Annotated in this window: 46 protein-coding genes, 4 tRNA genes and 1 riboswitch; of the genes, 25 read left to right on the top strand and 25 right to left on the bottom strand. The window is 58.7% G+C overall.

The genetic code is table 11. From position 1 onward, the window contains the following. Positions 1-294 precede the first annotated feature (294 nt). The 7 genes from acs to DU29_RS0104140 all read left to right on the top strand — a co-directional run bounded on the left by acs (position 295) and on the right by DU29_RS0104140 (position 8331). On the top strand, positions 295-2250 hold the full coding sequence (gene acs / locus DU29_RS0104170; protein WP_028620575.1) for an acetate--CoA ligase: 1956 nt from the start codon (positions 295-297) through the stop codon (positions 2248-2250). A 699-nt stretch (positions 2251-2949) separates the two neighbouring features. Beyond that, on the top strand, positions 2950-3723 hold the full coding sequence (locus tag DU29_RS0104165; protein WP_028620574.1) for an ABC transporter substrate-binding protein: 774 nt from the start codon (positions 2950-2952) through the stop codon (positions 3721-3723). Between the two features lie 91 nt (positions 3724-3814). Further along, entirely contained in the window at positions 3815-4504 is a 690-nt protein-coding gene (locus DU29_RS0104160; protein WP_028620573.1) for an ABC transporter permease, read from the top strand. Beyond that, entirely contained in the window at positions 4501-5199 is a 699-nt protein-coding gene (locus DU29_RS0104155; RefSeq protein WP_028620572.1) for an ABC transporter permease, read from the top strand. The genes DU29_RS0104160 and DU29_RS0104155 overlap by 4 nt, the downstream gene beginning before the upstream one ends. Position 5200: 1 nt before the next feature. Then, a complete protein-coding gene (locus DU29_RS0104150) occupies positions 5201-6313 on the top strand; it encodes a M14 family metallopeptidase (protein WP_028620571.1) in 1113 nt (370 codons plus the stop codon). A 27-nt stretch (positions 6314-6340) separates the two neighbouring features. Beyond that, on the top strand, positions 6341-7105 hold the full coding sequence (locus tag DU29_RS0104145) for an ABC transporter ATP-binding protein (RefSeq protein WP_010457249.1): 765 nt from the start codon (positions 6341-6343) through the stop codon (positions 7103-7105). Positions 7106-7350: 245 nt separating this feature from the next. Further along, a complete protein-coding gene (locus DU29_RS0104140; protein WP_028620570.1) occupies positions 7351-8331 on the top strand; it encodes a GlxA family transcriptional regulator in 981 nt (326 codons plus the stop codon). A 72-nt stretch (positions 8332-8403) separates the two neighbouring features. Here the strand turns inward: DU29_RS0104140 and DU29_RS1000000130885 are convergent, their stop codons facing one another. Further along, complete coding sequence (locus DU29_RS1000000130885) at positions 8404-16164, bottom strand: dermonecrotic toxin domain-containing protein (RefSeq protein WP_050483070.1); 7761 nt, start codon at positions 16162-16164, stop codon at positions 8404-8406. A 318-nt stretch (positions 16165-16482) separates the two neighbouring features. Here DU29_RS1000000130885 and DU29_RS0104130 point away from each other — a divergent pair, with 318 nt between their 5' ends. The 7 genes from DU29_RS0104130 to astE all read left to right on the top strand — a co-directional run bounded on the left by DU29_RS0104130 (position 16483) and on the right by astE (position 24381). Further along, entirely contained in the window at positions 16483-17703 is a 1221-nt protein-coding gene (locus DU29_RS0104130) for an aspartate aminotransferase family protein (RefSeq protein WP_028620569.1), read from the top strand. A gap of 216 nt (positions 17704-17919) precedes the next feature. Further along, the gene (aruF, locus tag DU29_RS0104125; protein WP_028620568.1) at positions 17920-18939 is read left to right on the top strand and encodes an arginine/ornithine succinyltransferase subunit alpha; all 1020 of its coding nucleotides are present in this window, start codon (positions 17920-17922) and stop codon (positions 18937-18939) included. Positions 18940-19011: 72 nt separating this feature from the next. Next, entirely contained in the window at positions 19012-20037 is a 1026-nt protein-coding gene (gene astA / locus DU29_RS0104120) for an arginine N-succinyltransferase (protein ID WP_028620567.1), read from the top strand. Continuing rightward, positions 20034-21503: a succinylglutamate-semialdehyde dehydrogenase gene (astD, locus tag DU29_RS0104115; protein ID WP_177326938.1), complete on the top strand. Its 1470-nt coding sequence runs from the start codon at positions 20034-20036 to the stop codon at positions 21501-21503. The genes astA and astD overlap by 4 nt, the downstream gene beginning before the upstream one ends. A gap of 161 nt (positions 21504-21664) precedes the next feature. Further along, a complete protein-coding gene (astB, locus tag DU29_RS0104110; protein WP_028620565.1) occupies positions 21665-23011 on the top strand; it encodes an N-succinylarginine dihydrolase in 1347 nt (448 codons plus the stop codon). A gap of 60 nt (positions 23012-23071) precedes the next feature. Further along, positions 23072-23362 (top strand): hypothetical protein, encoded by a 291-nt coding sequence (locus tag DU29_RS0104105; protein ID WP_007904718.1) that lies wholly within the window; start codon positions 23072-23074, stop codon positions 23360-23362. A gap of 11 nt (positions 23363-23373) precedes the next feature. Then, positions 23374-24381, top strand: a complete 1008-nt coding sequence (astE, locus tag DU29_RS0104100; RefSeq protein WP_028620564.1) for a succinylglutamate desuccinylase — start codon at positions 23374-23376, stop codon at positions 24379-24381. 127 nt (positions 24382-24508) lie between these two features. On the opposite strand, the gene DU29_RS0104095 is transcribed toward astE, so the two are convergent. After that, positions 24509-25018, bottom strand: a complete 510-nt coding sequence (locus tag DU29_RS0104095; RefSeq protein ID WP_028620563.1) for a 6,7-dimethyl-8-ribityllumazine synthase — start codon at positions 25016-25018, stop codon at positions 24509-24511. Between the two features lie 103 nt (positions 25019-25121). Further along, positions 25122-25293: riboswitch (FMN riboswitch) on the bottom strand. Between the two features lie 197 nt (positions 25294-25490). Between DU29_RS0104095 and ltaE the strand changes: the two genes are divergently transcribed. The 7 genes from ltaE to DU29_RS0104060 all read left to right on the top strand — a co-directional run bounded on the left by ltaE (position 25491) and on the right by DU29_RS0104060 (position 31454). After that, positions 25491-26495: a low-specificity L-threonine aldolase gene (gene ltaE, locus DU29_RS0104090; RefSeq protein WP_028620562.1), complete on the top strand. Its 1005-nt coding sequence runs from the start codon at positions 25491-25493 to the stop codon at positions 26493-26495. Between the two features lie 145 nt (positions 26496-26640). Continuing rightward, positions 26641-29262, top strand: coding sequence for an alanine--tRNA ligase (alaS, locus tag DU29_RS0104085; protein WP_028620561.1), 2622 nt, complete (start codon positions 26641-26643; stop codon positions 29260-29262). Between the two features lie 90 nt (positions 29263-29352). After that, positions 29353-30594, top strand: coding sequence for an aspartate kinase (locus DU29_RS0104080; protein WP_028620560.1), 1242 nt, complete (start codon positions 29353-29355; stop codon positions 30592-30594). A 186-nt stretch (positions 30595-30780) separates the two neighbouring features. Continuing rightward, positions 30781-30969, top strand: a complete 189-nt coding sequence (gene csrA / locus DU29_RS0104075; protein WP_002554426.1) for a carbon storage regulator CsrA — start codon at positions 30781-30783, stop codon at positions 30967-30969. A 62-nt stretch (positions 30970-31031) separates the two neighbouring features. Next, a tRNA-Ser gene (locus tag DU29_RS0104070) sits at positions 31032-31122 on the top strand. Between the two features lie 107 nt (positions 31123-31229). After that, positions 31230-31306 (top strand) — tRNA-Arg (locus tag DU29_RS0104065). A gap of 71 nt (positions 31307-31377) precedes the next feature. Further along, a tRNA-Arg gene (locus tag DU29_RS0104060) sits at positions 31378-31454 on the top strand. Between the two features lie 19 nt (positions 31455-31473). Here DU29_RS0104060 and DU29_RS0104055 read toward each other — a convergent pair. Next, entirely contained in the window at positions 31474-31992 is a 519-nt protein-coding gene (locus tag DU29_RS0104055) for a hypothetical protein (protein WP_028620559.1), read from the bottom strand. A gap of 322 nt (positions 31993-32314) precedes the next feature. Here DU29_RS0104055 and mgtE point away from each other — a divergent pair, with 322 nt between their 5' ends. After that, positions 32315-33757, top strand: a complete 1443-nt coding sequence (gene mgtE, locus DU29_RS0104050) for a magnesium transporter (RefSeq protein WP_028620558.1) — start codon at positions 32315-32317, stop codon at positions 33755-33757. 100 nt (positions 33758-33857) lie between these two features. Here mgtE and DU29_RS0104045 read toward each other — a convergent pair whose 3' ends face one another. From DU29_RS0104045 to DU29_RS1000000131120, 3 genes are all read right to left on the bottom strand, one after another. Next, complete coding sequence (locus DU29_RS0104045; protein WP_028620557.1) at positions 33858-34184, bottom strand: Arc family DNA-binding protein; 327 nt, start codon at positions 34182-34184, stop codon at positions 33858-33860. 471 nt (positions 34185-34655) lie between these two features. Continuing rightward, positions 34656-34835, bottom strand: coding sequence for a PA3371 family protein (locus DU29_RS0104040; protein WP_028620556.1), 180 nt, complete (start codon positions 34833-34835; stop codon positions 34656-34658). A gap of 22 nt (positions 34836-34857) precedes the next feature. Further along, a complete protein-coding gene (locus tag DU29_RS1000000131120; protein ID WP_081832431.1) occupies positions 34858-35091 on the bottom strand; it encodes a hypothetical protein in 234 nt (77 codons plus the stop codon). A gap of 290 nt (positions 35092-35381) precedes the next feature. On the opposite strand from DU29_RS1000000131120, the gene DU29_RS0104030 reads away from it, so the two are divergent. Together DU29_RS0104030 and DU29_RS0104025 are read left to right on the top strand one after the other, a co-directional pair. Beyond that, a tRNA-Arg gene (locus tag DU29_RS0104030) sits at positions 35382-35458 on the top strand. A 140-nt stretch (positions 35459-35598) separates the two neighbouring features. Then, positions 35599-36405, top strand: coding sequence for a hypothetical protein (locus DU29_RS0104025; RefSeq protein WP_028620555.1), 807 nt, complete (start codon positions 35599-35601; stop codon positions 36403-36405). Between the two features lie 131 nt (positions 36406-36536). Here DU29_RS0104025 and DU29_RS0104020 read toward each other — a convergent pair whose 3' ends face one another. The 11 genes from DU29_RS0104020 to DU29_RS0103975 form a co-directional block, all read right to left on the bottom strand. Continuing rightward, positions 36537-37133 carry a tail assembly protein gene (locus DU29_RS0104020; RefSeq protein WP_028620554.1) on the bottom strand — a complete coding sequence of 199 codons (597 nt, stop codon included), beginning with the start codon at positions 37131-37133 and terminating at the stop codon, positions 36537-36539. Between the two features lie 153 nt (positions 37134-37286). Next, on the bottom strand, positions 37287-37520 hold the full coding sequence (locus tag DU29_RS0104015) for a hypothetical protein (protein WP_028620553.1): 234 nt from the start codon (positions 37518-37520) through the stop codon (positions 37287-37289). Between the two features lie 142 nt (positions 37521-37662). Further along, positions 37663-37842 carry a hypothetical protein gene (locus DU29_RS0104010; RefSeq protein WP_028620552.1) on the bottom strand — a complete coding sequence of 60 codons (180 nt, stop codon included), beginning with the start codon at positions 37840-37842 and terminating at the stop codon, positions 37663-37665. Beyond that, the gene (locus DU29_RS0104005; RefSeq protein ID WP_152635514.1) at positions 37839-38978 is read right to left on the bottom strand and encodes a phage major capsid protein; all 1140 of its coding nucleotides are present in this window, start codon (positions 38976-38978) and stop codon (positions 37839-37841) included. The genes DU29_RS0104010 and DU29_RS0104005 overlap by 4 nt, the downstream gene beginning before the upstream one ends. Positions 38979-39086: 108 nt before the next feature. Then, positions 39087-39320 carry a hypothetical protein gene (locus DU29_RS0104000; RefSeq protein WP_028620550.1) on the bottom strand — a complete coding sequence of 78 codons (234 nt, stop codon included), beginning with the start codon at positions 39318-39320 and terminating at the stop codon, positions 39087-39089. Positions 39321-40137: 817 nt separating this feature from the next. Next, positions 40138-40371: a hypothetical protein gene (locus DU29_RS0103995; RefSeq protein WP_028620549.1), complete on the bottom strand. Its 234-nt coding sequence runs from the start codon at positions 40369-40371 to the stop codon at positions 40138-40140. A gap of 175 nt (positions 40372-40546) precedes the next feature. Further along, positions 40547-41011 carry a helix-turn-helix domain-containing protein gene (locus tag DU29_RS01000000129475; protein ID WP_236645572.1) on the bottom strand — a complete coding sequence of 155 codons (465 nt, stop codon included), beginning with the start codon at positions 41009-41011 and terminating at the stop codon, positions 40547-40549. Positions 41012-41077: 66 nt separating this feature from the next. Next, positions 41078-41329, bottom strand: coding sequence for a hypothetical protein (locus DU29_RS0103985; protein WP_028620548.1), 252 nt, complete (start codon positions 41327-41329; stop codon positions 41078-41080). After that, complete coding sequence (locus tag DU29_RS1000000131115; protein WP_081832430.1) at positions 41326-41592, bottom strand: helix-turn-helix domain-containing protein; 267 nt, start codon at positions 41590-41592, stop codon at positions 41326-41328. The genes DU29_RS0103985 and DU29_RS1000000131115 overlap by 4 nt, the downstream gene beginning before the upstream one ends. Then, entirely contained in the window at positions 41589-42242 is a 654-nt protein-coding gene (locus DU29_RS1000000130880; RefSeq protein ID WP_050483069.1) for a hypothetical protein, read from the bottom strand. The genes DU29_RS1000000131115 and DU29_RS1000000130880 overlap by 4 nt, the downstream gene beginning before the upstream one ends. Continuing rightward, complete coding sequence (locus DU29_RS0103975; RefSeq protein WP_236645571.1) at positions 42239-42457, bottom strand: helix-turn-helix domain-containing protein; 219 nt, start codon at positions 42455-42457, stop codon at positions 42239-42241. Before DU29_RS0103975 ends, DU29_RS1000000130880 begins: the two co-directional genes overlap by 4 nt. Positions 42458-42626: 169 nt before the next feature. Between DU29_RS0103975 and DU29_RS0103970 the strand changes: the two genes are divergently transcribed. After that, positions 42627-43178 carry a hypothetical protein gene (locus DU29_RS0103970; protein ID WP_028620546.1) on the top strand — a complete coding sequence of 184 codons (552 nt, stop codon included), beginning with the start codon at positions 42627-42629 and terminating at the stop codon, positions 43176-43178. Here the strand turns inward: DU29_RS0103970 and DU29_RS0103965 are convergent, their stop codons facing one another. The 8 genes from DU29_RS0103965 to DU29_RS0103930 form a co-directional block, all read right to left on the bottom strand. Next, complete coding sequence (locus DU29_RS0103965; RefSeq protein WP_028620545.1) at positions 43179-44393, bottom strand: phage integrase; 1215 nt, start codon at positions 44391-44393, stop codon at positions 43179-43181. 300 nt (positions 44394-44693) lie between these two features. Then, a complete protein-coding gene (locus tag DU29_RS0103960; protein ID WP_028620544.1) occupies positions 44694-46166 on the bottom strand; it encodes an aldehyde dehydrogenase family protein in 1473 nt (490 codons plus the stop codon). Next, positions 46159-46986: an ABC transporter permease gene (locus tag DU29_RS0103955; RefSeq protein ID WP_028620543.1), complete on the bottom strand. Its 828-nt coding sequence runs from the start codon at positions 46984-46986 to the stop codon at positions 46159-46161. Before DU29_RS0103955 ends, DU29_RS0103960 begins: the two co-directional genes overlap by 8 nt. A 1-nt stretch (position 46987) precedes the next feature. Then, on the bottom strand, positions 46988-47905 hold the full coding sequence (locus tag DU29_RS0103950; RefSeq protein ID WP_028620542.1) for an ABC transporter permease: 918 nt from the start codon (positions 47903-47905) through the stop codon (positions 46988-46990). Positions 47906-47928: 23 nt separating this feature from the next. Beyond that, positions 47929-49071, bottom strand: coding sequence for an ABC transporter substrate-binding protein (locus tag DU29_RS0103945; RefSeq protein ID WP_028620541.1), 1143 nt, complete (start codon positions 49069-49071; stop codon positions 47929-47931). A gap of 39 nt (positions 49072-49110) precedes the next feature. Beyond that, entirely contained in the window at positions 49111-50256 is a 1146-nt protein-coding gene (locus DU29_RS0103940; protein ID WP_442961277.1) for an ABC transporter ATP-binding protein, read from the bottom strand. 75 nt (positions 50257-50331) lie between these two features. Beyond that, entirely contained in the window at positions 50332-51141 is an 810-nt protein-coding gene (locus DU29_RS0103935; RefSeq protein WP_028620539.1) for a response regulator transcription factor, read from the bottom strand. A 203-nt stretch (positions 51142-51344) separates the two neighbouring features. Continuing rightward, positions 51345-52649: an NAD(P)/FAD-dependent oxidoreductase gene (locus tag DU29_RS0103930; RefSeq protein ID WP_161781271.1), complete on the bottom strand. Its 1305-nt coding sequence runs from the start codon at positions 52647-52649 to the stop codon at positions 51345-51347. Positions 52650-52676: the final 27 nt, after the last annotated feature.

Here is a 52676-nt window from a genome sequence, read left to right as displayed (position 1 = left end):
CTGTCGCGGTTCTTTTTGTAGCAGCTGCCGAGCCTGCGAGGCTGCGTTCGGCTGCGCAGCTGTCGTCAGATACGTCGACGCGGTCTTTCGGTGAAATAGCGTTCGCCGATCGGCGACTGCTGCGCAGTCGAACGCAGCCTCGCAGGCTCGGCAGCTGCTACAAATTCGCGGTGGCGGCTGCTATCCACGACAATTTGTAGGGCCTTGTTACTACCATCGTCGAATGGTTCTATAGGCCCGGCCCCGTTACAACTGGGCCCATACAAAAACAACTATTCCACCGAGGTAAGAAAGATGAGTGCGGCTTCTCTGTATCCCGTTCGTCCCGAGGTAGCAGCCAACACGCTGACCGACGAGGCAACCTACAAAGCCATGTACCAGCAGTCGGTCGTCAACCCCGATGGATTCTGGCGCGAGCAAGCCAAGCGCCTCGACTGGATCAAGCCTTTCACCGCGGTGAAACAGACTTCCTTCGACGATCACCACGTCGACATCAAGTGGTTTGCCGATGGCACCTTGAACGTTTCCTACAACTGCCTCGACCGTCATCTGGCCGAGCGCGGCGATCAAATCGCGATCATTTGGGAAGGGGATGACCCTTCCGAAAGCCGCAACATCACCTATCGCGAGCTGCACGAACAAGTCTGCAAATTCGCCAACGCCTTGCGCGGCCAGGATGTGCACCGCGGCGACGTGGTGACTATTTATATGCCGATGATCCCTGAAGCCGTGGTCGCCATGCTCGCCTGCACCCGGATCGGCGCGATTCACTCGGTGGTGTTCGGTGGTTTCTCACCGGAAGCCCTGGCCGGTCGCATCATCGATTGCCGCTCGAAAGTGGTGATCACGGCTGATGAAGGCATTCGTGCCGGCAAGAAGATCCCGCTCAAGACTAACGTCGATGACGCGCTGACCAACCCGGAAACCAGCAGCATTCAGAAAGTCATCGTGTGCAAGCGCACCGGTGGCGACATCAAGTGGAACCAGCATCGCGACATCTGGTACGAAGACCTGATGAAAGTGGCGGGCAGCGTTTGCGCGCCGAAAGAAATGGGCGCCGAGGAAGCGCTGTTCATCCTTTACACCTCGGGTTCCACCGGCAAGCCTAAAGGCGTGCAGCACACCACCGGTGGTTATCTGCTCTACGCCGCGCTGACCCACGAGCGCGTGTTCGACTACCGCCCGGGTGAAATCTACTGGTGCACCGCCGATGTCGGCTGGGTCACCGGCCACACTTACATCGTCTACGGCCCCTTGGCCAATGGCGCGACCACGCTGCTGTTCGAAGGCGTGCCGAACTATCCGGACATTACCCGGGTGGCGAAAATCGTCGACAAGCACAAGGTCAACATCCTCTACACCGCACCGACCGCGATCCGCGCGATGATGGCGTCGGGTCAAGCGGCGGTTGAAGGCGCTGACGGCAGCAGCCTGCGCCTGCTCGGTTCGGTCGGTGAGCCGATCAACCCGGAAGCGTGGGACTGGTACTACAAGAACGTCGGAAAATCCCGTTGCCCGATCGTCGATACCTGGTGGCAGACCGAAACCGGCGGCAACATGATGAGCCCGTTGCCGGGCGCTCATGCCTTGAAACCGGGTTCCGCCGCGCGACCGTTCTTCGGCGTGGTGCCGGCGTTGGTCGACAACCTGGGCAACATCATCGAAGGCGTCGCCGAGGGCAATCTGGTGATTCTTGATTCGTGGCCAGGTCAGGCACGTACGCTGTATCGCGATCATGACCGCTTCGTCGATACGTACTTCAAAACCTTCCGCGGCATGTACTTCACCGGTGACGGCGCCCGTCGCGATGAAGACGGTTATTACTGGATCACCGGTCGTGTGGACGACGTGCTGAACGTGTCCGGCCACCGCATGGGCACTGCCGAAATCGAAAGCGCCATGGTTGCGCACCCGAAAGTCGCCGAAGCGGCTGTGGTGGGCGTGCCGCACGACATCAAAGGGCAGGGCATTTATGTCTACGTCACCTTGATCGGCGGCGAAGAGCCGAGCGAGCAACTGCGTATCGAGTTGAAGAACTGGGTGCGTAAAGAGATTGGGCCGATTGCTTCGCCGGACGTCATCCAGTGGGCACCGGGGCTGCCGAAAACCCGTTCGGGCAAGATCATGCGCCGCATTCTGCGCAAGATCGCCACGGCTGAATACGATGGGCTGGGCGATATTTCGACCCTGGCGGATCCGAGCGTGGTGCAGCATTTGATAGATACGCACAAGACGATGAATGTGGCGTAAACCCTATTCATGAGTCATTGAAACCCCGTCTGGCGGCGAGCCTGACGGGGTTTTTTCTTGCCTGGGTTTCATGTTGGTCAGACCGGCCTCATCGCGAGCAGGCTCACTCCCACAGTTGATCTGCAGCGGACCCAGAATGTCCGCCTGACTCAACTCCCCTGTAGGAGCCAGCCTGCTGGCGATGGCCATCTGTCAGACACCGAATAAACACCAGCCAATAATTATCGACATACCCTGTAGTCCATTTCCCTTTGTTACCCGCTGCCCTTCAAGTAACCAAATGTGTAACCCCCCGCGCCGATACGGGGCGATGGGAAACGCAATGCCTCGCTCCAGAGCACCCTTTCCCTCAATAAAAAATTTGAATCAACGCCAAGCTTGCCGGATTAGAAGGCTTTGCCAATAATAGGCCCGCAATTTGCAGCATAGATCGGTTAAATGTCTTTTGGTCTTGCATGAAATTGCAGGGCTGTCAACGTGCCTAAACGGCTTTCTCGGTGCTTCTGTAATTTGTTGTCGCATTGAAGAAATATCGACTTCGGGCCTGTCGTTAGAATGCCGATCACTCGCTCGTCGTTGCGTGTGTTGAAAACAACGTACGCTTGGCATGACGCAGCAACCGCTTTCCGGTTCCACTCACTCGCATATTGGGCTGTTGCTCACTCTGCCGTTTTTGCCCTTTACCGATGGAGTCCAAAGATGAAGAAACTCGTGCTGCTTGGCGCCTTGGCACTGTCCGTGCTGTCTCTGCCAACCTTCGCCGATGACAAGCCTGTAAAGATTGGTATCGAAGCGGCGTACCCGCCGTTCGCTTCCAAAGCTCCAGACGGCAGCATCGTTGGTTTCGACTACGACATCGGCAACGCTCTGTGTGAAGAAATGAAGGTCAAGTGCGTTTGGGTCGAGCAAGAATTCGACGGCCTGATCCCGGCCCTCAAAGTACGCAAGATCGACGCGATCCTGTCCTCGATGTCGATCACTGAAGACCGTAAGAAGTCTGTCGACTTCACCAACAAGTACTACAACACGCCGGCACGTCTGGTGATGAAATCGGGCGTTCAGGTCAGCGACAGCCTGGCTGAGCTCAAAGGCAAGAACATCGGCGTGCAGCGCGGTTCGATCCACGAGCGTTTCGCCCGCGAAGTCCTGGCTCCGCTGGGTGCCGAGATCAAGCCGTACGGTTCGCAGAACGAAATCTACCTCGACGTGGCTGCCGGTCGCCTCGACGGTACCGTGGCAGACGCCACCTTGCTGGATGACGGTTTCCTGAAAACCGACGCCGGCAAAGGTTACGCCTTCGTTGGCCCGGCCTTCACCGACGTCAAGTACTTCGGTGACGGCGTAGGTATCGCCGTTCGCAAAGGTGACGCCCTGAAAGAAAAAATCAACACCGCGATCACTGCCATTCGCGAGAACGGCAAATACAAGCAAATCCAGGACAAGTACTTCGCCTTCGATATCTACGGCAAGTAATAACGTCCCGGCGACAGTCCGAAATGGCGCAAGCAACAGGATCTCTGAGGTTTGCGCCATTTTTTCATCCGAACATTCGAGGACCTGAATCATGTTGAAAGGCTACGGGGCTGTCATCCTCGATGGCGCATGGCTGACGCTTCAGCTCGCCTTGTCGTCCATGGCCCTGGCCATCCTTCTGGGTCTGATCGGCGTGGCATTGCGGCTGTCGCCGGTGCGCTGGCTGGCCTGGCTGGGCGACCTGTATTCCACGGTCATCCGCGGCATTCCCGATCTGGTGTTGATCCTGCTGATTTTCTACGGTGGTCAGGACTTGCTCAACCGCGTGGCGCCGATGCTCGGTTATGACGACTACATCGATCTCAATCCACTGGCGGCCGGTATTGGTACCTTGGGTTTCATTTTCGGTGCTTATCTGTCGGAGACTTTCCGCGGCGCGTTCATGGCCATTCCCAAAGGCCAGGCCGAAGCCGGCATGGCGTATGGCATGAGCAGTTTTCAGGTGTTCTTCCGGGTGTTGGTGCCGCAGATGATTCGTCTGGCGATTCCGGGTTTCACCAACAACTGGCTGGTTTTGACCAAGGCGACCGCGCTGATTTCGGTGGTCGGTCTGCAAGACATGATGTTCAAGGCGAAGCAGGCGGCAGATGCCACCCGCGAACCTTTCACCTTCTTCCTCGCAGTGGCGGCCATGTACCTGGTGATCACCAGCGTCTCGTTGCTGATACTGCGTCAACTTGAGAAGCGCTACTCGGTAGGCGTAAGGGCGGCTGATCTATGATCTTCGACTACAACGTCATTTGGGAGGCCCTGCCGCTGTACTTTGGCGGTTTGCTGACGACCCTCAAATTGCTCGCGATTTCGCTGTTTTTTGGTCTGCTGGCGGCCTTGCCGCTGGGGCTGATGCGCGTCTCGAAAAACGCCGTGGTCAATATGTCGGCGTGGCTGTTCACCTACGTGATTCGCGGCACGCCGATGCTGGTGCAGCTGTTTTTGATTTACTACGGGCTGGCGCAATTCCAAGCGGTGCGTGAGAGCTTCATGTGGCCGTGGCTGTCCAGCGCGACTTTTTGTGCGTGCCTGGCATTCGCTATCAACACCAGCGCCTACACCGCCGAAATCATCGCCGGCAGCCTGCGCGCGACGCCGAACGGCGAGATCGAAGCGGCCAAGGCGATGGGGATGTCGCGCTTCAAAATGTACAAGCGCATCCTGCTGCCATCGGCCTTGCGCCGGGCACTGCCGCAGTACAGCAACGAAGTGATCATGATGCTGCAGACCACCAGTCTGGCGTCCATCGTCACGCTAATCGACATCACCGGCGCCGCGCGCACCGTCAACGCGCAGTACTACCTGCCGTTCGAGGCGTACATCACGGCGGGCGTTTTCTACCTGTGCCTGACCTTCATTCTGGTGCGCCTGTTCAAACTGGCCGAGCGCCGCTGGCTGGGCTATCTGGCCCCGCGGAAGCACTGATATGGAACGCATCGATCATTCATTGCCGTGGAACAACCTGGGCAGCGAGCGGCAGATTTCGGTCTTCCGTTTCGGCAGCGGCGAGCGCAAAGCCTACATTCAGGCCAGCCTGCACGCCGACGAATTGCCAGGAATGCGCGTGGCCTGGGAGCTCAAAAAGCGCCTGAGCGAACTCGAAGCTCAAGGTTTGCTCAACGGTGTGATCGAACTGGTCCCCGTTGCCAATCCACTGGGCCTGGGTCAATTGCTGCAAGGCAATCACCAAGGTCGTTTCGAGGCGGGCAGCGGCAAGAATTTCAACCGCGATTTCGTTGAGCTGAGCGCCCCGGTGGCGGCTGCGCTGGACGGCCGTCTGGGTGATGATCCGCACGCCAATATCCGCTTGATCCGCCAGGCCATGAGCGATGTGCTCGCCGCGTTGCCGCCTGCTGCCAGCCAGTTGCAAGGCATGCAGCGCATCTTGCTCGGGCATGCCTGCACCGCCGACGTGGTGTTGGATTTGCATTGCGATACCGACGCCGCGCTGCACATGTACGCCTTGCCACAACACTGGCCGCAATGGCGTTCGCTCGCCGCGCACCTGGGCGTGAAGGTCGGCCTGTTGGCGGAAGATTCCGGTGGCAGTTCGTTCGACGAAGCGTGTTCGCTGCCGTGGCTGCGCCTTTCGCGGCTGTTCCCGGACGCGCAGATATCACTGGCGTGTCTGGCGACGACCATCGAGCTGGCCGGCCAGGCCGACACTGATCGGGCTGATGCCGAAGCCTGGGCCGAGGGCATCCTCGCGTTTCTGGCCGAGCAGGGGCTGATTAGCGGCGAATGGCCGAAGCCTGCGCAAGACGCTTGCGAAGGCCTGCCGTTCGAGGGCACCGAGTTGCTGTTTGCGCCGCATCCGGGCGTGATCAGTTTCCTGCGTAAACCCGGCGAGTGGGTTGAGGCAGGTGACGAAATTTTCGAAGTGATCGATCCGTTGGCGGATCGCGTCAGCACGGTGTGTGCTGGTACGTCCGGGGTGCTGTTTGCCATTGAACGGCTGCGCTACGCCCAACCGGGTTTCTGGCTGGCCAAGGTGGCGGGGCGCGAAGCGCTGCGTCACGGGCGCTTGCTCAACGACTGACTGACTGTTTTTGTGAGAACCGACCGCATGTACAAACTTGAAGTCCAAGACCTGCATAAACGCTATGGCAGTCACGAAGTGCTCAAGGGCGTGTCCCTGAAAGCGGCGGCCGGCGATGTGATCAGCATCATCGGCTCCAGTGGCTCCGGCAAGAGTACGTTCCTGCGCTGCATCAATCTGCTCGAACAGCCGCACGCGGGCAAGATTCTGCTCAACAACGAAGAGCTGAAACTGGTGGCGAACAAGGACGGCGCGCTGAAGGCCGCCGACCCGAAACAGTTGCAGCGCATGCGTTCGCGCCTGTCGATGGTGTTCCAGCATTTCAATCTGTGGTCGCACATGACCGCGCTGGAAAACATCATGGAAGCGCCGGTCCACGTGCTCGGCATGTCCAAGGCCGAAGCCCGCGAAAAAGCCGAGCATTACCTGAACAAGGTGGGCGTGGCGCACCGCAAGGACGCCTACCCGGGCCATATGTCCGGCGGCGAGCAGCAGCGTGTGGCGATTGCCCGTGCGTTGGCGATGGAACCGGAAGTGATGCTGTTCGACGAACCGACCTCGGCACTCGACCCGGAACTGGTCGGCGACGTGTTGAAGGTCATGCAGGCCCTGGCGCTGGAAGGCCGGACCATGGTGGTGGTGACTCACGAAATGGGCTTCGCCCGTGAAGTGTCGAATCAGCTGGTGTTCCTGCACAAAGGTATCGTTGAGGAAAGCGGCAACCCGCGTGAAGTGCTGGTCAATCCACAGTCCGAACGCCTGCAACAATTCCTCTCGGGCAGCCTGAAATAAACCGAACGCCCGTTGCGCACCGGGATAGTGCATGCTTCGCAACCCTTGGGGCTGACGAAATACCCTGTAGGAGTGAGCCTGCTCGCGAAGCGTTGTGACATCCAGCATGGATGTTGGCTGATCCACCGCTTTCGCGAGCAGGCTCGCTCCCACAATGGATCTTTGTTGGTTTCAAGATTTGCATTCACTTTCGGGCTAGCATTGGCCCATGCCTTCATCACTGTTTGAGTTTCGGATTGCCCGCCATGACTGCCCATCGAATTGGTTTCCTGATTTGGCCCAGCACTAAAGCACTGACGCTTGCGCTGGCTGAGGAGGCCTTGCGCGTTGCTCAGCGTGTGCATCCGGACGTGGTTTACGAACTGTCGTTTCTGCAGGCCGAATCGCCAACCGACAGCGCCTGGCAATTGCCCGGTGAGCCGTGGGCCGGCAAGCTGGAAAACTTCCAGAAACTGTTCCTGCTGGCAGATGAGCCGCCGACGAGTCTGGCGCCGGCGCTCAGCAGTGCCCTGAAACAACTGGTGCGAGCCGGTTGTGTGATCGGCGGCTTGTCGGCCGGTGTCTATCCGTTGGCGCAACTCGGTTTGCTCGACGGTTACCGCGCCGCCGTGCACTGGCGCTGGCAGGACGATTTTGCCGAGCGTTTCCCGAAAGTCATTGCCACCAGTCATCTGTTCGACTGGGATCGTGATCGTCTGACCGCGTGCGGTGGTTTGTCCGTACTCGATCTGTTGCTGGCCGTGCTGGCCCGTGATCACGGCGCCGAACTGGCCGGTGCGGTGTCCGAAGAACTGGTGGTCGAGCGCATCCGTGAAGGCGGCGAACGTCAGCGCATTCCCCTGCAAAACCGTCTCGGTTCGAGCCACCCGAAACTCACGCAAGCCGTGTTGCTGATGGAAGCCAACATCGAAGAACCGCTGACCACCGACGAAATTGCCCAGCACGTCTGCGTGTCCCGTCGGCAGCTGGAGCGGATCTTCAAGCAATACCTCAACCGCGTGCCAAGCCAGTATTACCTTGAGCTGCGTTTGAACAAGGCCCGGCAGATGTTGATGCAAACCAGCAAGTCGATCATTCAGATCGGCCTGTCGTGCGGTTTCTCTTCGGGGCCGCATTTCTCCAGCGCCTATCGCAATTTCTTCGGCGCCACGCCGCGGGAAGATCGTAACCAGCGGCGCAGCAGCAGCCCGTTTGAATTGTCGTCGGTGCCTTCCGAGCGCGGCTGACGCTATCCTCGCGGCCACGGGAAAATCTTGTCCCATGGCCGGAGGGCGTTCTCGTCACCAACCCGCCATTTCTTACATCAGTCTTTCCTCACTGGCCAACAGGCTTTGCCTTCTGGCGTTGTATATCACCAGATTCAGCTGGCTCGGCGGGGACAACGGATTACCGCTGAAATCCAGCTCTGCGGTATTGGTGGGGTTAGCGGTCAGCAAAGCTTCCGGCAATTCGATGATGGAATTACCCGACAGATCCGCTTTTCGCAAACGGCCATGGCTGAACAAGCCCTGCGGTACTTCGGTAAGCCCGGCGTTGCTCACATTCAACGTCGTCAGCTCGCGCAGCGGGCTCAGGGCAGGTATCTGGCCCAGCGGATTGTTCCGCAGATCAAGCACTTTGAGTTGGTCGAGGGCAGCCATGGCATCGATGGCTAGCGGTGTCAGAGTGATCTGGCAATCAACGAGGCTCAAGCTGGTCAAGTCACGCATAGCGGTGATTGCTTCAGGCAAATCCGCCACTTGATAACCCTGCACACTCAGATTTTGCAGGTTGGGAAAACGCTCCAGAAAGCGCCCCAGCCTGGGAGCGATGCTCTCGGTACTGACCAGGTTCAACTCCTGAACGTGTCCGAATTCAGCGGTCAGCGTCGGGAGTTCGCCGGCCATCGAGAGGTTGAACTCGAAGCGCTGGCGGCTGGATAACCCGTCAGTCGACATTCGGCGCCAGCACTGCTCCAGGCTATCTTTGAAGACGTTTCTTTTTTGTAGCTCCTCCAGCAGACGTTGCCCGCTGAGGGGCTCGCCAGTACTCGAATGCGCTGGAATATCCGCCGCCCACGCTTCGAGGTCAGCCTTAAGTGTCGCGAGCTCGACTTGCCGACGGGCCACTTCGGTGCGGCCATCGACCAGCGTGCCAGGCAATTGATAAATGAATTCACTGGCCTCTTCGTTTGAACAATCCGGATACAGGGTTTTCAACTCATCGATATCGTTTTGCTCGGCGAGTACTCCCAGATCTTCGCCGGTTCGCTGGTAGTAGTCTTTGACCTGTTCCCGGGTTGCTTCGGACAGCGGGTTGACGCCGAAATCGAAGCCGGCACTGTCCTCGGCATGCATGCTGAAGATTTCGGACGGCAGTTCGGTGATGCGGTTGTGGCTCAGCAGGGCAAATTCGAGTCTTGGATGACTGGCGAGGCCGGCGGGGACCTGATCGAGACCGGTGCTGGAAAGGTCGATAAACACTAGCGACGGCAGGGCTGCCACATCCGGAGACTGGTCCAGCCGGTTGGAGAAAAGATCCAGCGCCTCCAAACGAGTCAGCGAGGAAAGTGCGGCTTGCCCTTGCGCATCCAGCACAACACCACTGTTGCTCAGCGTCAGCCTTTTCAGGGAAGGCATAGCGGTGATCGCCTCCGGTACGCGACCCAAGGAAAAGTGGCGCAGCTCCAGATGTTCCAGGCCGGTAAAACGCGTTAGAAACCCGGAAGAGATATTCAGGCTTTCATTACCCTGCAGACCCAGCGCCGAGACATGGCTGAAGTCGGCTGTCAGCGCGGGCAGATCACCTGTGAAACCCAGGTTCGACATGAACTTGTCTGCCCTGATTTCCGGTTCATTGTCGAGGCGCTTGCGCCAGAACGCCTGAAGTTGTTCGCTAAAATCGACTCTTGCGACGTTCTCTGCGATTTGTTCGACCACGCTTAAGGCGGCCCCGGTCGAGGGGTGATACGTGGGGCCATCGTTGGCCCAAGCGGTCAGGTCCGCACCGAGTTGAGTGATTTCCGCCTCCCAGAGCGTGAGCTGCGTGCGGCCGTTTTCCAGCGTGCCCGGCAGCTTATAGATCAGGCGACTGGCCTGTTCGTTACCCAGTCCGGGAAACAAAAGCAGCGCTCGTGCCATATCGGCGGGTTCGGCCAACACGGCGAAGTCCCTGTTGTAACTGGCGTAGTAAGTTTTTATCCGGTCTCGACTGATTTCGGAAAGAGGGTTGTTGGCAAGGTTAACTCCCTCGGCGAAATCAGGGTCCAGCTCGAAGAAGTTTGCGGGAAGTTCGCTGATCAGATTGCCATTGAGCAAAGCGGTCCTCAGGTGCGGATGACCGGTGAGACCGACCGGTACTTCGGTGATGCCGGTGTTGGAAAGCCTGACGTCGTTCAGGTCCGGCATGGCCGTCAAGTCAGGGGCTATCCCCAGCGGGTTATCGCTCAGGTTCAACGAGTGCAGGCCGGTTAACGACGACAGTGTGGCCTGACCTTGCGCCGTGAGGGTGATTCGACAATTGTTGAGTGCCAGTCGCCCAAGGCTTGGCATACGGAGGACGGCCTGAGGCACTTGATCGAGGTTGAAGTTGCGCATTTCCAGACTGCGCACGGTCGGAAACAGATCAAGGAATGGTCCAGTCGCGCTGATCCCGGCGTTGCCGTTGAGGGTGAGGCTGGAGACATGTTTGAAATCGGCGGCGAGCATCGGAATATCGCCTGTGAAACTCAGATCGGCTGCGAAGTGTTGATCCCGCAGGCGCGAGATACCCGGCCGGGCGCGCCAGAAGCGTTCGAGTTTTTGCTTGAATGCCGCTCTGGCTGTTTGCTCGGTACTCGCCTGCTCGGCAGTAAACGGGCGACCGGTGTCAGGATGCAGATCCGGAATCTGCGTTTGCCACCTCGTCAGCGTTTCGCTCAGCTGCGCAAATTCCGTTTCCCAACGCTGCAGCTGTGCCCGGGCGTCCGGCAGCGTCCCCGGCAGGTCGTAAATCACATCGCTGGCGTCCTGCCAGTCCAGAGCGGGAAACAATGCCTTGGCGCGTTCGACATCGGCTTTATCCGCCTGCACGCTGAAATCTTGTCGTTGTTCGCGAAAGTAGTTTTTTATCTGCTCGCGAGTGGCCGATGAAAGCGGATTGTCATTCAAATCAAAACCGGCAGTGCGACCCCCGGGAAGATTGAACAGGGCATCGGGCAGTTCGGTAATTTGGTTGCCGGTCAAAATGGCGGTTGTCAGCTTTGGATGTTCGGCCAGCCCAACGGGAACGCTGGTGAGGCCACTGTTGGACAGGTCGAGGTACGTCAGTTGCGGCAGCGTGGACACGTCCGGGGCGACGCCTAATGGATTGTCGATCAGTTCCAGCGTCTGCAGGTGCGTGAGAGCGCCCAGTACGGCATGGTTCTCAGGTGTCATCACTACGCCGCAATCGTCCAGAACCAAAGTCCTGAGCTCGGGCATGTGCGTGAGTTGCTCTGGTAAATCACGGAGGGCAAAGTCGCGCAGGTCCAGACGACGCAAAGCCGGGAAGCGTTGCAGCAACGGATCGACCGCGGAAAGGGCGGTGTTGCCCGTCAGGTTCAGGCTGACGATATGGCTGAAGTCCACGCCAGGGTCGGGCACCTCCCCGATGAAGCCTGTTGAAGCGACAAATTGCTCACTCTTTCTGCTGCGCCATGCGGCTTCGAGTTTGCGCCGGAAATCGGCTCGTGATTCGCGCTCGTAAAGCCGCTCCTGGTTATCCAGCGGCAGTCCCGTCGTTGGGTGATGTTCTGGAATCTCGTTGGCCCATTGCGCCATTCGCGTATTCAGTTGAACAGCGTCTGCCTCCCATTTCGCCAGTTGCAGCCGACTATGCTCAAGTGTACCGGGCACGCGATAGAGCAGGTCAGTCGCTTGAACCGCGTCGAGGTCTGGAAACAGTGCAATCGTGCGCTGGATGTCCGCCGGGTCAGCCAAGATCCCAAAATGTTTTCGCGTCCTGCTGTAGTGCGCCTTGACCTTTTCTCGCGCGGATGCGGAGAGCGGATTGTTGGAAAAATCGAATCCGTCACTGATTGAGGTCAACGCGCTGAACAGTGCATCCGGCAATTCGGTAATGCGGTTGCCGTCGAATCTGCCAATGACTAACTCAGGATGAACAACGAGGCCCGCAGGCAGTGTGGAAATCCCGGTATTCGCCAGATTGAGCCGGCGCAGTGCTGGCATCGCCAGAATGTTGGGTGGCGATGACAGCGGATTGTCTTGAAGGTCCAGCCAGGCGAGGTCGGGGAGTGAAGCAAGCGTCTGCTGATTGGCAGCAGACAGCGTGAGGCCGCAGTCGCGCACGATCAATTGCCGCAGCAACGGCATCGAATCGATCGAGGACGGAAGATTGGACAGAGGAACATTCTTCACTTCCAGCAACAGCAGGCCTGTGAAGCGCTGTAAAAACGGCTCGATCGCCCGGGTGCTGGCGCTGCCATGGATCGACAAACCGCTCACATGTGCGAAGCTCGCCCGCATTGTCGGCAAATCTCCGATCACCCCTTCAGGGATGTGCAGCAGGTAGCCCGAGGCTCCGCCTGTTTCTCTGCGCCAACATTTGATGATTTCATCCTTCAAAATCCTCCGGTCTCGCCACGCCGCTCGTTGTTGGATCGGTGTCAGTGCGACGCCATTGGCGGGGTCTACGTGCGGTATGTCGTTGGTCCAGCGGCGCAGGTCGTCGACCAGCCCCACGTATTCATTGGTCAGGCGCAACAGCCCGTTTTCCAGCCCGTCCGGGTGCGCCCTCAGCCTGTCGATCAGGCCCCGAGCTTCTGCTGCGGTGTACGCGGGATAAACTTCTCGCACCCGGTCTTCAAGGGTGATGTCTTGCACGGGGTCCAGCGGCTGGAAGACGTCAACGACGCCAGTGACCGGAGGGTGTTGAGGAATGGCCGGGTCTTCGAAAAATCCCGGAGCGTCAGGCTCGTGCGTTGGACGCCCGGCAGGTCGATAGCGCGCATTGCCGACCAGTCGCAGTGTATCGACCGTTGGATCGAGCGGCGCAGCCGACATCGCCAGCCGCAACTCGCTGCGCTGCACCGGCTGCTCACGAATCGCTTTTTTCAGCTGCTCACCCTCACCGATGTGGATGTTCAGCGAATCGCGCTCCGCGTCGGGCAGTGCGCGCAGCACGCTGGAATAAAAGTCGCCCGCCGAATGCAGTTCCTGGCCACGTTCATCGAAAGGTTGCCAGGTATCATCGGCGCGTCGCACCAGGACTTTCTGAATCGGTGCCTCGGACGCTCCGGTGCTGTCGAGCAACGGACCGTCGACATCACCGTCACGGATTTCGAAGCGAACGTTGCCGGTCCAGCCCGGCAGATTTTTCAGGCTGTGCAGCGCCAGAGTGTCGCTGTCCGGGTTGCTCACGGACGCCAGCTCCAGCCCTTCATAAGCGCGGGTGAGGCGCACTTCCTGATCGGCCAGGTGCATGAGTTGCTGCTGTCGCGCCGGCAGCTGTCCTTCACTGATCTGCAACAGTTCGGAGCCGCTGGCGGTGTCGAGCAATTCACGGGTCACGCTGGCCGGTAACTGGGGATCGTGTTGCGAGAGGCGATCCGCCAGCGGGTCTTCATTACGCTCAAGCGCCTGATAACGCGCCTCGAACATCGACGTCCGTTGTTGCCCGGCCAGCTCCACCAGTTGTTTTCGCAGGGTCCGGGTGCGCAGTTCGAGACTGGGGGTGTGGCCGCCGAAGGTTTCGCCGAGCAATGCCTTGCTGTCCTGTTCATCCAGCAAACGCAGCAGCGTTTTGAGGACATCGCCATCGATCAGGCGGTCACCGCGAATGTCCGTCACGGGCAGACTTTGGTCGACGGAGGATTGCCAGTTGATCTCGCCCTCATTGCCCACAAAGCGCAGGTTTTTGCGCGATGGCCAGCGCCCGTGTTCGGCCAGGATCTGCAGCTGCGTCAGCGGGTCGGCGCGCAGATATTCGGCCGGCACATCGCTGTTCAGCCGCTCGGCGAATTGCTGGAGTTGCTGATCGATTTTGAAGCGCTTGATGCTGTCGGCCAGCAACGGTGGCAGCGATTCCTGATTGACGTGCATCCGCCGCAACGCGCCTTCGTTATAGCCGCTGACTTTCAGAATGGTTTCGCGCTGAGCGGGCGAAAACGATTCGACAGCGTGGCCGATGCGACGCAGCAATGTAGGTTTGTCCCACTCAAGCGGCCGCTCGAGTTCGGTGTGCCAGGCGCCATCGCCGTTGTGTCGCAACTGTGGCTTGTAGGCATCCGCTCGGGTTGGATGGTCGATCTGGTAATCGCCCGGATGCGCGCCTTCGCTGACGGCAAAATGCGCATCTTCCAGAGGCAACAACTGTTTCCCTTCGTGCTGGTGCAGGCCCTTGTCGTCGGGCCTGGAATGTTCGGGCGGGGCGCCTTCTTGTTGGTAACGGCTCAGCTCCGGATCCCAGTAGCGGGTTTGTCCGTTGGCCAATTGCACAGGTTTGTAGCGGTCGATGAATGCCACCACTTCGGCGGGCAATACCTTGCGGAACTCACCGGCAACAATCGCGCCACCCACTGCGAACATACCCAGCTGGATCATGGATTCGACGGTCCCCATCAGGTGCTCGAACGCTTCAGTGGTTCGCCCTTGCGCCCATTCGACGATGCCTTCGAAAGTCTGGTCGAGCATCTGATAAGCCATGTAAGCCATCATCGCTTCACCCAGCACGGGCACGAACGGCGCGATCACGAACGCCGCCGTTTCGAGAATCGTCGAGGCAATTTTCACCAGCGAATCCCAGACCGCCCAGCGCGTCGCTCGATCGACCGCGGCAGTCGGCACGGCCTGCACCGCCGCATCGTTGAGGATCTTGTTGAGCTTGGTTTGATAAAGGTGCCGCCAAAGATCGCCGGCAATGGGTGAGACAGCGAACTGCAGATTCGGGTTGTCGGCCGGCGCTTCCCGCCACGGTGGCCGGGAGTCGCCCGCCACCGGTGGATGCCATTTTATTTTGCTCAGACGTTCATTCAGGTTGGCGAAGAAAAAACCGCGCTGGTCATGGTTCACAAAGCGACTGAAGAAGCGCTGGTAATCGTTGGAGCGCAACTGCCGGGTCAGTTCAACGGCCATCTCAGCGGTCGATGCGTATTCCTTGATCGGGTGCTCCGGGTCATCCGGCACGTAGGCCACAACCCTGACAGTCTTGCGCGCGCTTTCAGGGTTGGGCGCAAAGATAACGATGCCCGTCAGCGAGGCCGACATCATCGTCAGGTCATGGCAGGCCAACGCCTCGCCATCCACGCGCATGCCTTGCAAACCATCGAGCAACCCGTTGATCAACAGAAAAGAAGTTTCGCGAATGTCGCGTTTCAGGCGGGCCATCTGCAGGGCGGCTTTCAATGCGGCTTTCTGGCTCGCGTCAATCTTGTCCCGCAATGTCTTCGCGGTGCTCGCATCGGAAATGCCAAGGTGGTCTTCGAGGTACGTTTTGTACTGGCCGCCGATGTCCAGTTCCCGGCACATTTTGATGAAGGTCGGGATCGGCACTGTTTTCTTCAGGGCAGGCAGGGTGTCGAACTGGCCGGTGGTTGAAGGCGCGGTGATGAAGGTCGAGTCGGCCTCGTAGGCCGTGTCGGCGCTTTCATCCTTGTCGAAGTTATGCAAAGCCGCATCCAGCAGCGACACGGTCCAGGCACGGGCGCCGGTCTTGATCGGAAACAGCGCAGTGCTCAGCGGTACGTAAAGACGCAGAAAAGTGCTCTTCACGTCCAGTTCCAGGCCGAAGCGGCTTTTCAGGGCTTCTTTAAGCAGGGGTTCGGCGAAAGCGCTGGCGTCCCGGAAATGCTCGAGCTGCTGGTCGACGTCATCCTGCGCCGTCCAGTGCTCGGCGTTGAGTGCCACCAGCGCTTGATGCTGTGCCTCGGTCGCGGTTTTCAACGCGGGGTGAAGGTCGGGTTGAGTGTTTTTCAGCGCCTCGCGTCGGGTCGATGAGGTGTTGCCCAACCATTGCGGGATAACTTGCTGGAGGTGTTGATAGTGACTGTCGGGGCGTACGACCGTTGGAGGGTTTTTGCGTGACTGATCTGCTGAGGGCTGCATCGGGCCAATCCTTGGGCATTAAAAGAATGCCAAGCAAACCAGTTACCGGTGGCTGTGGTGCGGTACATAGTTATGGCGCGGGTTTATGGCTCGGGCAGGCCTGCGAAATCTAATCCCGACAATCCTGCCGCTGAAGCGGTGCGCAGTTTAAACTGCGCCTTTGCGACGCTATATGTCGCATTGCCGTAAACCCGGCTGAAACCGGGGTTGGCGCTATAAGAAGTTGTCGCTTGGCGGCAAGGCCGGGCTGAAAACTGTCCTTACAATCCCCCCATCGCTCGCCAGTTTCCGGCGAGTGTTCCTCTTCAGGAGACTCCGATGTCCGTTGAGCACGCTGCGGTAGAACGCGCCGATTTCGACCAGGTAATGGTTCCCAACTATGCGCCTGCCGCCTTCATCCCTGTGCGTGGCGCCGGTTCCCGCGTGTGGGACCAGTCTGGCCGCGAGCTGATCGACTTCGCCGGCGGCATCGCCGTCAACGTATTGGGCCATGCGCACCCGGCGCTGGTCGGTGCCTTGACCGAGCAAGCGAACAAGCTGTGGCACGTGTCCAACGTGTTTACCAACGAGCCTGCCTTGCGCCTGGCGCACAAGCTGATCGACGCGACCTTCGCCGAGCGCGCGTTCTTCTGCAACTCCGGCGCCGAAGCCAACGAGGCCGCGTTCAAGCTGGCCCGTCGCGTCGGTTTCGACCGGTTCGGCAGCGAGAAGTACGAAATCATCGCCGCGCTCAATAGCTTCCACGGTCGTACCTTGTTCACAGTCAACGTAGGCGGCCAGTCGAAATATTCTGACGGCTTTGGCCCGAAAATCACTGGCATCACCCACGTGCCGTTCAACGATCTGGCGGCGCTGAAAGCGGCCATTTCCGACAAGACCTGCGCCGTTGTGCTGGAGCCGATTCAGGGCGAAAGCGGCGTGATTCCTGCCGAACTTGAATACCTGCAAGGCGCCCGCGACCTGTGCACCGCGCACAACGCGCTGCTGATTTTCGACGAAGTGCAAACCGGCATGGGCCGCAGCGGCAAACTGTTCGCCTATCAGCATTACGGCGTGACTCCGGACATCCTGACCAGCGCCAAGAGCCTGGGCGGCGGTTTCCCGATCGCGGCGATGCTGACCACCGAAGACCTGGCCAAACATCTGGTCGTCGGCACCCACGGCACCACCTACGGCGGCAACCCGCTGGCGTGCGCAGTCGCAGAGGCGGTGATCGATGTGGTCAATACGCCTGAAGTGCTGGCCGGTGTGAACGCCAAGCACGACAAGTTCAAGGCACGCCTTGAGCAAATCGGCGAGAAATACGGCATGTTCACTCAGGTTCGCGGCATGGGCCTGCTGATCGGCTGCGTGCTCAACGATGCGTGGAAAGGTAAGGCCAAAGACATCTTCAACGCCGCCGAGCGTGAAGGCCTGATGATTCTGCAAGCCGGCCCCGACGTGGTGCGTTTTGCCCCAAGCCTGGTGGTTGAAGATGCCGACATTGATGAAGGCCTGAACCGTTTCGAACGTGCTGCGGCAAAACTGACGCAAGCCTGATAGACCCTTCGACGCCTGACTGTTCAGGCGTCGATCAAAATTTTATGCCGGACCCACCCTGACGCTTCACCTCTGTAGGAGCCGGCTTGCTGGCGATGAGGCCCTGAGCCTTGCGTCGATCATGCGACCGCCATCGCCAGCAAGCCGGCTCCTACAAAGGTGTGTCAGACCGGGTTCGGCTTATTTTCCTCAAGAGTATGAAAAAGGAGTGACACCATGCTGGTGATGCGCCCCGCGCAAATGGCTGATCTGGGCGAAGTACAGCGTCTGGCTGCGGACAGCCCGATTGGTGTCACTTCCTTGCCGGATGATGTCGAGCGCCTGAGCGACAAGATCGCCGCAAGCGAAGCTTCGTTTGCCGCCGAAGTCAGCTTCAACGGTGAAGAAAGCTACTTCTTCGTCCTCGAAGACAGCGCCACCGGCAAACTGGCCGGTTGCTCGGCCATCGTCGCCTCGGCGGGATATTCCGAGCCGTTCTACAGCTTTCGCAACGAAACCTTCGTGCACGCTTCCCGCGAGCTGAAGATCCACAACAAGATCCACGTGCTCTCGCAGTGCCACGACCTGACCGGCAACAGCTTGCTGACCAGTTTCTACGTGCTGCCGGAGCTGGTGGGTTCGGCGTGGTCGGAGCTTAACTCGCGCGGGCGCCTGCTGTTTGTCGCCAGCCACCCTGAACGCTTCGCCGATTCGGTAGTGACCGAAATCGTTGGCTACAGCGACGAGAATGGCGACTCGCCGTTCTGGGACGCGATCGGGCGCAATTTCTTCGACCTCAACTACGCCGCTGCCGAGCGTCTGTGCGGGCTGAAGAGCCGCACCTTCCTCGCCGAACTGATGCCGCACTATCCAATCTACGTGCCGTTGCTGCCGGACACCGCGCAAGAAGCGATGGGCCAGGTGCACCCGCGTGCGCAGATCACTTTCGACATCCTGATGCGCGAAGGCTTCGAGACCGATCATTACATCGATATTTTCGACGGCGGCCCGACCCTGCACGCACGTGTTTCGGGGATTCGTTCGATCGCCCAGAGCCGCGTAGTGCCGGTGAAAATCGGCGAGACCGTCAAAGGCGTCGGCCGCCAATACCTGGTGGCCAACGCGCAGTTGCAGGATTACCGCGCCGTGTTGCTCGAGCTCGATTACGCGCCGGGCAAACCGGTGGTTCTGGACCTGGAAGCGGCCGAAGCCCTGGGCGTCGGTGAAGGTGCCAGCGTGCGCCTGGTCGCGGTCTGACGGCTGCTGTAAAGAATGCTGAAAAGCAGCGAGTTTCACGGGCGGCGCAAGCGGCCCGTTTGAGGAGATAGCATGATCGTTCGTCCCGTACGCAGCAGCGATTTACCCGCTCTGATCACCCTGGCGCGCAGCACCGGCACCGGCCTGACCACGTTGCCGGCCAACGAAGAGCGTCTGGCCCATCGGGTCGGCTGGGCCGAGAAAACCTTTCGCGGCGAAGCCGGGCGGGGCGACGCGGACTACCTGTTCGTGCTCGAAGACGATGAGGGTCGCGTGGTCGGTATTTCCGCCATTGCTGGCGCCGTCGGTCTGCGCGAGCCTTGGTACAACTTCCGCGTCGGCCTGACCGTCAGCGCCTCGCAAGAACTGAACATCTACCGCGAAATTCCGACGCTGTTTCTGGCCAACGACCTGACCGGCAATTCCGAACTGTGCTCGCTGTTCCTGCACGCCGATTACCGCAACGGCCTCAACGGTCGCATGCTGGCCAAGGCGCGCATGTTGTTCATTGCCGAATTCCCGCAACTGTTCGGCAACAAGATCATCGCCGAGATGCGCGGCGTGTCCGACGAAGCCGGGCGTTCGCCGTTCTGGGAAAGCCTGGGTCGGCATTTCTTCAAGATGGAATTCAGCCAGGCCGATTACCTGACGGGCGTGGGCAACAAGGCATTCATCGCGGAACTGATGCCGAAGTTCCCGTTGTACACCTGCTTCCTGTCCCCGGATGCGCGCAACGTGATCGGTCAGGTTCACCCTGATACCGAACCGGCGCTGTCGATGCTCAAGAGCGAAGGCTTCAGCTATCAGGGCTACGTCGACATCTTCGACGCCGGCCCGGCGGTGGAATGCGAAACCGGCAAGATCCGCGCGGTGCGCGACAGCCAGGCATTGGTGCTGGCCATAGGCACACCGGGTGACGACGCCACGCCGTTCCTGATTCACAACCGCACGCGCGAAGACTGCCGGATCACCGCAGCTCCCGCCCGCTTTGCCGCCGGTACGCTGGTGGTCGATCCGCTGACCGCCAAACGTCTTCAACTCAACGCCGGCGATCAAGTGCGCGCCGTTCCGTTGTCCGCAGCACGGGAGTCGAAATAATGAATTCGCTATACATCGCAGGTGAATGGCTGGCCGGTCAGGGCGACGCGTTTCAGTCGCTGAATCCGGTCACCCAGCAAGTGCTGTGGGCCGGTGAGGGCGCGACGGCAGCCCAGGTCGAATCGGCCGTGCAAGCCGCGCGTCAGGCATTTCCGGGCTGGGCGCGACGCACGCTGGACGAGCGTATCGCCGTGCTGGAAGCCTTCGCCGCGGCGCTGAAAAACCACGCTGACGAACTGGCCCGTACCATCGGTGAGGAAACCGGCAAACCGCTGTGGGAATCGGCCACCGAAGTCACCAGCATGATCAACAAGATCGCGATCTCCGTGCAGAGCTACCGCGAACGTACCGGCGAGAAGAGCGGCCCGTTGGGCGATGCCACCGCCGTGTTGCGCCACAAGCCACATGGCGTTGTCGCTGTGTTTGGCCCGTACAACTTTCCCGGTCACTTGCCCAACGGCCACATCGTCCCGGCATTGCTGGCGGGTAACAGCGTGCTGTTCAAGCCGAGCGAACTGACGCCGAAAGTCGCCGAGCTGACGGTCAAATGCTGGATCGAAGCAGGCCTGCCAGCGGGCGTATTGAACCTGCTGCAAGGCGCTCGTGAAACCGGTATTGCCCTGGCGGCGAACCCGGGTATCGACGGGTTGTTCTTCACCGGCTCCAGCCGAACCGGCAATCATCTGCACCAGCAATTCGCCGGCCGCCCGGACAAGATCCTCGCGCTGGAGATGGGCGGGAACAATCCACTGGTGGTCGATGAAGTAGCGGATCTCGACGCCGCTGTTTACACGATCATTCAATCGGCATTCATTTCTGCCGGTCAGCGCTGCACCTGCGCGCGTCGCCTGCTGGTGCCGCAAGGCGCCTGGGGTGATTCGCTGCTGGCGCGTCTGGTCGCTGTCAGCTCGACGATTGAAGTCGGCGCGTTCGATCAGCAACCGGCGCCGTTCATGGGCTCGGTGATTTCCCTTGGCGCAGCGAAGGCCTTGGTGGATGCACAGGAACACTTGTTGGCCAATGGCGCGGTGGCGTTGCTGGAAATGAATCAGCCACAGGCGCAAGCCGCGTTGCTGACGCCTGGCATCATCGACGTCACGGCCGTGGCTGATCGTCCTGACGAAGAGCTGTTCGGCCCGCTGCTGCAAGTGATCCGCTACGCTGATTTTGAAGCGGCGATCGCTGAAGCCAATGACACTGAATATGGTCTGGCGGCTGGATTGCTGTCGGACTCCGAAGCGCGTTATCAGCAGTTCTGGCTGGAAAGCCGCGCCGGTATCGTCAACTGGAACAAACAGCTGACAGGCGCCGCGAGCAGCGCGCCATTCGGCGGTGTCGGCGCCTCGGGCAACCATCGCGCCAGTGCCTATTACGCCGCAGATTACTGCGCGTACCCGGTGGCCTCGCTGGAAACCCCGAGCCTGGTGATGCCGGCTGCTTTGACGCCTGGCGTGAAGATGGCGTAACGGCCATTCGCGGGCAAGCCCGCTCCCACAGGTTCAGTGGTCGTCACACATTTTGTGTCCGACGCAACCCCTGTGGGAGCGAGCCTGCTCGCGAAGGCCGCGCCGCGGTCCAAAAGAATAGTAACTGAAGCCATACACCCGATTCCCGTGGAGCCTCGCTGATGAAATCCTGTGAAGTCAATTTTGACGGTCTAGTGGGGCCGACCCATAACTACGGCGGTTTGTCTTACGGCAACGTCGCCTCCCAGAGCAACAGCCAGCAATCTTCGAACCCGAAGGAAGCTGCGCTGCAAGGCCTGGCCAAAATGAAAGCGCTGATGGAAATGGGCTTTCAACAAGGTGTGCTCGCGCCGCAGGAACGCCCCGACGTCGCCGCGCTGCGCCGCCTCGGCTTCAGCGGCAGCGACGCTCAGGTGATCGAAAAAGCCGCGAAGGATGCGATGCCGTTGCTGGTTGCCAGTTGCTCGGCGTCGAGCATGTGGGTGGCCAACGCCGCCACTGTCAGCCCGAGCGCCGACACCGCCGATGGCCGCGTGCATTTCACCGCCGCCAACCTCAACTGCAAATACCACCGCAGCATCGAACACCCGACCACCAGCCGCGTGCTCGGCGCGATGTTCGCCGATCAAAAACACTTCGCGCACCACGCCGCATTGCCAGCGGTGGCGCAATTCGGTGACGAAGGTGCGGCCAACCACACGCGTTTCTGCCGGGATTATGGCGAAGCAGGCGTCGAGTTTTTCGTGTTCGGCCGCAGCGCCTTTGACAACCGTTATCCGGCGCCGCAGAAATACCCGGCACGCCAGACCCTCGAAGCTTCGCAAGCGGTGGCCCGTTTGCATGGCCTGAGCGAAGACGGCGTGGTCTACGGTCAGCAGAATCCGTCGGTGATCGATCAGGGCGTGTTTCACAACGACGTGATCGCGGTGGGCAACGGCGAAGTGTTGTTCTATCACGAGGACGCGTTCCTCGACACCGAACAGGTGCTCGACGAATTGGCGCGCAAACTCGCCAAAGTCGGTGGGAAATTTCAGTCTGTGTGCGTACCGCGTTCCGCCGTTACCGTGGACGACGCGGTTCGGTCCTACCTGTTCAATAGCCAGTTGCTGTCGCGTCCTGACGGCTCGATGCTGTTGATTGTGCCGGAAGAGTGCCGTGGCAACGAACGTGTCTGGCAATACCTGCAGGGTTTGACCAGCACCGGCGGGCTGATCCGCGAAGTGAAAGTTTTCGATCTCAAGCAAAGCATGCAGAACGGCGGTGGCCCTGCTTGCCTGAGGTTGCGCGTGGCCTTGAATGAAACCGAACTGGCGGCCGTCAATCCAGGCGTTATCATGACGGCACCGTTGTACGGCACGCTGACCGAATGGGTCGACAAGTACTACCGCGACCGCATGGCCGAAACCGATCTTGCGGACCCGCAATTGCTGCTTGAATGCCGGACGGCACTGGATGAACTGACGCAAATCCTTAAACTGGGCGCGGTTTATCCATTCCAGATCAATTGAAAACCGGCGCGCGCTGCTTTTCCTGCGCGCCGCTTTATCTCCAGATGAGAGCGTAAAAACATGAGCGATACCCTGCAGCTGATCCTTGAAGACACCGACGGCACGCAACTGGAAACTTCCTGCACCCGCGTCGCGGTCATGTGGCAAGGCAAAGAGCTGTGGATTCAGCAAGACGGTCGCGGCCAGCTGCTGATCGGTGTGGACGTTGAAGAAGGTGACGCTGAATACGCCAACCTGCTGCTGCGCCCATTGGCGACTAATCTGGTAAGTCTGCAACTGGAAATGGAACCGGCCGACGTCGGCGACGACGAGGACCACGTGCACGGCCCGGATTGCAACCACGACCATTAAGGAATCGCTCTATGCTCGCCCTCGGCAAACTGCTTGAACTGACCCTCGCCGGCCGCGAACCGGCGGAGAAGACTCAACTGACTGTCGAAGGCGTGCGGATGCGCTGGTTGAGCGAAGGTGCGCTGGAAGTCCGGCCACCGCAAGCTCGCGACAATGGCCTGGACCTGCTGCTGTCAGCCGGCATCCACGGTAACGAAACGGCGCCGATCGAGTTGCTCGATCGCCTGTTGCATGACATCGCTCGCGGGGATTTGAAGCCGCGCGCACGCATTTTGTTTTTGTTCGGCAACCCGGAAGCGATTCGCAAAGGCGAGCGTTTCATCGAGCAGGACGTCAATCGGCTGTTTAACGGTCGTCACGAGCAAACCAGCGGTTTCGAAGCGTTGCGCGCTTGTGAACTGGAGCGGCTGGCGGCGAGTTTCTTCAGCCTGCCTGACCGTGAGCGTCTGCACTACGATTTGCACACGGCCATTCGCGGTTCGAAAATCGAGCAATTCGCCTTGTATCCCTGGGCCGAAGGTCGCCAGCATTCCCGCCAGCAATTGAGCCGCTTGCGCGATGCCGGGATGGAAGCGGTATTGCTGCAGAACAAACCCTCTATCGTTTTCAGCTCGTACACCTACGACAAACTGGGTGCCGAGTCTTTCACCCTGGAGCTGGGCAAGGCGCGGCCGTTCGGGCAAAACGACGGGGTTAATGTCGATCTGCTGGAAACCAGAATCAAGCAGATCATTGACGGCACCGAGCCGCCAGCTGAGGACCATCTGGACGGTTTGCAGCTGTTCAGTGTCGCCCGGGAAATCATCAAGCACAGCGACAGTTTCCGTCTGAACCTGCCAGCCGACATCGAGAATTTTTCCGAACTGGAAATCGGTTACGTGCTGGCCGAAGACATCGCCCAGACGCGCTGGATCATTGAGGAAGAGGGCGCCCGTATCATCTTCCCGAACCCCAAGGTCAAGAACGGATTGCGCGCGGGCATCCTGATCGTGCCGGCTACCGATGAAAACCTGGCCTGAACCCGTTCGGCATACGGCATGAATCCTCTGTAGTAGCCGGCTTGCTGGCGATAGGGCCAGAACAGTTGATGATGAGTCGCCTGTTCGACTGAAATCGCCAGCGAGCCGGCTCCTACAGATTCGGTGACTACATGGCTACCGCGCGCGGCTCGCTGCGACGCAATGCCCGCACCTTCTGCAGCGTATCCGCACACGTCTTTGCCGCTTCCTGACCCTTGTGCACAAAGTGCTCGAAGAAGAACTTCTGATGCTCTTCGCCTGCATGGAAATGATGCGGGGTCAGCACCACCGAGAACACGGGCACTTCGGTTTCCAGCTGAACCTGCATCAGGGCGCTGATCACCGATTGGGCGACGAATTCGTGCCGGTAGATCCCGCCGTCGACCACCAGACCTGCCGCGACAATCCCGGCATAGCGACCAGACTTGGCCAGCAGCTTGGCGTGCAGAGGAATTTCAAACGCGCCGCCGACTTCGAAGAAATCGATCTCCGATTCCTGATACCCCTGAGCGATCATTTCGGTAACGAAGCCCTGGCGACTCTGGTCAACGATTTCCTTGTGCCAGCAGGCCTGGATAAACGCGACGCGCTCGCCCTGATGGTTTTTGCTTTTGCTGTCGATTGCGGTGGGTTGCATGTTCTGACTCCTGTTTATGTAAAAAACAGGGCATATGAATCGAAGGGGATTCAAGGGGGCGCACGGCACGCACGAATGCGCGCGGACGGCCCTCTGGTGTCAATCCCGTTCTCTCTTCATCCGGACTATGACCGTCGGCCCCGGGATCACACCGGGTCTGCTGACCTTGCCGCCCGACACCGCCAAAACCGTGTCTGCCGCCAAGCGCTCGCGGGCTATACGCATTGCGCGCAATTACCGCCGGTGGGGAGTTGCACCCCGCCCTGAGAACGTTTATGCCGCCGGAAAGTGTGGCGGCGAAGCGTTTTTAACACATATTTCTCGCGCCTGCATTGCGGCTATCTGATGATTGCTATCGACTTTTCTGTTGGAACAATCAGCCTTTTCCTGCAGCGAGGGTTGATTAATCGTCGGCAAGGCCGCAGTAATTCCACCCTGACAGGCATTTCCATAGTTCAAAGAGGCCGGATTCATGAGCGTTATTGATCTTCGCAGCGACACCGTCACGCAACCTTCCGCCGCAATGCTCGACGCAATGGCCGCAGCGGCCACCGGTGACGACGTGTATGGCGAAGATCCGACGGTCAATCAGCTGGAAGCAGAGTTGGCCAAGCGCCTGGGTTTTGCCGCCGCGTTGTTTGTGCCGACAGGCACCATGAGCAACCTGCTCGGGCTGATGGCGCACTGCGAGCGCGGAGACGAATACATCGTCGGTCAGCAGGCGCACACCTACAAATACGAGGGCGGTGGCGCGGCGGTGCTCGGATCGATCCAGCCGCAACCGCTGGAAGTGCAGGCCGACGGTTCGCTGGACCTGGCGCACGTCGCCGCGGCAATCAAGCCCGACGACTTCCATTTCGCCCGCACCCGCTTGCTGGCACTGGAAAACACCATGCAGGGCAAAGTGCTGCCACTGGAGTATCTGGCCGAGGCGCGACATTTCACCCACGCGCACGGTTTGGCCCTGCATCTGGATGGCGCGCGGTTGTACAACGCAGCGGTCAGACTCGGGGTGGACGCCCGCGAGATCGCGCAGCACTTCGATTCGGTGTCGGTTTGCCTGTCCAAAGGCCTCGGCGCGCCAATCGGTTCGGTGTTGTGCGGTTCGGCCGACTTGATTGGCAAGGCCCGGCGCCTGCGCAAAATGGTCGGTGGTGGCATGCGTCAGGCGGGTATTCTGGCTGCGGCGGGCCTGTACGCGCTCGATCACAACGTTCAGCGCCTGGCCGATGACCACGCCAATGCCGAACGGCTGGCCGAAGGTTTGCGTGCTGCCGGTTATGAAGTAGAGCCAGTGCAGACCAACATGGTTTACGTGCAGATGGGCGACAGGGCCGAAGCGATCAAGGCTTTCGCCGCTGAACGCGGGATCAGGTTGAGTGCGGCCGGTCGTCTGCGCATGGTCACGCACATGGACGTCAGCCGCGCGCAAATCGAGCAGGTCGTCGCGACATTCGTCGAGTTTTCCCGCAACTGATCGCGTTAGCCGTCCAATTGACCGTTTCTATCGTATAAACACGCTGTACCCCGCGCGCAGGGCCGATATAATGCGGCCCTTTGCCGTCGCTTCGTCTGTTGACGTTTCGCACAGGCCTTTGGCCGCAGCCTCCGTGGAAGAACCTATGAAAAGCGCAGAAATCCGTGAAGCCTTCCTTCGCTTCTTCGAAGAGCAAGGCCACACCCGTGTAGCCTCCAGCTCTTTGATTCCAGGCAACGATCCAACCCTGCTGTTCACTAACGCGGGGATGAACCAGTTCAAGGACTGCTTCCTGGGCCAGGAAAAGCGCGCGTACACCCGCGCCGTTTCGAGTCAGAAATGCGTGCGCGCCGGCGGCAAGCACAACGACCTGGAAAACGTCGGTTACACCGCCCGTCACCACACGTTCTTCGAAATGCTGGGTAACTTCAGTTTCGGCGACTATTTCAAGCGCGACGCGATCAGCTACGCCTGGAACTTCCTGACCTCGGACAAGTGGCTGAACCTGCCTAAGGAAAAGCTCTGGGTCACCGTTTACGCCAGCGATGACGAGGCGTACGACATCTGGACCAAGGAAATTGGCGTCCCGGCTGAACGCATGGTTCGCATCGGCGACAACAAGGGCGCGCCCTACGCTTCCGACAACTTCTGGACCATGGGCGACACTGGCCCGTGTGGCCCTTGCACCGAGATTTTCTACGATCACGGCGCCGACATCTGGGGCGGCCCACCGGGCTCGCCGGAAGAAGACGGCGACCGTTACATCGAAATCTGGAACAACGTCTTCATGCAGTTCAACCGCACCGCTGACGGCGTGTTGCACCCGTTGCCAGCGCCATCGGTGGATACCGGCATGGGCCTGGAGCGCATCAGTGCCGTGCTGCAGCACGTGCATTCGAACTATGAAATCGACCTGTTCCAGAGCCTGCTGACCGCCTCGGCCAATGCCATCGGCTGCACCAACGACAATCAGGCTTCGCTGAAAGTCGTGGCTGACCACATTCGTTCGTGCGGCTTCCTGGTGGCCGACGGCGTGCTGCCGTCCAACGAAGGTCGCGGTTACGTGCTGCGCCGGATCATTCGTCGCGCCTGTCGTCACGGCAACAAACTGGGCGCCAAGGGCAGCTTCTTCTATCAGATCGTCGGCGCGCTGGTTGCCGAGATGGGCGAAGCTTTCCCTGAGCTGAAATCCCAGCAAGCGCACATCGAGCGCGTGCTGAAGGCGGAAGAAGAGCAGTTCGCCAAGACCCTGGAACAAGGTCTGAAAATCCTCGAGCAGGATCTGGCCGAGCTCAAAGGCGACGTGGTGCCAGGCGACGTGGTGTTCAAACTCTACGACACCTACGGTTTCCCGATGGACCTGACCGGCGACATCGCTCGCGAGCGCAACCTGACGCTCGACGAAGCGGGCTTCGAACGTGAAATGGAAGCCCAGCGCGTCCGTGCCCGTTCCGCCAGCTCCTTCGGCATGGACTACAACAGCCTGGTCAAGGTTGATGTGGCCACCGAGTTCACCGGTTACAAAGCCACCAGCGGTTCGGCGAAAGTGGTTGGCCTCTATAAAGAAGGTCAGGCGGTCGACGTATTGAGTGAAGGCGAAGAGGGCGTGGTCGTTCTCGATCAAACCCCTTTCTACGCCGAATCCGGCGGTCAGATTGGCGACAGTGGTTACCTGCAAGCCAGCGGCGGTCGTTTCGATGTGCGTGACACCACCAAGACCGGTGGCGCGTTCCTGCACCACGGCGTGTTGGCATCGGGCAGCCTGACCATCGGGGCGCCGGTTGAGACTCATGTGGAAGCGGAAGTCCGTAACGCGACGGCGCTCAACCACTCGGCGACGCACTTGCTGCACGCCGCTTTGCGCAAAGTGCTGGGCGAGCATGTTCAGCAGAAAGGCTCCTTGGTTGACAGTCAGCGCCTGCGCTTCGACTTCAGCCACTTCGAAGCCATCAAGCCGGAGCAACTGAAAGCACTGGAAGACATCGTCAACGCCGAGATTCGCAAGAACTCTCCGGTTGAAACCGAAGAAACCGACATCGAAACCGCCAAGCAGAAAGGCGCCATGGCGCTGTTCGGCGAGAAGTACGGCGACAGCGTGCGTGTGCTGAGCATGGGCGATTTCTCGGTCGAACTGTGCGGCGGTATCCACGCCAATCGTACCGGCGACATCGGCCTGCTGAAAATCATCAGCGAAGGCGGTGTGGCTTCTGGCGTGCGTCGTATCGAGGCAGTCACCGGCGCTGCGGCACTGGCGTACCTGAATGCTGCAGAAGAACAACTCAAGGAAGCGGCCAACCTGGTCAAGGGCAGCCGCGAAAACCTGATCGACAAGCTGTCGGCTGTGCTGGAGCGCAACCGTCTGCTGGAGAAGCAACTCGAGCAGTTGCAGGCCAAGGCAGCCAGCGCGGCGGGCGACGATCTGTCGGCCTCCGCGCTGGATGTCAAAGGTGTGAAAGTGCTGGCCGTGCGTCTGGACGGTCAGGACGGCAAGGCGCTGCTGGCGCTGGTCGATCAACTGAAAAACAAACTCGGCCGCGCAGTGATCCTGCTCGGCAGTGTCCATGAGGAAAAGGTCGTTCTGGTTGCAGGTGTAACCAAAGACCTGACTGGCCAACTCAAAGCCGGTGATTTGATGAAGCAAGCCGCTGCGGCAGTGGGCGGGAAGGGCGGTGGTCGTCCAGACATGGCGCAGGGCGGCGGTATTGACGCTGGCGCACTGGATGCCGCATTGGCCCTGACCGTTCCATTTGTAGAGCAGGGTCTATAAGGCAGCGTTTCCGGCCCGCGGTCCAGTGCGGGCCGGAACGTTGTTTGATTGATTATTTGGGCGCCCTTCATGGGCTGAGGCGGCTTTGAAATGGCTTTGATCGTACAGAAATTTGGAGGCACCTCGGTCGGCACTGTCGAGAGAATCGAGCAGGTCGCCGACAAGGTTAAGAAATTCCGCGATGCCGGCGATGACCTGGTGGTCGTGCTGTCTGCAATGAGCGGCGAGACCAACCGTCTGATCGATCTGGCCAAGCAAATCAGTGGTGACGACCAGCCGGTTCCGCGTGAACTGGATGTCATCGTTTCCACCGGCGAGCAGGTGACGATTGCACTGTTGGCCATGGCGCTGATCAAGCGCGGTGTGCCGGCGGTGTCTTACACCGGCAATCAGGTGCGGATTCTGACGGACAGCGCGCACAACAAAGCGCGTATCTTGCAGATTGACGATCAGAAAATTCGCGGTGACCTGAAGGCCGGTCGTGTCGTAGTCGTCGCCGGTTTCCAGGGCGTCGACGAGCACGGCAACATCACCACCCTCGGTCGTGGCGGTTCCGACACGACCGGCGTGGCGCTGGCGGCAGCCTTGAAGGCTGACGAATGCCAGATCTACACCGATGTCGATGGCGTCTACACCACCGACCCGCGCGTGGTTTCCGTGGCTCAGCGTCTGGACAAGATTACCTTTGAAGAGATGCTGGAAATGGCCAGCCTCGGTTCCAAGGTCTTGCAGATCCGTGCGGTGGAATTCGCCGGCAAGTACAACGTACCGCTGCGCGTTCTGCACAGCTTCAAGGAGGGTCCGGGCACCCTCATTACTATTGATGAAGAGGAAACCATGGAACAGCCGATCATTTCCGGCATCGCTTTCAATCGCGATGAAGCCAAGCTGACCATCCGTGGCGTGCCAGACACCCCGGGCGTTGCGTTCAAGATTCTCGGCCCGATCAGTGCCGCGAACATCGAAGTGGACATGATCGTGCAGAACGTTGCGCACGATAACACCACCGACTTCACCTTCACCGTGCACCGTAACGACTACCAGGCCGCCGAAGCCGTGCTGAAAAAGACGGCTGATGAAATCGGTGCTCGTGAAGTGGTTGGTGATACCAAGATCGCCAAGGTCTCGATCGTCGGCGTCGGCATGCGCTCGCACGCAGGCGTGGCCAGTCGCATGTTCGAATCCCTGGCGAAAGAAAGCATCAACATCCAGATGATCTCGACTTCGGAAATCAAGGTTTCCGTGGTCATCGAAGAGAAGTACCTGGAGCTGGCTGTGCGCGCCCTGCACACGGCTTTCGAACTGGACGCTCCGGCCCGACAGGGCGAGTGATGCGTTTGCCGAAGGGCGCGGTCTAACCGCGCCCTTTTGTTTTCTTGAATGGCGCGGCGAACCTGTTCTTTTGCCTGCGCTGGTCAATACTCAGGCATGTAGGGCTGCGACCGCTCAAGGTTGTGGGTCGAGTGCCTTTTTTTTGCAGACTGTTGTCCCTGAAATGAAATGCGTGAGGAGAAAGGTATGCTGATTCTGACTCGTCGGTGCGCAGAAAGCCTGATTATTGGTGATGGCGAAATCACCGTGACCGTGCTCGGCGTTAAAGGAAATCAAGTGCGCATCGGTGTCAACGCCCCGAAAGAGGTTGCGGTCCACCGTGAGGAAATTTACCTGCGTATAAAGAAAGAGAAGGACGAAGAACCAAGCCATTAATTTTTATCGTTTTTTATGTTTGCAAACGGGGAAGAAGCTGGTTAATATACGCCCCGTGTTGCGGAGAGCTGGCCGAGTGGCCGAAGGCGCTCCCCTGCTAAGGGAGTACACCTCAAAAGGGTGTCGGGGGTTCGAATCCCCCGTTCTCCGCCATTATTTGCGTAGTACGTTGTAATCTGGCTTCTTCGGTAAGTTGTTGAAATCACTAGAAAAAGCGCTTTACAAAAAGATTCGACGGCCTATAATGCGCGGCAACAAATGCACTCGTAGCTCAGCTGGATAGAGTACTCGGCTACGAACCGAGCGGTCACAGGTTCGAATCCTGTCGAGTGCACCATTTAAGAGTTGTTTGCAGCAATGCAAATGACTTGGCTTCAACCAGTTGTGATCTGGTATAAAACCACATATGCACTCGTAGCTCAGCTGGATAGAGTACTCGGCTACGAACCGAGCGGTCACAGGTTCGAATCCTGTCGAGTGCACCAAACACCAAAAAGCCTGCGTCTAACGCGGGCTTTTTGCTGTCCGGGATTTGGCTTTTTCCCTGGTGCATCCTCTCTCGTCAAATTCGATATGCGCGCTGCGTCCTCGCTTCGTGTCGTACCGATAACTTGTAGCGGAATTGCGAATGCTGACCTTGTCAGGTTTGCCCAATGCGCTTTCCACATCTTGCAGGCTCATACCAGCGACAATCCGCTGGTTGATGATTGCTTCGCGCCGTTCCCTGGCGCTGATCAAGGTGCCGCACTTGTCTTCGCTACGGCCGACGACAGTTGGTTCTCTCCTTTTGATTGTCATACCTGATGTTTCGCGTGACTCTGCCTCCGGCATCATTCCCACGATGGATCCCGGCGTAAAGGTGCGCACCTCCTGAACCAAAAAACTTTCCCCGGCTGCGCAGCTCAGTGTCGTGAACGTGACGCGCCCGTCGCTGGCTTCGCATCGGTGCACAGTGCTCGCACTGACTGCGAACGGCAGGCAGGGCAGGGCGATCAGCAAAAAGCAGCGAATAAGCAGTGACATTCAAGCGTCCTCCATGACGGTTTGCTGCAAAGCGTAGCTGCTTCATTTTTGAATGCGGGTGTGTTTTCTTTTCAGGATGAGTCGTCGCATTTGCAGGCATCAGACCGCTGCTCAGGTTTGTCTCGCAAGCGCTTGTTTCAGCCGCGATTTTTTAACGTTAAAAACCGTCGGGCGGTGTATCATTGCGCCCGTCAGCCCCGCCGGGGCTTGTGGAATACCTCCATGGACTTACCCAGTAGTTACTCAGTAAACCGTTTTTCCAATCATGAATTGACTGATTGATCCTTCCGGCGTGCCCCGCTGCTGGGAGTGGAGTTCGCCTATGTCTGAAGTTGAAGTAAAGAAAACACAAGAAAGCCTACAGGACCGCCTCGCTCAAGTTGTTGAGCTGTTGCAGCGTCAGCGCGTGGTCGAAGACCTGACGCATCGTCAGGAAGGCCCGAATCACGACCGTATCGAGAACCTGGTTCATCGGCAGAACCTGGTCGAGCTGCAACGCAAGCTCGATGACCTGCACTCCGCCGACGTCGCCTACATCCTAGAAGCCCTGCCGCTGGACGATCGCCTGACGCTGTGGCAGCTGGTCAAAGCTGATCGCGATGGCGACATCCTGCTTGAAGTGTCCGACTCGGTGCGTGAAACGCTGATCGCCGACATGGATGATCATGAGCTTCTGGCCGCCGCCAAAGACATGGACGCCGATGAACTCGCTGATCTGGCCTCCGAGCTGCCGCGAGATGTCGTCCATGAGCTCATGGAAACCCTCGATAGCCAGCAGCGAGAACGCGTTCGCTCGGCCTTGTCCTATGACGAGGAACAGGTCGGTGCGCTGATGGACTTCGAGATGGTGACGATCCGTGAGGATGTCAGTCTCGAAGTCGTTTTGCGGTACCTGCGCCGCCTCAAGGAATTGCCGGGGCATACCGACAAGTTGTTTGTGGTCGATTACGACGGTGTGCTCAAGGGCGTGCTGCCGATCAAGCGTCTGTTGGTCAACGACCCGGAGAAACAGGTGGCCGAGGTCATGGCCAGCGACCCGGTGAGTTTCCATCCCGACGAAGATGCCTACGATGCGGCACAGGCATTCGAACGTTACGACTTGATCTCCGCCCCCGTCGTTGACAAGAACGGCAAGCTCATCGGCCGTCTGACCATTGATGAAATGGTCGACCTGATTCGTGAAGAGAGCGAAAACGAAGTTCTCAACATGGCGGGTCTGCGTGAAGAGGAAGACATTTTCGCCTCGGTCTGGAAGTCCCTGCGTAACCGCTGGGCCTGGCTGGCGGTCAATCTGGTCACTGCGTTTATTGCTTCTCGAGTCATCGGTCTGTTTGAAGGCTCGATCGAAAAACTGGTGGCGTTGGCGGCGTTGATGCCGATCGTGGCCGGTATCGGCGGCAACTCGGGTAACCAGACCATCACCATGATTGTTCGGGCCATGGCGCTGGATCAGGTGAGCACCGGCAATACATCACGCCTGATGCGCAAGGAGTTGGCGGTCGGTTTGATCAACGGTCTGGTCTGGGGTGGGGTGATCGGTATCGTTGCCTATCTGCTCTATGACAGCTGGTCTCTCGGTGTGGTGATGACCGCAGCCATGACGCTCAACTTGTTGCTTGCCGCTTTGATGGGCGTGTTGATCCCCATGACTCTGGTGCGGCTGGGTCGCGATCCGGCGATGGGCGCCAGCGTGATGATCACCGCAATGACCGACAGCGGCGGTTTCTTCATCTTCCTGGGGCTGGCGACGATCTTCCTGCTCTGATTTTAAATGCCAAAAAACCCGCCAGCTCGGCGGGTTTTTTTGCCTGAATTTCGGACAAAAAAAAGCCGGCAATCAAGCCGGCCTTAAGTGTTCGGGTGTATCAGGAAGCGTCTGCGGCCAATTCTGCGTCATGAGCAATCAGCGACACCAGAGCATTCTGCTGGCGGTGCGAAAGCTGACGGAAACGTTGCAGCAGTTCACGTTCGTGGAGTGACAGCTCAGGGCTGTCCAGGCGCATGCTCAGTTCTTCGCCCAGTGCGCCTTCCTGAATCAGGCTTTGCTCAAGGCGCGCGATGATTTCGGAGTTCATGCTGCGATGATGATTGCGAGCCACCTCGGCAATGCGTTCACGCATTCCGTCTGGCAGACGTACGACGAACTTGTCAGCCGTACGGCTGGAATAAATTGCCTGTTTCAATGGGCGCATATATTTAACCGGTTAGTTCAGGGGAGCGGTTCTCGGGATTGGCCGCAGGATGTCTGATAGGACAAGAGCTCTGGCCAAATGTTCAACCTGGATTGATAAGGGCTCGCATCATGCCTTAAAGCAGCCAGTTCATTGGCGTCAATTCTGTGACAAATATTGAACTGAATAGAGGCTTTGTGCCAGCACCAATTGTCAGAAATGCGGACTGGTTGGAAAACTCAAAACATCCACATCACCGCCGCGTCCGATTGCACCCCGCGAACGCCAGAGACGTCTAAAGGTGCAAGATCTGCGGATTCAACCACCGTTCCCTACGGTATGGAGGATAGTGGCAATTGGCCGATTTACTAGTGGCATTTTGACAAAGGCTGCAAATCACGATGGACGGCAGTGCGGCACACTCAGAATAGGGCGTGACGATGTGTTGAGGGCAAATCTGAGGGAAAGATCGGGAAGGTAGCCGTAGCGATATCAGCGCAGCACCGGATCAAATTTGAACTTGCGCCCGGCTATTAGCGCCAGAAGGAAGAATGTCGAGAAAATGCCGCAGGCAATCAGGGGCAGGGTCAGCTCCGCAGTCTTCACGACGGTGAAATGGATCACGCCGCTCAATAGGGCCAAAATGAAAAAACCTGCTGCTGATTTCGACATGCTGCACTCCTGAAAAAATGAATCAAAATACCAAACGGTCGGAAGTTGGTGCGACTGGCAGCGGACTATGCTGACTGACTTCCTGGCCAACGAATCCACGTTGGTCACTCATGACAGCCAGTTGCGGCGCCTTTTGTACCTGGAGGTAATGCGGCATGTGCTGGGCTACTGGATTGGTGCTTTTATCCTGGGCAAAGTGAAACCCCACCAAAACTGCCAGTGCGACCGCATTCGAGAGTAAAAGGGCGCTGTTCATGAGCCTGCCTCCGTTGTTCTTGTGAACAGCAGAAGCAGCCTCCGTGCCAAGAGTCTAACGCCTATTAATTCCTTTAAAAACAGTAAATTAGAGGATTTTCGGTAGGCTGGCACATTGCGTTTTGCATGGCAACGATTCCGGGGTCATGCAATTTGCACGGCGGGCGAATTCCAGGTGGATGCGTACCGCTTGCCTACACTTAAAAGGCCCCACGGACTACATGACAAAAACGGGCTTGGCCGTTACCATGCACGCCGTCCATCGCTGCTCGCTTTGCAGCTGCGATTTGTGTCTCAGTAGCTCAATTGGATAGAGCATCCCCCTCCTAAGGGGAAGGTTGGCAGTTCGAACCTGCCCTGGGACACCATATTTTTTAGGGCTTCCGCACCGTTTCAAGCTTGACCTGAGATTGTATACCAGCAAGGTACCAGCAGCAGTACGCTTGACTTCGGAGGCCGACCTCGGATCCTCGCCATACTCAGCTTCAACCGTAAAGACAGGGACGCAATGTCGATATCGAATCTGGAAAAGTATAGAAAGGATCTGGACGACCTCTTGACTGAGGGTTTGATGGTGAATTTTTCTCTGAATCTCGAAGCATTTGGGCGATCGAGATTCTCCGAGGTCGCGCTTGCAACGAGGTCGAAAGAAGAAGCAGACGCTTTCATCAAGAAGCTGAAGCCATTCGCGGCCGCGTATCAGCAATGGTACTCAGAAGCGTTGCCGCTCGTACGACAGCTACTACCTGACCGTGCTTCTGATTTCGTTCGCTTTTACGAAAAGCCGAAGACACGGAAGGAAATTGATTTCGAAAGCTATCGCATTGAGGACGCCTGTCAGGGGCTTCGCGTAACCCGCGGAACGGATGTCAAAGCAGATCAAAAAGCAGCCATCCCACTCTTCAGCCAGCAAGTTGCGATCGTCGAAGCCATCAAGCGCCGATTTGATAGCTCTCTATTTGACATAAAACAGCTCGTTCAAGCTGATCTCTACGACTCTGAGCTGGATACTGCACGGGACCTGTTGAAAGCCGGATTCACCCGCGCTGCCGGCGCAGTTTCTGGCGTGGTACTCGAAGGACATCTGAAACAGGTGTGCGACAACCATAAGCTACCCAAGAAATCTGGCACGATTTCAGTTTTGAATGATGCGTTGAAAGCCGCAAGTGTGATCGACCTTCCCCAATCCCGTCATATTCAATTTTTGGGTGATATTCGCAATAAATGCGGCCATAAGAACTCTACTGATCCTTCCATCAGTGAGGTTGGTGATCTCATTGAAGGCGTTGAGAAAGTCATCAAAACGATATTTTGAGTCCAGAGACAGAATCGAACCGTGGCCTGTAAGCGCTGTGCCAAGCGGGTGTGCCCGGTTTGGTTCGTTGCCTTGCCCCCAAATCTGCCCCCATTAATCGCGCCTCTCGGTACATACGGGATTTCCCCGTATCAACCTGTAAGCGGCTTGTCTTGGGCTTCGATCGAAGCAGAGATAATTATCCCGCCCCAGCGTCGGTCACCAATGCAGATCGGGACAGGGTTACCGCTGGCGGTGGTGTTCTTGGCGCTGCCGAAGGCATAGGACGGGGTGTTTTCCGGGGACGCGCTTTGTTTGAGTCCTGATGCTTGTGGACTCAGCATCTGAATCACCCCGCCGGCCACCAGTGCGATACCAGGCGCCAGCGTTGCGCCGTTGGTGATCGAGCTGGCGGCAATCAACACAACGCCGAGGACTGTTTGCAGAATGCCGGCGCGTTTGCTGCCGTGGATCACCGGGACTATTTTCAGCGTCTTGATTCCGCCCAGATCGAAGTCGTTTTCGCCAACGTTCTTACCGTTGCGGATGATGGCGAACCTCATTCCCAACCTGGCCAGGCGCGCAATTTCTTCGGTGAATCCGTCGACCGTTGCTCGCAAAGCCCTGAACACCTCCCAAGTACTCCCTGTTTCCAGCTGGTAATCCTTTTGCCGGAAGAATTTACGAGCAAGGACGCTGCTCAGTTGAATGGTCGTCATGCGGTTGTAGTGCGCTGCTGTCGCGGCCATGGGCCCCACTCCTGAATTTTTAATTTCGCGGGTGTAAGAAAACGACTGAGGGCGCGGTCTAGAAGCGGGAAGGCCTGAACTCTCGACCTGCCCCCACCGTTGGGCTTCAACACGTCGTTTCTGCTCGGTTCGCTCGTTTTTTTTCTGTTTTTTTCAAGATTTTCTGCATTCTGCCCCGGGCAGCTCCATCTCGAGGGCGATCACATCAGTTGTCACGCCGCGATCAAGGGCGCGTTGTGCATCGCGGACCATTGAGCGAATCGCCTGATCTTCCAGCCTGGCCGCCATGATCGAAGCCTTGCGGGCAATCATGGTGGCCAATGCAGGCGGGAAGGGCGCGTGCTGCGGACGGGTGTAGTCGTCGGGGCGTTGGGGGCGTTGATTCATCTGGCTCTCCACCGATGGTGTGCGGCTCGGTGTCGTTGAATGGGGGTGACCGCCACCAGCTGCTACCTCATCGCTGCGCGGTCTGTCGGGGTTCATTCCAGGAGAAGGGCACTAGCCGACTGATCCCTTTTATTGCAGAACATCAGATATTGGGTGTGAGCACCGGGGGATTCGTTCTCAGCGCCGTCAGTACTTCATCAGCGCTCAGCCCTTTGCACTCGAGCTCACGGATACGATAGCGAATGTGCTCGCCTTGACGTATCTCATGAACGGTTATCAGCAGGCCTTTTAGGGCTTTGATGGTTTCTTTATCGTCGTTCATGGCGTCACGCTCAGGCTCATCTTGTTGATGGCAGCGGTGTCCAACACTTCGAGGCCGGCACGCAACTCGCCCAGGATCAGCACCAGGTTACGTGTGAAGTAATCCTTGTGGCTGTTGCTCAGCAGCACGCTCGGCGATTCACGATCGAGAACGGTGGTGAATGCGGTGTCGATCGTAAGCGCCTCACCTACTGGCACGCTCGACGTTGGAACAACCAGGGCGTTCCACAAAGCCGGCGGCACGGGCATCGTTGGGGAGCCGAAGACATACTCTTCATCGGCGGTGCCTTTCTTGGTGATCTGCAGACGGAACCAGTCAAGCGGATTCATCAGTACGAGGTTGGGCAAATAGCCCTGGTCTGCTTGGCGAGTCATGGACTCACCAATGATGTCTGCCGCAGTGGTGCCGATGGTGGGCACGAAGATCGTTGATTGGTTGCGCAGCCCTTTGATGCGACCCTCGCCACCAGGGCCATTGACGATCTGGTGTTCCAGACGGCTCAGAAGTTTGCGGCGAATCATCATGTCGATGTTGGTTTGCAAGGCGGCGTGGTCGCTGAGCACCTGGCGAGAGACGGTGGTGTGCGCTGCAATGGTCACGATGTTCGCGATTTGCGGGGTGCCCTCGAAGTCAACCGCTGCCTTCTCGTCGCCTTCTTTGATCTGTTCGGCCGCTTCACCTTCACTGGTGAGCTGAACGAACTGAACCGAGTCTCGGGTGGTGGGGCGGCTCGGCAGCGCCTCAAGCAGACGCAGTGGGCGGGATGCCTGCGTAACGAAACCTCGCTGTTCAGGCTGGCGCGGCACTGAGGTATCACCAACATTGCCGGCGCCGTCGTTGGTCAGTGCAGCACGAATGCCGGCGCTGAGACTGATGCGGCAAGTGCCAGAGTTCCAAGCTTCCAGGGTTCCGAACGAAGCCTGAGCGGCGCCCTCAATCTCCTTCATCGCCAAAACGCCGATGCTGGCCTGGCTGGTACTGGAGGAAAACCCGCCAGCGGGATTACGGGCGAACTCTTGCTCGAGATCGGTGATGCGGTTTTCAAACTTGGATTTGAATTTCTCGTTACCGTCTGCGACCTCGTTGATTATTTTGGTGCTTTTCTCCATATATTCCGTAACTTTTTCAAGGCTCATGGCTTTTCCTGATGTCTGGCGGGTTGATGGGTCCACGATATGTGCACCACCCCGCACAGACACGCTAACAAACCTCTCTAATCCTGCTATCCGCTTACCTTTCCGGCGCTATCCCGCGCAATTCAGCGCAAATGCGCGGATATCCCGCACTCGGTAGAAACGGCGGTTCCCCCGCAGGACATATGGCAGCGGCGCCAGGCCGCGTGACGCTTGCTGCCTCATGTACGCCGGCGAATATCCCAACAGCTCGGCAGTTGCCTTCTCCGGGATCAGCCCGCCGATCAGGGGGACCACTCCCATCGAATCCAGCCTGGCCGCTATGTCCTGGTCGATGTCGCTCATTGATTTAAACCTCGCGTATGGTTCTTTCGGTCAAACGCTGCGCGCCGTGCTGGCCGGGGCTTTCAGCGCAATGTCATAGATTTCGTGTAATGGCTCGGCAATGATTTCAAACCTCCACTTTCGCTATTTGCCGAGTAGTGCCGCAGGCCTTGTGCGACGTGGCCTGTAGCGAGTTATGCGAATCTTCAAATCTAACGCCCGTCTGATCGTGAACTGACAAATCACGATTCCCATCTACCTTTCTAGTCCTCGCAGCTGGTGGATCGGTGCCGGCCTGCAACCCTTGCACCCCGTGGCCTGTAGCCGAATCGCACTTTTGCCAGTCAACAGCGGGTCAATTTGGCTACAACTATCCTTGGTGGTGGAAACGCCACTTTGGATGTGGAACGCCACTCTGAGATGTGAGCAGATGTGCTCACATCTGAGGGCATCTCCTGAAACCCGTTGGGGCGCCCACCCGCTAACGCACTGGTAACGGTGCGAGCGTTACTCACCGCCCACAGGCAAAATCTGCCTCAGTTCAAATGTGACCCTGGCCCACCTTTGAGCCGGTCCGCTCCCACAAGCCTGCATTGGAGATGCGTCCAGATTTGGATGCATCTCTTCAACATCCCCGACGGCGATTAACGCTGCTCTAACGGGTCGTTAACGTTAAAGCCCGCGTCCCACACCGGTGGTGGGTATCCTCAAAAGCGAGGGCACCCCATGGATCTGCTCGGCGCCATCACCCATTGGCGATTTTCCTCAAGCTGAGGGAAAGTCGATGGCGCAGATCTGATCCATCCCACAGCGTTGTCCTGCTTGGGAAGAGAGCCCATCAGACGTCTTCCGCGTCGTCCTCTGCGAAGATTGCAGGTGATGTGCTGCTTTCTGGAGGTACAGCGCCAGCATCAATGATGGGGTTCTTCTCCAGCGGCAATGGTTCGCCAGGTTGAATCTCACGGGTTGAGGATTGGCGTGCTGCTTTATGCTTTTCCAGCACCTCTGCCCAGATGTCTGCAGCAGAAACAGTGACGACTCTCCAACCTTTGCTGCTTTCTTCGATTCCCATTCTCTTGCACTCTCCGCTGTTGCGTTATTTGCACCCCGTTGCGTGAAAAACCGGAGCTTGGTTGGTAGATATCTAAAAGGGTGCGCACTTTCTGCGCCGGATGAATCCCAGTTACGGCGCACTTTCTGCGCACGTAGACCTCGGCAAACCCCAACAAATAGGCGTCCTTAAATTCCTACGTGCGCATAAACTGCGCCGGTACTTGCGCACTTTCTGCGCCGGATAGATTCGGATTGAAGAGCGTCGGCAATGGCCTCGGCGGTGTCCTTGACCAGCTGACATCGAGGTCCTTCCCTGGGCATTCGTCTATTGGCATCCACGACACTGCGAACAGTGCGCACCGGGCGCCGTGTTTCGAGAACAGGCTTGAGCGTGTTTGGATGATCCAGCCTCCCGCCTCCAAGTCCTTGATGGCTTGTCGAAGGGTGTTATCCGAGCCTATCCCCCAGTCCTTCGCCATTGTTCTGGTGGCCGACAGATCGCCGTTGTTCGTCCCGTTGTACTGCGCCAGCAGCTCTATGAGCACCACGCGGGCCACGAAGCTCAGGGACCGATAGCCAGGTGACTGGATCATGGCCTTCTGCAGCATCGCGAACGGCGGTGCCTTGCTCTTCCCGAACTTATTGGTCTTCTTTGCCATTACGCAGCTCACAAGCAGGCTCTGGGGTGTCGTTCTCGCAAACGAGACCCCAGAGCGCAGTTCAAATCAGGATGCCGCGCTGGCAGATCGCGATTGCTTCGAGGGCTTCTCACTGGCCAGCAAGCTCAGCGCGTAGCCCTGATCACGAACACGTTGCCCCAGTACCCGGGCGGCCTGCGCCAACCCCTCCGATTGAGACTCTGTGAGGTTGTGGTCCTCGTAGTCCGCCCCCAACAGATCTGCGATCGCGATAAGCGCGATGCCGACCTCCACGAACGAGTCAGCGTGATGCAAGGTCTGTGACCGGAAAATGTTCATTGGGAACCTCCATCCGGCTCGCCGAGTAGGACATAGCAGCCGATGCGATGAGGTCGGCGACCTGACCCAGTGGCTGCATACGTCCATTCGGTGCGGATCGAGAAACCTCTATTTCGCAACCAGCGAATCGTGGAGGGCGGGTGCACGATGTCGAGCGCTTGAGCTGCCTCAAGGGTGGTTACCGGCCCGGTGCGAAGGGCGCTAACGAGGCGCAGGGCCTGTGCTTCTGTACAGTGATTGTCAGCGGTATGAACTTCTGTCACGATTGAATCCTCACGTTGGTGCTACCCAATGTTGTTTGGCCCGGACGGTGTTGGCGCACCGATCCGGGTTGTTCCACTCTCCCCAGCACACGCGGCTTGTTCTGCGATTCCAGTGCTTCTAGTGATGATTCCTCTAAGTCGATAAGTACTTCTACTGGCTTACGCTCAACTTTTGAGCGGATGTCGTTCTTGCGGCCAAAGATCGAGATGTTGGTATTGGCGCAGGCCTCTGACCAGCGATCAATATCAGGCTCCGTGCCCACGCCGTTTTTGATAGCCCATTCCGGCATTTCACCGCGGCAACGCATTTCGTTCAGATGGGTCCACCATCGGGTTTGAAACTTGCGTTCTGCTGCCAAGTGATCTGCAATCACTTCACGCTGCGCTTGAGTAAGGTCGACGGGGCGGGGCTCACTTGGTGCCTGCAGCTCGTCCATCCGATCTTTCATTAGGAAAAGCCACGCATTCGCCTGTTCGGTGAAATCTCCACAGTGCAGCATTCCCAAATTGGCCAGCTCGGCGATCGCATCGTCTGGGTGTGCGTTTTTTTTGATGATGTCGAACACAGCGTTTGCTTGATTCAAGGCATCTCGAAGCTTGCGAATGTCCACATAGGCTTCTTGGGCGATGTATTCCATGGAAATTGTCATTTGCTGTTCTCCCTTGCGATCCGGTTGATCCAGAGCTCGAGTTCACGCACTAGGATCATGCGGCGCTTTCCCGTTTTGAACGACTGGAGCTCACCGGCGGCGATCGCCTTGTAAATGCCGCTACGGCTGTGTGCAGTCATTCGAGCAGCTTCATCGGGGCCCACGACCAGGGTTTGCGGTACGGATGCTTCCGATTTCGAAATTGGTTGTTCCACGTTCCTCTCCTTCTGGCTCAGGTGTATTGCCAGATGTGGCCACCTTAGCGACCCAGATTTGCGGTGTCCACATTTTTCTTACACGTGCCGACACATGGCGAGACACGTTGACAATTGTTGCCACTGTGGCATTCTCGGGCCACCTCCCTACGTGCTAACTGAGAACGAAATGGCCAAAGCCCCTCCAAACCGTGCTAAAGCAGAAACTTTATCGTTGAGGATTTCTCCTAACTTAAAGTTCGGATTGGAGTTGCTTGCAAGAATGGAAGAGCGCTCTTTGACTACCGAAGTTGAAAAGGCGCTGGGGGAGTTGTTCGAGCGGACACCAGTGGATGTTGAATATCTAGGTACGGGCACGGTTGAAAACAACGGACGTTTCGAAAATCTATGTTTCTTCGAACTTATGACGCTTATTTATTCTATTGATGCGCCTACCAGACTCATGCGTACCGCTGTGCTTCTACCGCAAACATTGACCCAAAGAGAAATGGCCTTGCTCGACCTGGCCGCCGATCAGCCACAGCTTTTTGGAGATGTACCCAATTATTTTTCATTAAATATTGGGCACGAACACTTGCTTTTAGAAGTAATGAAAGAATATTGCAGGTTTACTCAGCCCCTTGATTTGAAGTCTTTGCGAAGGAACTGGCAGGCATTAAACGATGCGGTGGATTACGCTTTGGATAATGGACACTACCCGGAAAAAATAATGCTCGTGTAATTACCCGATCAGCTCAACAGCTGCCGCTTTAGTGCCAGGGGCAAGGTGCGCGTAGCGGAGGGTCATCTTTATGTCCGAGTGCCCCAGAAGATCGCGAACCGTGTTCAGTGGAACGCCGGCCATCACTAGGCGTGATGCGAAGTCGTGTCGCATATCGTGCCAGCGGAAATCACTTACCTTGGCTCGCTCGAGCAGTTTAATCCAGGCACTCTTAACGTCTTCCATCCGTCCGCCGCCCTGGCTGGTGAATACGTAGCCGCTGGCGTTCCCTTGCTTTTTCCATTCTTCAAGGGTGCTGAGTGCTTCCTTGTTGGTCGGGATGTGCCGTGTTTCGCTGGTTTTGGCAGTGGCGCCCACGACCGTGATGGTTTTGGTGGTGAAGTTGACGTCTGACCACTTCAGGTTAAACAACTCGCCGCGGCGCACTCCCGTATTTAATGCCAGCAAGATCATCGGTTTTAAGTGGTCGGTGAACGTCACGGCGCGCAGATCGGGCTGCAGCTCCTTGCCGCGTTCGGATCTCCATTTGTTCGCGCTGTCTCGCTCGGCGCGCATCTGCTCCTGTCGCTCGTCCATAGCCGCTCTGAGGCTCACAGCCTCAGCCGTCGATAAGTATCTGACCTGGCCTTTTGAGTCGACCTTTAGCTGTTTCAGCTTGTCCAGCGGGTGGTCATTGATAAAACCCCACTCCACTGCGCGGCTGAACACGCCGCTGATGGTCCCCATCTTGCGATTCGCCGTCGCCGGCTTATTCCCACCGTTGAGCCAGGAGGTCCGCGTCTGCTCCAAATCCCGGCCGGCAATCTCCGTAAGGCGGCGCGACATGATCGAAGAGAAGTTGTTATCCAAGGTGTGGAGGGTTTTGTCATACCCTTTGTGGTGAGCCTTGAACCACGGCAAATACGTATCGTCGAGAAACTCGCGAAGGGTAGGGGTGTTGGCGCTGCGACGGTTCTGCGTGACCGCGAGGGGTTCGCCGTGTTCGTGCGCGTCTGCCAGGTATCGGGCCGCCTCAGTTCTGGCTCGGGCCAAGGTGAGCGTCCCTACGCGCCCCAGGACCCGCTCCCGGTTCCGCGCCCACGAAACCATATAGGCCATATGCCCGCTGGGCTGCACCCTGATGAACAGGCCGGGCTGGTCCGTGTCGAAGACGCGGTAGTGCTTGTCCTGGGGAGTCAGGCTGTTGATGAGTTTCTGTGTGATCTTGGCTTTCATGTCCGTACCAGCAGGCTACCAGCAGAAAGCACAGTACCAGCCAGTTTTGGAATACACAACCACACGTCTAGAGCCTATGCCTGCGGGCTTTTCCCCGTATACACTGGCCTCTGTTTGACCCTCCTAAGGGGAAGGTTGCAGGTTCGAACCCCGCCTGGGACACCAACTACTTCTCGCCTCTCAAGGCTTCCCCCTTACCGATCGATTAGCGGTAGCGGCAGGGCGGCAGCATCAGGCAAAAGAAAGCCCCGCCGGGTCATACTCGGGCGGGGCTTTTTTATAGCTGATATCTGAAAGCCGCTATTTCAAATACCACCCCCACGGCTGATCACCGATGTACTCAGTCACCTGTTTGACCTCCAGATAATTGTGCAATCCCCACTCGCCGAGTTCCCGGCCGATACCGCTGTGTTTCATCCCGCCCCACGGCGCCTCGACGAAGGTCGGTTGCGAGCAGTTGATCCAGATAATCCCCGCCCGCAGTTGGTTGGCCACACGTGCGGTGCGTTGCAAATCCGCGCTCATTACTGCGGCGGCGAGGCCGAAGCGGCTGGCATTGGCCATTTGCAGGGCTTGTTCTTCGGTCTTGAAGCGCTTGATGCACAGCACCGGACCGAATACTTCTTCGCGCCAGAGGATACTGCTGTGTCCAGGTTCGTCGAAGATTGCCGGTTCGATGAAATAACCTTCAGACAGATGTGTCGGCCGCCGGCCTCCCGTGAGCAGGCGGGCGCCACTGGCGAGGCCCTGATCGATGAAACCGAGGACTTTGTCGTGTTGGCCTTGGCTGACCAGCGGGCCGAGCAATACGCCCGGTTCCATCCCCGGACCCATGGTGATCTTGCGGGTTTCTTCGACCAGTCTGTCGATCAGGCGCGGGGCGATGTTTTCCTGCACCAACAGACGGGACGTAGCGCTGCACACCTGGCCCTGGTTCCAGAAAATGCCGAACAGAATCCATTCGACAGCGGCGTCGATGTCGGCGTCGTCGAACACGATGAACGCAGATTTGCCGCCCAGTTCGAGGCTGATGTTCTTGATGTCGCGCGCGGCTGCAGCCATGATTTTTTCGCCGGTCGGCACGCTGCCGGTGAAGGCCAGTTTGTCCACACCGGGATGCTCGGTCAGTGGACTGCCGGCATCGGCACCGAGCCCGGTGACCACGTTCAGCACCCCGGCCGGTAAACCGACGCGGTCGGCGGCCGCCGCCAGTTCCAGCGCGCAGAGCGGTGTCAGCTCTGAGGGTTTGAGCACCAGCGTGGCGCCGGCGGCCAGGGCCGGCGCGACTTTCCAGGCGGCCATCAGCAGCGGGTAGTTCCATGGAATGATCTGCCCTGCAACGCCAATCGGTTCATGGCGAATGCGGCAGCGAAAGCGTGCGTCCGGCAATGCCAGCGGTTGATCCTGCTGCTGATCCAGTTCGTGGGCCAGGCCGGCGTAGTAACGAAAGCAGCCGATGGCATCGCCGACATCCCACTGGGCTTCGGGCAATGGCTTGCCGTTGTCGCGCACTTCCAGTTCGGCCAGTACCTGCTGGCTGCTTTCCAGTTCGTCGGCCAATGCTTCCAGCCACTGCGCGCGCTCGGCGCCGGTGGTTTCGCTCCAGCCGTTATCGAACGCGCGTCGGGCGGCGCGCACCGCGTGATCGATGTCTTCTTCGGTGCCCGCCGCCACCCGATGGAAAACCTGTTCGGTGGCCGGGTCGATGACATCCAGATAGCCGCCCAGATCCGGGCTCACCCACTCTCCATTGATGTAAAGCTGATCACGCATGGTTTGACTCCTGAACGCCGGTGCGGCGGTTTTGCAGCGAGCGGGAAGTGAATAGCAGCGCCAGTGAAGCGCAGATGATGACGGTCGAGACCGCGTTGATTTCGGGTGTCACACCGCGGCGGATCGATGAGAAAATGTAAATCGGCAAGGTCGTTTCCGAGCCAGCGACGAAAAACGCGATGATGAAATCGTCGAAGCTGAAGGTGAACGCGAGCAGGAATCCGGCCATGATCGCCGGGCTGATCTGCGGCAGGGTGACCCGCCAGAACGTTTGCATCGGCGGCGCGTACAGGTCCGCCGAAGCTTCGAGCAAGGCCTTGTCCAGGGAGTCGACGCGGGTGCGCACGATCACCATGACCAGGGCCATGGTGAACAACGAATGCGCGGCGATCACGGTGAAGAAGCCCATGTTCAAGCGCGGCACGCTTGGTATCCAGGTCGCCAGTATCGGGTTGATCAAGTCGAACAGCGTGATGAACGCAATCAGTGTCGAGATGCCGATGACGATCCCCGGCACGATGATCGCGCAATAGGTCAGCGCATCGAACAACAGACGCACTTTCTTGCCCGCACGTTGCAAACCGAATACTGCCAAGGTCCCGAACAGGGTGGCGATAACCGCCGACGTAAAGGCAATGAACGCGCTGTTGCCCAGCGCTTCCATGATGAACGGGTTGCCGAAGGCGCGACCAAACCACTGCACCGAACAGCATTCAAACGCCAGGCCACTGCGCCCGGCGTTGAAGCTGAACAGCACGATCAAGGCAATCGGTGCGTAGAGAAAGAGGTACAGCGAAGTCGAATAGCTGCGCAGCCACATGTCACAACCCTCCATCGGCAGGGCGGCCGCCGTAGCGCGCCACCAGTTTCAGGTACACACCGATAATCAGCAGCATCATCGCCACCAGGGTCATTGCCAGCGCGCTGCCGAAAGGCCAGTTGCGCGATTGCAGGAATAGATCGACCAATGCATTGCCGACGAAGAACACTTTGCCGCCACCGAGAATCGCCGGGATCAGGAATTCACCCATCAGCAAAATGAACACCAGCATCACCCCGGTAATGATCCCAGGCGCGGACAGCGGCAACGTGATCCGCCGAAAGCTCTCGAAAGCGCTGGCACCAAGGTCGGCCGAGGCTTCGAGCAGGCGTTTGTCGAGTTTTTCCAGGCTGACGTAAATCGGGAACACCATCAGCGGCAAGTAGCCGTAGACGATGCCGATCAGCACCGCCCATGGCGTATTGATCAGCCGCACGTCTTCCAGGCCCAGGCTGGCGAGCAACGCCGGAATGCCCTTGCCGCTGAGGATGAAGATCCACGCGTACGTGCGGATCAGGAAACTGGTCCAGAACGGCACGATCACCAGCGTCAGCAACAGCGAGCGGTTGCGGGTGACCTTGACCGCCAGGAAGTACGCCAGCGGGTAAGCGGCTACCAGGCACACCAGCGTGCCCAGCGGCGCCAGCATCAGCGTGTTGCTGAACGCTGCGCCTCGCGAACCGAGGTTTAAATAATTGGCCAGGGTGAAGCCACCGGCGTAACCGCCCACGGCGCTGCGCTCGCCGAAACTGAAGACCAGGATGATCACCAGCGGCATCAACAACAGCAGCAGGAACCACAAGGTTGAAGGCAAGAGCATCAGCAGGGTGATCCGTCGGCCGAGGCTGCGCCGCTGGCGAACCTCGATTGACAGAACATGGCCCGGCGGCACCGTTTGCGGGTGAGCGGCGGTGTTCATGGGTGACTCCTTGTTGACCATGGTCAGGCGGACTTGAAGCGCGCCATCAGTTCGGCGCGTGCCGGGCTGGTCAGCGTGGCGGCGGCGCCGAACTCCAGCGGGCTGAGCGCTTCGGCGGCCGGGTACATGATCGGATCGTCGAGCATCGCGGCGGGCAGCAAGGCATCGACGCGTTTGTCGCCGCTCGGGTAGCCGTGGCTCAACACTTCAAGCTTGTTGTGCTGCGGATCGAGCAGGTAATTGATGAACGCGTAAGCCGCGTCCTTGTGCTCCGAGCTTTTCGGGATGGCGAAGAAATCACTCCACAACTCGCCGCCTTCCTTGCCCAGTTCGAACTGCATCTTCGCGTTGTCGCGATGCAGCTGAGAGGCATCGCCGGTCCAGGACATCGCCAGCCAGGCATCGCCACTGCGCATCGACGGTTGAATATCGGAGTTGATCGCAAACAGGTGCGGCTTGACCTCGATCAGCAGTTTTTCAGCATCGGCCAGTTCTTTCGGGTCAAGAGAATTGAAGCTGTAGCCGAAGCTTTTCAGGGCGTTGCCGATGGCGGTCAACTGGTAATCGTGAACGATCGTCCGGCCGCTGGCAGGGCCTTGCGCGGCGGCCCAGAACTCTTTCCAGCTGGCGGGGCCGTTCTTCAGTTTGCCGCTGTCGTAGAGCATGCCGGTGGTGCCCCAGTTTTTCGGCACTGCGTACACCTTGCCGTCCACTGTGCCCTGAGCCATGAACTTTTGCTGGAATGCCGACGCATCGAAATTGGGAATGCGCGACAAATCCAGCGGCTCGATCAATCCCAGACCCACGTAGGTGCTGATGGTGTAGTTGGTCGGCACCAACACGTCCCAGCCGCTGCCGCCGGCCTGCAGCTTGGCGAGCATCTCTTCGTTGGAGCCGAACACGCTCATGGAGACACGGGCGCCAGTGGTTTTGGCGAAGGCGTCGAGGTTTTCCTGACTGTGATAGTTCGGCCACGTCGCCAGCGCCAGGCGATCACCCAGCTTGGCCTGCTCGGCCGCTTGCGCACTGGATGTCAGCAGGCCGGGCACGTTGACGGCGACCACCGCTGCGGCAATCCCCAGGCCCGTACGGCCAAGGAAATCGCGGCGGCTGATCGAGCCGTTCTGCCAACTGCGCAGGGTGTTGATAAACGTCTTCTGGTCCATAACGCGCTCCACATCCGGTTGATGAATCGAGTCGATGATTTACAACGCCATGGCCAGGCCGTTGGCGTGATCCCAGCCGACGCTTACTGCCGCGCCGTGTTCGAATGCATGAGTGCCGTGATCCTGCTGGCGCGGCACTCGCACGCAGACCACGCCAAAGGCTTCGGTGCGTACGCGGTATTCGGTGGAATTACCGAGGTAGATGCGGTCTTCCACACAGCCTCGCAGCTTCACCTCGCGGGCCAGCTCGGCATTGGCGCCTGCTATGCTGATCAGCTCCGGGCGCACGGCAATGCAACCGGCGGCGTCGGCGCTCAAGCCTTTGCCGGTGGGCGTCAACGGGCTGGTCAGTTCCAGGCCTTGTTCGGTACGCAGCACCACCGAATTGCCGTGCAGGTGGCGAACGGTGCCATTGAACAGATTGGATTCACCGATGAAGTCGGCGACGTAACGGCTGGCCGGGGCTTCGTAAAGCTGTTCCGGGGTGGCGGTCTGGATGATCGAACCGTTGTGCATCACGCTGATGCTGTCACTCATCGACAAGGCTTCTTCCTGGTCGTGGGTGACCAGCACAAACGTGATGCCGACCTCGCGTTGCAGACGCAGCAATTCCGATTGCATCTCCTTGCGCAACTTGCGATCAAGCGCTGCCAGTGGCTCGTCAAGCAGCAACACGGTCGGCTTGTTGACCAGCGCCCGTGCGAGGGCGACGCGTTGCTGTTGACCGCCGGACAGCTCACTGGGTTTGCGTTGGCCGAAGCCGCTGAGCCGCACCATCTCCAATGCTTCGTCGGCCATGCGCAGCTGGGTTTTCTTGTCCGGCCGTGGCGTGCGATAGCGCAGGCCATAGGCGATGTTCTGCGCCACCGTCAGGTGCGGGAACAGCGCGTAATGCTGGAACACCATGTTCACCGGGCGCTCGAATGCCGGTACTCCGGCGACGCTTTTGCCGGCCAGGCGCACTTCACCGCTGGTGGGTTGTTCGAAGCCGGCGATCATGCGCAGGGTGGTGGTTTTGCCGCAGCCCGAACCGCCGAGGAAGGAATGGAACGAGCCACGGCGTACCGCGAAGTTCAGGCCATCGACGGCCGACACCTCGCCATAACGTTTGACCACGTTGCAGAATTCGATATCGCTTGGCGGGTTGTCATTCACGGTGCGGGCTCCCTTGCAGTGATGAATCATCGCGTCGGGAATCAAACTAGCAATCGCGGTTTTGCGCTGTATATATCCCTTGGGGGATAGAGTCGCTTTCAGGTATCAGGCTTCGACAAGGAGCTCCTGGCCGGTGAGGTCGCGGATAAACAAGCCGAGCAATTCGGACTGGCTGCAGATGCCGAGTTTGGCGTAGATGTGCTTGCGGTGAATCTTCACCGTGCCGGGGCTGATGCTCAGTTGTTCGGCCACCGAGGCACTGGAGTGGCCACGCAGCAGCAGCTGGACAATCTCCTGTTCACGGCCGGTGAGGATGTGCGCGCCGAAATGATCGAAAGCTTCGCGGATTTTGAAATCGAGGTCGTGCGCCGGACGCGGTTCTTGCGCCTGACGCAAGCGCCAAGCCTCGTTGATCACCTGTTCGACGACCGTTTGCGCACACTCGATCAGTTGCATTTCCTCACGGCTGAACGCGCAGCTGGCCGAGGAGCGCATCAACGACAGGACGGCCATGGCACCGCCGCCGAGTTCGACGAAAAACGCCACTTCTTCAGCCAGACCGGTCTGCTGGTAATAGGTCAGGTAGTACTCGCCAAGGTAGAAGTGGTCGGGCGCGAACTGACGCAATCGCCACAGCCCGGGCGCCTGCCCGCGAATGCAGGCGAGGTAGAAAGGATCGAGCAGATACGGCCCACACTGATAATCATCGACGTACACCGCACGCTTGTCGGCGGCAAAGGTATCGAACAATGCCAACGGCCGATGATTGCCTTCATAGACGAACAGGACGAAATGGTCGACCGGGCACACCTGGCGCAACCAATGGGTTAACGCCACTAAGCGTGCGTGTCCCGCAGGCAGGTCAAGCAGGTGGGCGACACCGGTGATCCACAGTTTGAGTTCCTTGGGGCGCATGGCGATTTCAGGCAAGAGTGGAGTGGGTTGTGATGCACGAATTACGCCATGGTTGTACGCGCCTTTGCAGGGCGGGGCGGGCCAGAGTGCGTCGCTGAAAAGACGCACCCTGATAGCGCCGAATGTTACCGAGTGCCACATGGGTGGTAGCAGAATTGGTGCATTGAGATGAACGGCTCGGCGGGTCGCGCAGAGCCGGGACCTCAGCGCAGCTTTTCCAGCATCTGGTAATACCACATGCCTGCCGCCAGCATCGGGTTGCCGAAGACGTCGCCGAACGGCACCTTGATGTGCTTGCAGCTGGCGAAGGTATCGAAGCGGCCGAGGCTGCCGGTGATCGCTTCGGCCATGATTTCGCCCATGATATGGCTGGTGGCGATGCCGTGCCCCGAATAACCCTGGCAGTACCAGACGTTGCTCGACAGCTTGCCAAGCTGTGGAATGCGGTTGACCACGATGCCCATGGCGCAGCTCCACTGGTACTCGATGTCCACACCCTTGAGCTGTGGAAATGTACGTTCGATACAGGGACGCAGTTCGCCGGCAATGTCCCGTGAGTCACGTCCGGAATAGTTGGCGCCGCCACCGAACAGCAAGCGGCCGTCGGCGGTCATGCGGTAGTAGTCGAGGACAAAACGACAGTCATAAACTGCCAAATCGTAGGGGTTGAGTTGTCGGGCCAGGACACCCAGAGGCGCGGTGGTCACGATGCCGCCCATCGCCGGGAAGATTTTGCCCTTGAGCTGCTTGGGTTCGAGCGCGTGATAAACGTCACCGGCCAGCATCACCTGTGTTGCATTGACTCGACCCTGTGCGGTGATGACAGCCGGACGGTCGCCGTGGACGATCTCCAGCACCTCGGAGTGCTCGAAGATCTGCACACCCAGACTCTCTGCCGCGCGTGCCTCGCCGATGCACAGGTTGAGCGGGTGCAGGTGCAGATTTCGGGTGTTCTTCAGCGCGCCCAAATACTGCTCGCTTGCCAGGTGGTTTCGTATTTCGGCGCGGTCCAGCAAGGTGACGCTGTCACCCAGGCCGCGACGCTGGGCCTCATCATGGAAGCTGCGCAGCTCGTTCATATGAGCGGGTTTCATCGCTGCATGCAGATGACCGTGCTTGAGGTCGCAGTCGATGCCGTACCTGGCGACGCGGGACTCGATAATTTCCTGGCCGCGCCAGCGCAGGCGCCAGATGAAATCGTCCACTTGTGTGCCGAGCGACTGGCGCATCTGCTTGCGCATGGCCTCGTCGCCAGACAGGCTGCTGGTGACCTGGCCACCGTTGCGACCGCTCGCCCCCCAGCCGATCTTGTGAGTCTCGATCAGGGCGACTTTGAGGCCGCGCTCGGCCAGTTCAACCGCGCTGGCAACGCCCGTAAAACCACCGCCGATGATGACGACGTCAACACTCACTTCACCCTGCAAGGTCGGGTAGTCGGTCTCATGCTTGAGGGTTGCGCTGTAATAGGAATTCGTCCGCTCGGCGGCGGGGATGACGGCATTATTCATGGCGGTCATGGGTTCGCTCTTCATTGG

Origin of the sequence: Pseudomonas sp. Ant30-3 (assembly GCF_000690905.1) — a bacterium.
Classification (GTDB): Bacteria; Pseudomonadota; Gammaproteobacteria; order Pseudomonadales; family Pseudomonadaceae; genus Aquipseudomonas.
This window is presented reverse-complemented; position numbering and strand designations above follow the sequence as displayed.

What these genes read in the sequence shown, in the direction of transcription:
- DU29_RS0103950 (WP_028620542.1), bottom strand. Translation starts at nt 47,905, where the DNA reads ATGAACACCGCCGCTCACCCGCAAACGGTGCCGCCGGGCCATGTTCTG.
- DU29_RS0103965 (WP_028620545.1), bottom strand. Translation starts at nt 44,393, where the DNA reads ATGAAAGCCAAGATCACACAGAAACTCATCAACAGCCTGACTCCCCAG.
- DU29_RS0104020 (WP_028620554.1), bottom strand. Translation starts at nt 37,133, where the DNA reads ATGGCCGCGACAGCAGCGCACTACAACCGCATGACGACCATTCAACTG.
- DU29_RS0103995 (WP_028620549.1), bottom strand. Translation starts at nt 40,371, where the DNA reads ATGGGAATCGAAGAAAGCAGCAAAGGTTGGAGAGTCGTCACTGTTTCT.
- DU29_RS1000000131120 (WP_081832431.1), bottom strand. Translation starts at nt 35,091, where the DNA reads ATGAACAGCGCCCTTTTACTCTCGAATGCGGTCGCACTGGCAGTTTTG.
- DU29_RS0104145 (WP_010457249.1), top strand. Translation starts at nt 6,341, where the DNA reads ATGTACAAACTTGAAGTCCAAGACCTGCATAAACGCTATGGCAGTCAC.
- DU29_RS01000000129475 (WP_236645572.1), bottom strand. Translation starts at nt 41,011, where the DNA reads ATGGCAAAGAAGACCAATAAGTTCGGGAAGAGCAAGGCACCGCCGTTC.
- DU29_RS0104055 (WP_028620559.1), bottom strand. Translation starts at nt 31,992, where the DNA reads ATGTCACTGCTTATTCGCTGCTTTTTGCTGATCGCCCTGCCCTGCCTG.
- DU29_RS0104165 (WP_028620574.1), top strand. Translation starts at nt 2,950, where the DNA reads ATGAAGAAACTCGTGCTGCTTGGCGCCTTGGCACTGTCCGTGCTGTCT.
- DU29_RS0104130 (WP_028620569.1), top strand. Translation starts at nt 16,483, where the DNA reads ATGTCCGTTGAGCACGCTGCGGTAGAACGCGCCGATTTCGACCAGGTA.
- DU29_RS0104095 (WP_028620563.1), bottom strand. Translation starts at nt 25,018, where the DNA reads ATGCAACCCACCGCAATCGACAGCAAAAGCAAAAACCATCAGGGCGAG.
- DU29_RS0104105 (WP_007904718.1), top strand. Translation starts at nt 23,072, where the DNA reads ATGAGCGATACCCTGCAGCTGATCCTTGAAGACACCGACGGCACGCAA.
- DU29_RS0103930 (WP_161781271.1), bottom strand. Translation starts at nt 52,649, where the DNA reads ATGAATAATGCCGTCATCCCCGCCGCCGAGCGGACGAATTCCTATTAC.
- acs (WP_028620575.1), top strand. Translation starts at nt 295, where the DNA reads ATGAGTGCGGCTTCTCTGTATCCCGTTCGTCCCGAGGTAGCAGCCAAC.
- DU29_RS0104140 (WP_028620570.1), top strand. Translation starts at nt 7,351, where the DNA reads ATGACTGCCCATCGAATTGGTTTCCTGATTTGGCCCAGCACTAAAGCA.
- DU29_RS0103960 (WP_028620544.1), bottom strand. Translation starts at nt 46,166, where the DNA reads ATGCGTGATCAGCTTTACATCAATGGAGAGTGGGTGAGCCCGGATCTG.
- DU29_RS0104005 (WP_152635514.1), bottom strand. Translation starts at nt 38,978, where the DNA reads ATGAGCCTTGAAAAAGTTACGGAATATATGGAGAAAAGCACCAAAATA.
- ltaE (WP_028620562.1), top strand. Translation starts at nt 25,491, where the DNA reads ATGAGCGTTATTGATCTTCGCAGCGACACCGTCACGCAACCTTCCGCC.
- DU29_RS0103955 (WP_028620543.1), bottom strand. Translation starts at nt 46,986, where the DNA reads ATGTGGCTGCGCAGCTATTCGACTTCGCTGTACCTCTTTCTCTACGCA.
- astB (WP_028620565.1), top strand. Translation starts at nt 21,665, where the DNA reads ATGAAATCCTGTGAAGTCAATTTTGACGGTCTAGTGGGGCCGACCCAT.
- astE (WP_028620564.1), top strand. Translation starts at nt 23,374, where the DNA reads ATGCTCGCCCTCGGCAAACTGCTTGAACTGACCCTCGCCGGCCGCGAA.
- DU29_RS0104015 (WP_028620553.1), bottom strand. Translation starts at nt 37,520, where the DNA reads ATGAATCAACGCCCCCAACGCCCCGACGACTACACCCGTCCGCAGCAC.
- DU29_RS0103935 (WP_028620539.1), bottom strand. Translation starts at nt 51,141, where the DNA reads ATGCGCCCCAAGGAACTCAAACTGTGGATCACCGGTGTCGCCCACCTG.
- DU29_RS0104080 (WP_028620560.1), top strand. Translation starts at nt 29,353, where the DNA reads ATGGCTTTGATCGTACAGAAATTTGGAGGCACCTCGGTCGGCACTGTC.
- DU29_RS1000000130885 (WP_050483070.1), bottom strand. Translation starts at nt 16,164, where the DNA reads ATGCAGCCCTCAGCAGATCAGTCACGCAAAAACCCTCCAACGGTCGTA.
- DU29_RS0104155 (WP_028620572.1), top strand. Translation starts at nt 4,501, where the DNA reads ATGATCTTCGACTACAACGTCATTTGGGAGGCCCTGCCGCTGTACTTT.
- aruF (WP_028620568.1), top strand. Translation starts at nt 17,920, where the DNA reads ATGCTGGTGATGCGCCCCGCGCAAATGGCTGATCTGGGCGAAGTACAG.
- DU29_RS0104025 (WP_028620555.1), top strand. Translation starts at nt 35,599, where the DNA reads ATGTCGATATCGAATCTGGAAAAGTATAGAAAGGATCTGGACGACCTC.
- DU29_RS0104150 (WP_028620571.1), top strand. Translation starts at nt 5,201, where the DNA reads ATGGAACGCATCGATCATTCATTGCCGTGGAACAACCTGGGCAGCGAG.
- csrA (WP_002554426.1), top strand. Translation starts at nt 30,781, where the DNA reads ATGCTGATTCTGACTCGTCGGTGCGCAGAAAGCCTGATTATTGGTGAT.
- DU29_RS0104040 (WP_028620556.1), bottom strand. Translation starts at nt 34,835, where the DNA reads ATGTCGAAATCAGCAGCAGGTTTTTTCATTTTGGCCCTATTGAGCGGC.
- DU29_RS0103945 (WP_028620541.1), bottom strand. Translation starts at nt 49,071, where the DNA reads ATGGACCAGAAGACGTTTATCAACACCCTGCGCAGTTGGCAGAACGGC.
- alaS (WP_028620561.1), top strand. Translation starts at nt 26,641, where the DNA reads ATGAAAAGCGCAGAAATCCGTGAAGCCTTCCTTCGCTTCTTCGAAGAG.
- DU29_RS0103970 (WP_028620546.1), top strand. Translation starts at nt 42,627, where the DNA reads ATGGCCAAAGCCCCTCCAAACCGTGCTAAAGCAGAAACTTTATCGTTG.
- DU29_RS0104160 (WP_028620573.1), top strand. Translation starts at nt 3,815, where the DNA reads ATGTTGAAAGGCTACGGGGCTGTCATCCTCGATGGCGCATGGCTGACG.
- DU29_RS0104010 (WP_028620552.1), bottom strand. Translation starts at nt 37,842, where the DNA reads ATGAACGACGATAAAGAAACCATCAAAGCCCTAAAAGGCCTGCTGATA.
- DU29_RS1000000130880 (WP_050483069.1), bottom strand. Translation starts at nt 42,242, where the DNA reads ATGACAATTTCCATGGAATACATCGCCCAAGAAGCCTATGTGGACATT.
- DU29_RS0104045 (WP_028620557.1), bottom strand. Translation starts at nt 34,184, where the DNA reads ATGCGCCCATTGAAACAGGCAATTTATTCCAGCCGTACGGCTGACAAG.
- DU29_RS0103985 (WP_028620548.1), bottom strand. Translation starts at nt 41,329, where the DNA reads ATGAACATTTTCCGGTCACAGACCTTGCATCACGCTGACTCGTTCGTG.
- mgtE (WP_028620558.1), top strand. Translation starts at nt 32,315, where the DNA reads ATGTCTGAAGTTGAAGTAAAGAAAACACAAGAAAGCCTACAGGACCGC.
- DU29_RS0103940 (WP_442961277.1), bottom strand. Translation starts at nt 50,256, where the DNA reads ATGATTCATCACTGCAAGGGAGCCCGCACCGTGAATGACAACCCGCCA.
- astA (WP_028620567.1), top strand. Translation starts at nt 19,012, where the DNA reads ATGATCGTTCGTCCCGTACGCAGCAGCGATTTACCCGCTCTGATCACC.
- DU29_RS0104000 (WP_028620550.1), bottom strand. Translation starts at nt 39,320, where the DNA reads ATGAGCGACATCGACCAGGACATAGCGGCCAGGCTGGATTCGATGGGA.